Origin of the sequence: Aquabacterium sp., assembly GCF_030652515.1 — a bacterium.
Taxonomy (GTDB): Bacteria; Pseudomonadota; Gammaproteobacteria; order Burkholderiales; family Burkholderiaceae_C; genus Aquabacterium.
In genome coordinates, this window is sequence record NZ_JAUSAR010000060.1 from 1 (window position 1) to 55,711 (window position 55,711).

Here is a 55,711-nt window from a genome sequence, read left to right on the forward strand (position 1 = left end):
ACCACGCCTTTCTACCCGCGCAGCCCCTACGCGGTGGCCAAGCTGTACGCTTACTGGATCACGGTGAACTACCGCGAGGCCTATGGCATGTACGCCTGCAATGGCGTGCTGTTCAACCACGAAAGCCCGGTGCGCGGCGAGACCTTCGTGACGCGCAAGATCACGCGGGCCATCAGCCGCATCGCGCTGGGCCTGCAAGAGTGTCTGTTCCTGGGCAACATGAGCGCCCTGCGCGACTGGGGCCATGCCCGCGACTACGTCGAGATGCAGTGGCTGATGCTGCAGCAGGACGTGGCCGAAGACTTCGTCATCGCCACCGGTGTGCAGTACAGCGTGCGCCAGTTCGTGGAGTTCTCAGCCAAGGAGCTGGGCATCACGCTGGCTTTCGAAGGCGATGCTGAACAGGAGGTGGGCAAAGTGGTGGCCGTGGAGCCCGTCAATGGGCAACTGCTGGCCCAGTGCAAGGTGGGCGATGTGGTGGTGCGGGTTGATCCGCGCTATTACCGCCCCACCGAAGTCGAAACCTTGTTGGGTGATCCGACCAAGGCCAAGACCAAACTGGGATGGACGCCGGTCATCACCTTGCAGCAGCTGGTGGCCGAAATGGTCCTGAGCGACTACACCGCCGCCAAGCGCGACAGTTTGGTCAAGCAGGCTGGCTACCAAGCCTATGACTATCACGAATGATCGGCAGTCCGAAGCATTCGGATGTCGGGGATCTCATGTCTGAAGGGGCTGATGAGCGCAAGTCACCATTTCATGGCGTGTCGTATTCGTTGATTGACCAAGGCTTGCTCAGCATCAGCAATTTTCTGATCGGCCTGGCATTCATCAAATTTGCGACCAAGCATGACTATTACGCTTATAGCCAACTGATTGGCTATGTGGCTTTGACCTTGGCCATTCAAGCCGCACTGGTCACCACGACGTCCCTGACACTGCTGCCTCAAAAGCGAGGGCTTGAGCGCTTGAGAGCCACCAACGTTTTTTTTGGCTTGCAGCTCTCTTCGAGTGTGGTGTTGGCGATCTTTGGCGGATTTTTTCTGTGGACGCTGCCTGCATCGATCTCCATGGATGAGATAGGGTGGCCCATGGTTTTGGCCATGGCGCTGATGGTGCTGTCGAGCTGGTTGAGGGAGTTTTTGCGCAACGTGCAGTTCATCAATGGGCGGGCGGATCTTTGCCTGCAGCAGGACATGGCGTATGTGCTGACGGTGGCGCTTGGCGTGGTCTGGCTGGTCTATGCCAATCGCGTTCGGGCCGATGAGGTGCTGCTGGTGATTGGCGCCGCTGGCGTGATCAGTGCCATTCCCTGGTTGCGGAAGGCATCGACGGTACCCGTGTTTTCTGTAGGGCCTTGGTCTGAGCTTTGGCGCGAGATCTGGCCTTTAGCGCGCTGGTCCTTGCCTGCAGGTCTGGTGGCTTGGGCTTCAGGGAATGGCTATCTCTTGATTGGTGCCCATTTCCTTGGGCCTGAATCCACGGCGGAAATCGTGGCCGCCAAGCTGTTCACTGCACCCTTGGGCATGGTATTTTTATCATGGAGTAATGTATTTCGACCGAAAGTCAGCCATTGGATATCGATGAGCGCGATTCGTGAAGTGGCGAGATTGACTCGATTCTCCATGATGGGTGTGGCGGCGGTGGTCGGAGTTTATTTGCTCGCCTTGGTGGTGGCTTATCCAGTATTGGAATCTGGTATTTTGGGTGAGAAATACCTTGGTTTGCATTTTGACATTGCCTGGTGGGGTTTGTTTTTCATGGCCAGTGGATTTTCATCAATCTGTAATGGTGTGTTGTTGGCAGGTGGCCATTTCAGGAGATCATTTTATGCTGCATTGATCAGCGCTCTTTTCAGCATTCCTGTGATGTGCCTCACCAGTCTGATATTGGGTAAAAACGGCTTGATGCTGGGGGTTGTATTGGGCGAAGCAACTTATGCAGCAGTGCTGTATGTGGGCATGCGGCGAATGTTGCGCGGGGTGGTTCATCCCAATCAATCGGGGGTGGTGGCATGAATGGTATTTCGCCAAAAATGGTATTTCCAAAGTTTTACGCCGTCCCGATCTTCCTGGCCATTTGCTTGAAATCAGGTGCAGACGCCTTTTTTGAGGTGAATTCTGTCAAGTATCTGTATTTCTTTTTGCTGCTTTTCGGCGTTTTCTTCATGAGAACTGGGCGAGGGTTCAGCGGCGAAAAATCAAAAGTTTCGAGCGACCTTCAGTCGATGCTGTGGGTTTTTGTGATCGTCTATTTTTCTTTTCTCACGCTGTTGATGATTTTTCAGAACGGCTCTCCGCAGCTGATTTTTAAAATCGTGAGCCCGTTCATATTTTTTGGCTTGCTCGTTGCCGCTGCCGATGAGAGTTTGCCTTTGGCCATCGCCATTGGCGCCGCCTTGAACATTGTCGCGAATGCCGCGCTCATGCCGTTTGACTACGGCTGGGTTTATTGGGGGTCGGTGCACACCTTCAAGGGGTTTTACATGTTCAAGACTGATTTGTCATTCAGTCTGTCCACCTCACTATTGGTGTTTGCAGCCTGGAACCGGTACAAATTGAACCCGATCTACATCGTTTTGACGTTGTTGGTGGTGGTTCAGGTGGTCTTGGCGAACTCGCGGCTGAACTATCTGACATTGGCCATTGTGCTGGTGTTCGTGGCCTTGAAGAATGGCGCCAAGCCCAGCACCCTTCTGATGTACGGCGGGTTCATGGCGATATTGGGTGGGCTGGCTTTTTTCCTCTACGACAGCAGCCGAATCCTTACTTTTGATACCAGCAACATGGGTTCGTTCTCGCAAGGGCGAGATCGTGTGATCGGCCTGTTGCTCAAGTATGGTCTGGCAAATTACGGGCCCGGCGAGTTGCTGTTTGGTCGTGGTTTGTATGCGGACATATTGATATTCATGGAGAATATCAGCGATGGGACGCCGCATGGTGCGCACAACGAATACCTGTACCTGCTGATCACGCAGGGTCTGACCGGGACGGCGTTGAACATCATCGGGTGGGTGCTGGTCTACAGAATCTCACGTTCGGCAGGGCCAAGGCAATGGGCATCTGGTCTGACCTTCACAGCCTTTTTGCTTTATTTGACTCAAGGTTTGACCGCGACCGTCTCGCCCTACGCGCTTAAAACCTGGCCAATTGCGACCATTTTGTTGTTGATATTTGCTTCTCAAGATACCAAGGGTGAGGTCGCCTCGGGGAAAAGCCGAAAAAATGGCTTCAATGGCGCGCCGGTGAACTAGCATGGGGATGAAGAAAATACGATGTGTCGTTGTGACCAATGTGCCTGCGCCCTACAGAGTGCCGGTGTGGGATCACTTGGCGGATTTCAGTGAAATTGAATTGCATGTGATTTATTGCGCTCCGGCGTACATTGACCCAACCCAGGATGGTCATTCCCAAAAATATGGGGTGCATTTTCTGACGGGCAAGTACACGAGCTACGAAGCCAGATTCATGCACATGGATTTTTCAGTGGTCAAGCTGTTGTCCCAACTGAAACCCGATGTGGTCGTGACCACAGGCTTCATCCCGACCTATTTGTATGCTTTCGCGTGGGCCATTTTGCGGGGCGTTCCGCATGTGGCGATGACAGATGGCACGGCTGAGTCTGAGCGAGGCCTGACATTTGTTCACCGCTTGGTCAGAAAAATGGTGTTCTCGCTGAGCAAGTCATTCGTGGGGGCCTGCTGGGGATCTCGAGATCTTTTTCTTGCGTACGGTGTGCCTCGAGACAAGATCCACTTGTCTCCCTTGTGCGATGACAATGCCTTGTTTGGCAGTGGTGTGGCCGCCAATCGCTACGATTTCATATTTTGCGGCCAGTTCGTGGATCGAAAGAATCCATTGTTTGCCATCCGGGTGGCGGACGGTGTGGCGAAGCGCCTGGGTCGAACCGTTTCAATTCGCTTCCTGGGCAAGGGCCCCATGGAGGAGGAGATTCGCCAGGAAGCTTTGCTGACGCAGGGCAGGGTGGACCTGTCGTTCGCAGGTTATCTGTTGCAAAAGGACATGCCCGCAGAATATGCCGCATCCCGTGTATTCCTGTTCCCGACCCGGCTGGATTGCTGGGGTGTGGTGATCAATGAAGCTTGCGCCGCTGGCGTTCCCTGCGTGGTCTCACCGCATACCGGGGTGGCCAACGAGCTGGTGGTCGATGGTGAAAATGGGCATGTCTGTGCGTTTGACATCGGGCTTTGGGTGGACCGATGCACCCAGCTTTTGACCGACGATGAGTTGTGGCAGCGGTTTTCAGCCTCGGCCAAGGAGAAGGTCAAGGCCTACACCTTCGAGGTGGCCGCCAGGGGGGTCATGGACGCGGCTGTTCAGGCCACGTCAACACGCCTTGAACTGGGCGCGGGCCAGGTGTGATGTCTTTTGCCAAGTCATGTCATGGCTGGTTCTGGGGGCTGATGTTTTGGGGCCTGAGTGCCTCGGCCGCCACTGAGCCAAATCTGCTGCGTGATGGCGGATTTGAGGGCCCTGCCGTGGCGGCCGCCGCTTGTCCGGGGGTGAGGGGGCAATTGACGGGAGGGTGGTCGGACAACTCGTGCTGGAATCCGTCCTCCAAGGTCAGCTACGAACTGGATGAGCAGCAGGCCAAGGGCGGGCGCAGCCTCAAGGTGGCGCTGTCCCAGGGGCTTTTTCAACTGACGCAGCCGGTCAGCTTGCAGGCAGATTGGCGCTATGAACTGGGTGTATGGCTGCGCTCCGAGACGCCGATGATGGTCAAGCTGGCCTTGCGCAAAAGCGACCCACCTTACCTGGAATATGGCGCTCGGTATTGGCGGACCACGCCGCAATGGACCTTCCTGTCGGTGTCGGCTTTTTCGCATGGGCTCAGTGAAGTCGAGGCGCGTCAGGCCCTTTTCATGCTGTCCAGCGCCACACCCGGCACTGTTTGGCTCGACAGTGCTTCTCTGGCAGGTGGGCGCAGTGCGTTGGTCTTGCCTGCTGCCGCGGTGCCAGCGCAGTACTTTGGCGCGCATGCCATGCACCGCCACAATTCGAAAGCGGCCTTGGAGGATGGGCGGGTGGGCTCCCTGCGCATTTGGGACAGCGAGCGTTCGCAATGGCGCAGCATCCAGGCAAGCAGGCCCAAAGGTGGCAAACGCAAATACGACTGGGATGTGCTGGACGAACGGGTGGAGGTTGTCCAGAAACACCATGCCGACATGCTGATGGTGCTGGGTGGCTACGCGCCATCATGGGCGAGCATGGACGAAAGTGACCCCGACGATCGGGTTCGCAGTGAGCTGGACTGCCACCGGTGCGATGAAACCCCCAAACGTAGCAGTGATTGGAAAAACTGGGTGAACGATCTCGTGTCGCGCTACAAGGGGAGCCCCATCAAGCATTGGGAGATCTGGAACGAGCCCTATTTCAGTCCGAAGGATGAATGGTGCCCAGATCCACAGGCCTGTCAGTCAGCCATGGCCTCCATGTACCGAGGCACGCCCGAGCAATTGCTGGCGCTGCAAAATGACGCTGCCGCCATCGTCAAGCGCATTGATCCTGCCATGCAGATCGTGTCGGCAGGTGTCAGTCTTTATCACCGCGATTACCTGGACTACTTCCTTCAGATTGGGGGGGGCAAGACGGCCGATGTCATTGGCTATCACTTGTACGTCGATGGCCCCCCCGAGTTGCTGATGTCTCACATCTTGGCGATTCGAGGTTTGATGCGTGACCATGACGTGAGTGACAAGCCGTTGTGGAATACAGAAGGTGGTGTCTACCAATTGAGCACGGAGCAGGATCCCGCCTGGCGTGATGCCAAAGCCACGGGGCAGGAGTTGCCCCGCGTCAATGAACTTGGGCCCGCCTATTTGGCGCGCAGCCTGGTGGTAGGGTGGGCATCTGGGCTGGGGCGCTGGTACCACTATTCGTGGGATGGGAGCCATGGTTGGCCCAGTTCCACATCGGTGATCGCGCGGGGGACCAACCTCGTGATTGACGTGACCGATGCTGGCGTGGCGTACAAACAGGTGGTGACCTGGATGTCTGGCAAACGCATGTTGGCATTGGAGTCAGGGCAAAACGGTGGCTTGTGGCAAGCCACTTTGCAAGATGCCTCAGGCAAACTGTCGCACGTGGTCTGGCACCCGGGACGCACCATGTCCAACCCTTGGCCCGTCAAGAAACGTGCAGAGTGGCGCAGCCTGTGCGATCTGGCGGGCAAATGCCGCAGCCTGGCGGCCGACGCCACGGTCTCGGTTGATTTCAGGCCCGTGTACCTTGCGCCTTGAGCGCAAGGGGTGCGGGCCCATCAACTGGTCCGTTCAATACTCGTTGACGATGGCGCCAACGATCTTGGCCGAACTCATCTTGACGGTGCGGACCAATTCCTGAAGTGCGGGAACACGGCTTTGGTTTTGGCGCGCCACCACGAGGGCCGCGCCACACTTGGCGGCGATCACCGGGCCATCGGTGCCCAGGCTCATGGCCGGGGTGTCCACGATGATGCGGTCAAATTTGGTCTTGAGCTCGCGCAACAGCAGGCCCAGGGCGGGGCGCTCCAGCAGCTCCAGCGGGTTGGGCGGCGTGGGGCCCACAGGCAGCACAAACAGGTTGGGCAGCTCTTTGACCGACTGGATGACCTTGGAGGCCGCGCGGCCCGACAGGATGGAAGACAGGCCCCCACTGCGGCTGGGCAGGTTGAACAACTCGTGGATGCGCGGATTGCGCATGTCTGCGTCGATCAGCAGTGTGCGGCCTGGCAACTGAGAGAAAGCGACCGCCAGGTTGGCGGCGAAATAAGTTTTGCCGTCACCACTGTCCGGGCTGAGGATGGCCAGCGCGGGGCGAGGGCCTTCGTCGCTGTAGATCTTCATGATCAGGTGGCTGCGGATGGTGCGGAAGGCCTCGGCCTGAACGGTGAAGGGGCTGGCACCCACGACCAGTTCCGGGTTCAGGCTGTTTTTGCCTTCTGAAGCGTAAGGGTAGTGGAACTGTTGCGCCAGTGCCCACAGCACATCGTCGGCATTGGCCAGGCCCAGGGCCACCGCAGCCTCCCCGAAGCGGACACCATTGTCTTTTTGATAGACCAGGATCTGTTCGATCTGTTCGGTGGACAGCTTGTTGGCTTCGCTGATGATCTCGCCAATGGAGCGTTCACTGGAGAGTTGCTGCGTTTCCTGGAAGTCAGACGAAGCGTTGTCCTGCACGGAGCTGAAGCGTGATGCGTGGAAATTCGTGTTCATGGTCGTTCAGCCTTGAGCAGGTTCAATGTTGCTGGTGCTCAACGAGGGCGGTTGGGCTGCTCCTGGCGGTTTGCGGTTGAAGCCGAGGGCCATCTTGTTCTTGGCTTGCGAAGACGGTGATGGCAGCACGCCGACCACGGTCAACTCCAGGGCCTGGGCGATGTCGAGGGCGCCGCGCACACGGCGGTCGAACAACTCCACCGTCATGGCGGTCATCAAGGCCAGCAAAGTGCCAAGCACGATGGCGACCAAGACGTTCAGCAAAATCCGGGGCGAGGTGGCCGAGGTGGGTTCGGTGGCGGTGCTGAGCAGGTAGATGCCCGATTGGCTGGCACTGCTTTCCAGGCTGGTCTGGCTCAGGCGGGCCTGGATGGAGTCGTAGATGCGTTGCGCGCTCTCGACTTCACGTTCCAGCACCTGGAGTTCGTAGCGGGCATCCTTGAGCTTGAGCACGCGTTGGCGTTGATCTTCAAAAGCGGTGACTGCCTGGGCTTCACGCGCGGTGGCAATGGTGCTGTTGATGCGGGTGCTGCCCGTCACGCGTTCGGTTTCGGCGCGCAGGCGGTTGCGCAAGGTGCCGATGTTGGCGCGCACTTCCTGGACGCCAGGGTGGGCATCACCATACCGTTCCAGCAACTCCTGCAGGCGGCCTTCCAGGCGCACCAAGTCTGATTTCATGGTTGAAATCACGGTGTTGTTGAGCACGTCCTGCATCTGATCAGGGTTGCTGTTGGCTTGGGCGCTGCGGTTGCCGGTTTCGGCCTTCAAAGCGCGCAGGCCGGTGACTTGGGCGGCCAGGTCGGTCAGGCGAGCGGTTTCAACGTCCAGGCGCTCTTCGGTGGCCACAATGCCTTTTTCTCGTTGGGCTGTGGCCAATCGGGATTGGGCCTTTTCCAGCTTTTCGCGCGCCAGTCGGGCGCGTTCTTCGAAGAAGTCGGCATATTGGCGGGCGGGATCCACGCGGATCTGCACGGTGGAATCGATGTAAGCCTTGGCGAAGGAGTTGGCCAGCGCGGCGGAGAAACCCGGCTCGGCACCTTCGTAGATGATTTCGATGACGTTGGATTCGCGCGAGGGCTTGACTTCCAGGCCGCGAGCAATGACGGTGGCCAGCCAAGCGGTGTAATCACCCTTGCTGTCGGTCTCGTCTTCCCAACGCTTGCGCATCACGGGGTTGTCGGTGAGCTTGAGGGTGCGCACGACACGTTGCGAGACGCTGGGGCTCTTGATGATGTCAACCTGGGTGGCCAGGTAACTGTTGGCCATCATCATGGTGCCGCCAGCGGCGAGCGCCGAGACGGGATCGGGCCGGACATCGGCCATCACGGTGGCGCTGGCGGTGTAGGTTTTGGGTAAAACCAGGCTGATGACCAGGGTTGCGATGACTGAAAACGCTAAAACCGCCAATGCCAAAATCCAGCGGGCTCGGATAATTCTTAAAAACTGATTGAACGTCATGCAGCGTACTCCTGGGCCATCACCGGATTGTATTGAGTGATGGCTGCGCCCTGCTGTCAAAAAAGACGGGGAAAACCATTTGGCTTTCCCCGTAGCTTGCAGCCAGATGCAAATTCCTTGGCTTTTTCGGCGAGAAAAATTATTTCAGACCGGAAAGCCCCTTGTTGAGCGCTGCGGCGTCCATGCCTCCGGCCGATGAGGCCGTGCTGGCGGCGGCCGTGGGAGCCGGTGCCGATGCGGCGGCTGCACCAGAAGCGGCGCCAGCAGGTTTCTCAGCGAATTTGCCCAGATATTCAATCTTGGCGGTGGCGCGCAGGTTTTTGGTCTCTTTTTGAATGAATTCCTGCTTGCGCTGTTCGGTCAGGAAACGTTCGATCATGGGTTTGGCCTGGTCCAGACTGATGGGCTGGGGTTTGCTGGCCGCGACGAGCACGACTTTCAGCCCGCCATTCATGCCCTGGTACATGCCTTTGCCATCCACCAATTTGGCGAATGAATCCACCAGGTTCAGCGGCAGGGCTTCGGCTGGCTGGGTGACCTGGTTCACGGCAAACTTCAAACCGCTGTTCTTGAGGACTTCGACAAAGGCTTGTGAGCTGTCGGTGACTTGCAGTTTGGGCGTGATGTCCTTGATTTGCTCGGTATCGCCCTGGATGGTGAAGTCTTGCAGCATGTAGATGCGGCGTTGCGCGAACAGGGCAGGGTGCTCGTCAAAGTACTTCTTGACGTCTTCGGCCGAAGGGGTGCCCACGGTGGCTGCGGCCGTTTTTTCAAGGTAGGCGCGTGCCAGCAGGTTGCGGCGGGTGGCGTCCAGCATCTGGATGATCTGGGGGTCGCGGTCCATCTTCAGCTCGGTGGCCTTTTGCAGGGCCAGTTCCTGGTCGATCAGGCTTTCCAGGATCTGGCGGCTGGCGGGCTCGGCTTGCTCGGGCTTGAGGCCCTGCTGTCGCTCCAGCACCATGTTGATCTGGTGAACGGTGACTTCTTCGCCATTGATGCGGGCGGCGCTTTGTGTGGCCTTGGCACCTTCTTTGCCGTCTTTGCCGCAACCAGCGACCAGGAGGGCAGTTGCCACCACGATGGGGACCAGGGCTGCACGTTGCAGGGCGCGATGACGAGCGAAGGTAGGCTGGTTGGTGTGCATAAGAGGCTGAAACGAAAAGTTAATTAATGATTGGTGTGGAGACTCGATCGTGCAGAGAGACCCGCCTTGGCGGCGGTAAGTTCCCTGGGGACTTCCCTGAAGTCAAAAATCCAGCCAATGAGTGTACGGTCCCCCAACCCTGTCTCATGGGCGGGATTTCGAGCAGCGGTGACCTCGCGGTAACGCCAGTGTCAAGGTGATACCGATGCCGACCAGGGTGCCCGCCCAATGCGACATCGGGGCCGCGTTCATGTCCAGGCCGGGGCGGGGCAGCAGGGCTTGCCAGTCGGGGTTCTCCAGCCAGCATTTGGCCAGCATGCCCAGGAGCAGGGCCCAACCGTAGAGGGCGGTCCACTTGGCCGCCCGATCAGGGTTGGCTTGGGTGATGAGGCTGGTGGCGATGATGCTCAGCCCGGCGTGCAGGACACCGGACAGGCCGTAGTAGGTGTCCAGCCGAGGGTCGAGCAGCAGAGCCAGGTGCGTGATGGGCCAGGCCAGCAGCCAGGCCAGGGCGGCACGGGGGGGCAGCTTGAGGATCCAGCCCAGGCTGAGGATCAGGGCCAGGCCGCCCAGATTGGCCACCAGGTGGCGGGTGTTGGCATGCAGCCAGGCGCAGGTCCAGAAGTTCAGGGGGCTTTGTGGCAGGCCAGCGCTGGGGTGCAGTGCCCAGGCCTCAGGGGGCCAGTGCCCGGGCAGCAGGCCCAGCAGGGCGGGCAGGCCCAGCGCCAAGGCGACGCCGGTCCAGGCCAGAGGCCCGAGCGGGCGGGGGGTCACGTGGCGGTGGGGGTGCTGGGGCCGAGGAAGACGGCGTCCCAAAGGCGCAGGACCGCGTCACGGTGCGGCTCAATCGCGTCTTTGGCCTCGCCGGCCAGTTGCAGTGCGGACTCGTCCAGGCGGGCCCGGTGCTGGACGCGGCGCAGCTCGCGGTAGGCCTGGCCCGCTTCGCGGCCAATGCCTGTGGCCAGCAGGCCGACCTCTTCCGCCCGCAGCAGCAGGGCGATGTTGCCGACGTTGTCCTGCAGGCCGGGGTGGGCGTGGCTGTGGGCCAGCACGAGGTATTGCACGGCGAATTCAACATCGATCATGCCGCCGGCGCTGTGTTTGACGTCGAACTTGTCGGGTGGGCAGGTGTGGGCGGCGCGCAGGCGTTCGCGCATGGCCAGCACCTCGTCGCTGAGGGCCTGGGTATCGCGCACGGTGGACAGGATGGCGCGGCGGGTGGTTTCAAAACGGGCGGCCAGGGCCGGGTCGCCCGCGCACCAGCGTGCGCGGCTGAGGGCCTGGTGTTCCCAGGTCCAGGCGGTGTTGCTGCCGCGCTGGCGCTGGTAGTCGTCAAAGGAGTGGAAGGAGGTGACCAGCAGGCCAGCGTTGCCGTTGGGGCGCAGCGCGGTGTCGATATCGAACAGCTCGCCAGCCGAGGTGCGCAGGGTCAGCCAGTTGATGACCTTGCGGGCGAAGACCAGGTAGGCGTCGATGGGGTCGGGCGCGTCGGGGCCGGCGTCCGGTGCGGGGCGGTCCTGGGTGTCGTCGAACAGGAAGACGACGTCCAGGTCGCTGCCGTAGCCCAGCTCTTTGCCGCCCAGCTTGCCGTAGGCGATGACGGCGAAGTGCGGTTCGCGGCCGACGGCGTAGCGGGCTTGTTTGGGTGGGCGTTGTTGCAGGTGGCCCCAGGCCCATTTCAGGGTGATGTCGAGCGTGGCATCGGCCAGGGCGGAGAGGTCGTCGGCGACTTGCTCGACCGTCAACAGCTTTTCGACATCGCGCACCAGAGTGCGGAAGATTTCGGCGTGGTGGGCGCGGCGCAGGGTATCGAGCAATGATTCTTCGTCGGCCTGCCCGGCGCGCTCCCAGCCGCGGTGGCGGTCTTGCAGGTCTTGCTGGTAGGCGACGGGGTCGAAGCGGCCTTCCATCAGGCGCGGGTCGGCGAGTTCGTCGATCACGCCCGGGTGGAGCATGAGGTAGCGCATGGACCATTTGGCCAGGCCCAGCAGGCGCAGCAGGCGCTTGAGCACTTCGGGGCGTTCGGCCAGCAGGGAGAGGTAGCTGTCGCGGCGCAGCAGGGGGTTCAGCCAGTCGATGAAGCGCAGCACGGCGTCTTGGCCGAGGCAGTCTTGCGGGGTGACTTCGGAGCAGTCTTCGCTGGTGTAGGCCAGCAGGGTGGCGCGGCCAATGAGCTTGGCCAGCCTGAGCTTGGCGGTGTCGCTGAGCAGGTTGACGCGTGGCTGCGCGGCGAAGGTGCGCACGTGCGAGGCGATGGGCTCGGGCAGTTTGGCGATGAACTCTTCGCTGTCGACCGGCAGGGGCGGGCCGCCGCAGGATCGGCAGCCGCCGGGTTTGCTGCTGGGCGCGTTGCCTTCGTGCAGCAAGGCGTCGAACTCGGTGGCGACCAGTTCCCGCACGTTGCACAGGATGTCGAGCAACTGGCAGGTGCCGCTGTTGCAGTCGGGCTTGTCTTCGCTGGGTTTGCCCAGGCCCAGGCTGGCGGCAATCCAGGCCAGATCGGCATCGTCGGTGGGCAGCAGGTGGGTTTGCTGGTCGTCCAGGTACTGGATGCGGTGCTCGACCTGGCGCAGGAAGGTGTAGGCCTGTGCGAGCTTGTCGGCAGTGGTATCGGAGATCAGGCCGCGTGCTGCCAGGCGCTTGAGGGCCTTGAGCGTGGAGCGGGTGCGGATCTCGGGGAACTGGCCGCCGCGCACCACTTGCAGCAGTTGCACGGTGAATTCGATTTCGCGGATGCCGCCGCGAGAGAGCTTGACGTCGTTGGCGCGCTCGGGGCGGCCGGCGGCACGGCGGTTGGCCTCGTCGCGGATCTTGCGGTGCAACTGGCGCAGGCCTTCGAAGATGCCGTAATCAAGATAACGGCGGAAGACGAAGGGGATCACCACGTCGCGCAGGGCCAGTGCACGGGCGTGGCGGCTGCCTTTGGGCATGGCGGCGCGCGGCGCGACGATGCGGCTTTTGAGCCAGGCAAAGCGCTCCCATTCGCGGCCTTGCACCAGGAAATACTCTTCCAGCATGGCCAGGCTGACCACGGGTGGCCCGGAGTTGCCATTGGGGCGCAGGGCCAGGTCAACGCGGAAGACGAAACCGTCTTCGGTGGTGTCTCCGATGAGGCTGAACAGCCGCTTGGCCACGTTCGAGAAATACTCGTGGGCGCTGATCTGGCCTTTGATGCCACCATGGCCATCGTCGATGCCGGTGGTGTGTCCATCGTCTTCGTAGACGTAGACCAGGTCGATGTCGGAGGACACATTCAACTCGCGCCCGCCCAGCTTGCCCATGCCGATGACCCACAGGTCGATGCGCTGGCCTTGCTCGTTCAGGGGGGCGCCATGGACGGCGTCGAATTCTTCCTGGGCGCAAATCAGGGCGCGCTCCAGGGTGACTTGCGCCAACTCGGTCATGGCGGTGGTCACGTCGGCCAGTTCACACGATTGCTCGACGTCGATGCAGGCCAGGCGTTCCAGCACCAACTGGCGGGCCACGCGCAAGGCGGAGGGCAGGGCTCGCCCTTCGGCCAACAGGTGGTCGATCAGGACGGCGATGGTGTCTTCGGTGGGGGTGCCTGGCGCTTGCTGGGCAAACATGTCGCGCTCCGGGGTGTACCGGCGACGGATGCGCTGCACGAACCGCGCGTGGTCCGCTTTGGCCCGGGAAGGGGCCGGGTTGTGGGGGTTAAAGAATGTGAAGCCCATGAGCCTAGGTGAGGGTCTGTGCTAGGGTGGTCGATTGTCGGGCCCCGCAACTGATTCCGGGATGGTAGGGCAGTTGCGTTTCACAAAATGGCGAATTTGGCCCGCTTGGACGACAGTTTTGTTTCATGCCCACGATTTCTTCTGATTCTTCTGGCCATCCCGAGGTGAGCAAGGCGCGCTCGCTGCTCCGGGCGGGGCGATGGTGCTTGCTGACGCTGGCGGTGCTGCTGTTCATGGCCGCGGTTGCCTGGTGGGCTTTGTTGTTCCAAATTCTGCCCCGAATCGATTCGTGGCGTGAGGCCTTGGCCCAACAAGCCACAAAGGCACTGGGGGTGCCGGTGCGTGTGGGCGCTTTGTCGGGCCGGGCCGAGGGCTGGTCGCCCGTGCTGTCATTGAAAGAAGTGGCGCTGCTGGACGAGCGCGGCAGCGTGGCCCTGCGCCTGCCCGAGGTGACCGCGCGGATTTCGCCCAGTAGCCTGTGGCCCACGGCTTTGTGGCGCCAGGAGGTCCGGCTGGACAGGTTGGTGCTGGTGCGCCCGGAGTTGCAGGTGCGCCGGGATCTGGCCGGTGACCTGCACGTGGCGGGCTTGAAGCTGGCATCCAACGCCACGCCCACCGGCAACGGGCAGGTGCTGGACTGGGTGTTGTCCCAGCGCTTGATCCGCATCGAGCAGGGCGCTGTGCGCTGGACCGATGAGTTGCGCCAGGCGCCCACCTTGGTGCTGCAGAAGGTGGACCTGGACCTGAGCAGCCACCCCGGCTTGGGCACGCAGGTGCACCACCTGTCCTTGTTGGCCACGCCCTTGCCGGAGTTTGGCCAGCGCTTCGAGGTCAAGGCCCGGATGACGCAGCCTTTGTGGACCTTGTCCGCCCAGGAGGCCGCTTCGTCCAAGGCGGTGGAATTGCCCTGGTGGCGGCGTTGGCTGGGCGATGCGCCCAAGACCACCGACCTGAGCAGTTGGTCGGGTAAATTGTCGGTGAACCTGCCGCACGCGGATGTGCAGTCCTTGCGCAAGCACGTGGACCTGCCGGTTGATGTGGAGGGCGGGCGTGGCCGCATGGCGGCGGAGCTGGTCCTCAAACAAGGGCGGCCCACCAGCCTGGCGCTGGACCTGAATGTGCAGGATGTGAGCATCCGCCTTGAAAAAGGTTTGCAGCCCTTGGCATTTCGGGGCCTGAGTGGGCGCATCACGGCCCGCAATGAGCGCACCGAATCCCATGTGGCGCTGGAGAAGCTGGCCTTCACCACCACCGAAGGGCTGGTGTGGCCGGCCAGCTCGGCCCAACTGGCATGGCGCCACGCGCCTTTGCAAGGGCAGATCAACGCCGAAGTCTGGCGCCAGACCGTGGGCGGCCAGGTGGATGCCGACCGGCTTGACCTGGGCGTGCTGGCCCGCCTGGCCGATCGTTTGCCGATCTCGACCGCCATGCGGCGCACCTTGGCGGACCTGGCCCCCGAGGGTGTGGGCCGGGAGTTGACCTGGCGCTGGGAAGGCCCGGCCGATGACCCGCGCGAGTACAGCGCGCGCGCTCAGATCAAGGGCTTTGGGTGGGCGGCCTCGGCCCAGCAGGGGCGGCCCGGCTTGGCCGAGGCCGATATTGACCTGAAGGCCGACGAGCATGGCGGCCAGGCCGCCGTGGCCATCCAGAAGGGTTGGGTCGAACTGCCAGGTGCTTTTGACGAGCCCCGCATCCCTTTGAACGCCATGGCGGCCCGCGTGAACTGGCGCATCAAGCCCGCTGACCAACCGGCCTTGCCGCCGCAGTTGCAGGTGGAGGTCAAGAAAGCCACATTCGCCAACGACGACGCCGAAGGTGAGTTGCAAGCCACCTGGCGGACGGGGCCTGGCACCGGCGCTGGAGTGGCGGCCCGCTTTCCGGGCCACCTGGACCTGGAGGGCAAACTGGCCTGGGGGCAGGCCAACCGGGTCTGGCGCTACCTGCCTTCGGTCATCCCTTTCCATGCTCGCGACTACGTGCGCATGGCCGTGCGCGAGGGGCGTGGCGAGAAGGTCACCTTCGAGGTCAAAGGCGACTTGGCTGGTTTTCCTTTCAAGGATGACCAGGGCGGGCGCTTCCGCGTGCATGTGCCCGCCAAGAACGTGACGCTGGACTACGTGCCCGCGGCCATGCTGGAGGCCGGTGGCGTGCCCACCCAGACCCGCTGGCCTGCGTTCACCGGGCTGGATGGCGATCTGATTTTCGAGGGCCTGCGTTTGCGCATCCAAGGCGCCAAGGCGCAATTGGGTGGCTTGGGCACGGGCAGTTTCCTGCTGCGCGATGTGGAGGGGCGGATCGAGAACCTGGAGTCTGACGATCCGCACCTGGAGATTCGTGGCCAGGGGCAAGGCCCCCTGAACGACCTGTTGCGCTACATGGCTGTGTCCCCGGTGGGGGTGTGGACGGGCAACCTCTTGCACCAAGCCGAGGGCACTGGCACCGGTAGTTTGCAACTGGCCTTGGACATCCCGCTGAACCACACGGCCAACACCGGCTTGCGTGGCCGCGTCAGCCTGGCCGAGAAGGACCAGGCCGCTTTGCGTCTGCACCCCGGCGTCCCCCTGTTGCGGAAGGTGAGGGGGCAGGTTGATTTCACCCAGAAGACCTTGAAGGTGTCGGCCCTGGCCAATGTGTGGGGGCAGGACGTGACCGTGGACGGCCAGCAGGACGCCACAGGCGCCCCCAAGTTCGTGGCCCAGGGCCTGATCACGGCCGAAGGGTTGCGCACCGCCAGCGAATGGCCTGCGCTGGCCCAACTGGCGCAGCGCATGACCGGGCAGACGGCGGTGACCGTCACCGTGGCCTTGCCCAAGGTCTCCGCTGAGCACCAGGCCGCCACGGCGGCCCAGCCCGAACTTCAGGTGGTGTCCACTTTGCAAGGCCTGGCGGTGGACCTGCCCGCCCCTTTGAACAAACGCGCCGAGAGCATCTGGCCCTTGACGATGATCCACCGAAGCGATGACCCGCAGGGCCTCACCGATGCTTTGCTGGTGGAGTTGGGTGCCGCCCAGTCGGCCAATGCTGCTGGCGCGCCCTGGCTGCGGGCCGACTTCCGCCGTGACGTGAGGGGCGACCACGCCAAGGTCACCCGTGGGGCTTTGAGCCTGGTGCAATCCACAGCAGGTGGCGGTGCCATCGCCGTGCCTACCTTGCCGCCCAAAGGTGTGGTCGCCCAGGTCACCGTGCCCACGCTGGACCTGGACGCCTGGCAGGGCCTGGCCCGCGTGGTGCGTTCACCTTCCAGTGACAGCATGGGGCCAGGTGAGGACTACCTGCCTGATACTTTGAGCTTGCGCACCGGCGTGCTGAACTACCAGCAGCGCAATCTGCGCAATGTGAACGTGACCTTGGCCCACCCCAACCCGGGCGTGTGGCGCGCGCAGATCGAGTCCGACCAACTGGCCGGCCAGATCGAGATGCGGCCCGAAACCTCGCCCCTGGCCAGTGGCCCGGCTGGCAGCCGCATTGTGGCGCGCCTGTCGCGCCTGTCGGTGCCAGCTGCCGAGGCCGAAGCCTTCGAGGACCAGGCGGCGCTGCAGTTGCTGACCCCTGAGACGGCGGATGTGCCGGCGCTGGACATCGTCATCGATGAGCTGGATTGGCGCGGCCTGCCATTGGGCAAGATGGAGGTGGAGGCCATCAACCGCCTGGTGCCCGTGGCGGGCGGGGGATGGCAGCCCGAATGGCGCTTGAACAAGCTGCGCATGACCAACCCCGAAGCCCAGCTCAATGCCAGCGGCAACTGGATGGCGGTGGGCCTGGGGCCTGGCGCCAGCAGCGCCAAGCCCAAGCACAAAGCGGCCTTCAACTTCACGCTGGAGCTCAACAACAGCGGCGCTTTGCTGGGCCGACTGGGATTGCCGCAAACCTTGAAAGGCGGCAAGGGGCAGCTCACTGGCCAGATTGCCTGGATGGGCTCGCCGCTGGAGCCCAACCCCGCGACCATGACGGGCGAGTTGTCCGTGGACATCAAGGAAGGGCAGTTCCTCAAGGTCGATCCTGGCATGGCCAAGTTGCTGGGCGTGCTCAGCCTGCAATCACTGCCCAGGCGCCTGGTGCTGGACTTCCGCGATGTCTTCCAGCAAGGCTTTGCCTTTGATGCCATTGATGGCGACGTGTCCATCAAGCAAGGGGTGGCCGACACCCGCAACCTGCGCATGCGTGGTGTGCAGGCCGTGGTGATGATGGAGGGCCAGGCCGACCTGGCGCGCGAAACCCAGAACCTACACGTGTTCGTGGTGCCCGAGGTGAATGCGGGCACGGCTTCATTGGCTTACGCGGTCATCAATCCCGCGGTGGGTTTGGGCACGTTCATCGCCCAGGTGTTGTTGCGCAAGCAGGTGGCCGAGGCCAGCACCCGGCAGTTCCGCGTCACCGGCTCCTGGGCTGATCCTCAGGTCGAGCGCGTGCAGCGATCACTGCTGGCGCCCGTGCCTGCGGCCTCTCAATCAGTCAGCCCACCGGCCGGGCTCACAGGGACGAAAAAACCTTCTTGAGCAAGGCGCTGCCCGTGCCCACGGGGTCTTGGCGGATGCGGCGCTCTTCTTCGCCGATCACAAAGTACAAGCCGTCCAGCGCCTTGGTGGTGACGTGCTGCTGCACGGTGGCCGCCTGGTTGCCTTTGATCAGCCCCATGCTGCTGGCCTTGCCGGCCAGTTCGTTGTAGCGCTGCGCCAGTGACAGTTTCTCAACCGCCTTGTTGACCAGGGGCGTGAACTGAACCCCCAATGGCGCGCGGGTTTTGGCGGCGAAAAAATCCGTCACCGCATGGTCGCCCCCCGTCAGAATCTGGCGGGCATCTTGCACCGACATGCCCTTGATGGCGTTGCGCAGCAGGGGCAGCGCCAGGCTCACCGCGTTCTCGGCCGCGTGGTTCATGGCGTTGACCAGATCATCCAGCTGGCGGCCGCGGCCCACCGCGCGCAGCAAGGGTGCGGCTTTTTCCAGCACCTCGGGCAAAGGGATGCGGATCTTGTCATTGCCCATGAAGCCATTGACCTGGCCCAATTGCTTGACCGCGATGTCGGCGCCGCGTTCCAGCGCCGCGCGCACGGCGCCAGTGGCATCCGCCTGGCTGAAAGCCGCCGCCTGTGCGCTGGACGAAGCCAGCAGGGATAATGCGGTGCTACCAGCCAAGGCCTGGCAAGCAGACGACAATATGATTCGACGACGGTTCATTAAGTGATCCACTGATACAGCTCCACTGACCAACGGCCATGAATTTCAACAGACGACATCTTGCCTTGATCGCCCTGGCCGTGCCAATGTTTCTGTCCGGATGTTTTTGGGACACCCAGGCTTCCCTGCCTGATTTGCCCTACACCCGGATCGATGGCAGCCAGCACCGCACCTCTGATTTGAAGGGCCAGGTCACCCTGATCAACTTCTGGGCCACCAGTTGCACCACCTGCGTCAAAGAGATGCCCCAACTGATCGCCACCCAGCACAAGTTCAAGGCGCAAGGCCTGCAAACCTTGGCCGTGGCCATGCAGTACGACCCGCCTGCCTACGTCATGCAGTTCGCGCAAAGTCGGCAGTTGCCATTCCAGGTGGTGATGGACCACACGGGCGACCTGGCCAAGGCCTTTGGCCCGGTGCAGTTGACACCGACCACCTTCGTGGTCAACAAGAAGGGCGAGATCGTCAAGCGTTACATTGGCGAGCCTGATTTTGATGCCCTGCACACGCTGCTGGGCCAACTGCTGGCCGAGCCCGCCTGATACCCCGCACACATCACATGATGCGCGTGAGTTCGTAGACCAGGGCCGATGGCAGCGACGTGGCCACGGCCGCGTGCCCCACGCGCGCCATGCCGGTCGGGCTGATGCTGGAGATCTCGAAGGTGTGGCCTTCGCTCAGCAGCTCGATGAACACGAACTCGGGCACTTCCTGGCGGATGCTGCCCACCATCTGCATGAACCTCGGCGTCTTCAGGCTGGACTCGAACACGATGCCGTGAGGCAGTCCCGCGTCGCAGAACTCGACCGCATCGCTCACCGAGTTCACGAAGTCGACCACCAGCCCCATGGATTTCATGGACTCGCGCACCAGCCCGCGCACATCGCGGCGCGCCGCCACCACCAGCACGTGGCAACCGGCCAGAGGCTTGGAGTTGATCGAATCGGCAAAGCCGGCATCTTGTGCATCGGCGTTGGGGCCCACCGCCAGGGCGGTGACCGTGCGCGGAAACTCCAGCGTCAAGCGGGCTTGCGAGTCTTCGATGTGGCGTTGCGGCACCAGGCCCAGCGTGCGGGCCGTTTGCTCCAACAGGTGCCAGCTCATGCTGTCCAGGGCGGGGTTGTGAGGCACATCCTTGTTCTGGGGCAGGTCGGGTGATCGGTGCTGGAACTGGCACACCAGCGACGCGTTGTCCGACCAGGGGCCCATGTCGATGCGGACATCAACCAGGCCCTGCGCGCAACTCAGCCACCACTCGACCAGCGCGTTCAGCAGACCATGCAGCATGGACGCGTCCACCTGCACCTCCACCTCGTGCAGCGATTGAACGATGTGGATGCCGCGTGCCTGCAACTCGCGTGCGCGGTGGGCCAGCACGCTTTGCACGGTGTTGGTCAGGTGGATGCGCTCGTGCGATTGGCGCACCCGGCCTGAGGCGAGCCGCGAGATCTGCTGGCACCAGATGCCGGCCTGGCGGGCCCGGTCGACTTCTTCCAGCAGGGTGCGCAGACCAGCGCGGTCGATGCGGCCGGTGGTGGTCAGGGTGGCGACGCGCTCCAGCGCTGCGGTGAGGGGTTCGGCCAACTCGCGGCCAGCCTGGGCCAGCAATTCCTGCCAGCGTGCCAGTTCTCGCTCATCCGGGCTGAGACGCGTTTCATCGGGGTGGGCGCCTGGTTGGGAAACCGCCAACTTGGCCGAGGAGTGGAGGGGCGAGTTCATGGCGCATCTCGGTTTGTTCAGTGTCAGTTTCTGTCGGTCAATCGGGCCTGTCCATCCCACGCTTGGGTGAAATTGGGCGCTTTGTCCATAATTGGCGCCATGAAACAAAGTTGGTGGGCCAAGGGCGCCTGGACGCTGTCGATCGTGGGGTGCTGTCTGGCCTTGGTGGGGTGCAGCCCGGCCTTGGATTGGCGCACCGTGCGGCCTGAGCACGCGCCGGCTTTGCAGGCGGTGTTTCCCTGCAAGCCAAAGCAGGTCGACCGTTCATTGACCTTGCCCGCCTTGCCTGGGCCGCCCGTGACCATGCACCTCGTGTCGTGCAAAGTGGGCGAGTCCATCTGGGCGCTCAGCTACTTTGATGCGAAAGACATCACCCGGGTGCCGCTGGCCCTGGCGGCGGACAGCCGCGCACTGCGCGACAACCTGGAAGCCGTCAGCCGCCTGGGGCCTTCACCTGCCGTGGCCACGGTGTCGGCGGTGGATTTGGGGCCGGCGCAAGTCATCGGCATGACGCCCAACACCTTGTCGCGGCATTGGCGTTTGGTGGGGCGTCGGCCTGTCGGCAACGGTGAAAGCACGCCGGTGGAAGTTCATGCGTGGCATTTTTCCCACGGTTTGATGGTTTACCAGGCCAGCCTGTGGCGCCCCGTGCCGCCTGCAAATGCCAAGGAATCCACCGACGCGGTAGAGACATTCATTCAGGGCTTCAAATTTTCGGATTGAGCAGCCCATAATCGTTGATATGCCCGGCTTGTTCCTCATCGCGCACGCCCCCCTGGCTTCTGCCCTGAAGCTGGCGGCGCAGCATTGTTTCCCAGACGCCGCGCAGGCCATGCAGATCCTGGATGTGCCCGCCAACCTGCCGCCTGACGAAATCGAAGCGCAGTGCAGGATCATTCTGGAGATGCTGCAAAAAGCCGACCCTCGGGGCGAAGCCTTGATCCTGGCTGATGTGTTCGGTGCCACGCCGTGCAACATCGTGCAGCGCCTGTCCGATGGGGTGCGCGTCAAGGTCATCACCGGCGTGAACGTGCCCATGCTCTGGCGCGCCCTCAATTATTCCAATGAATCCCTGGACACCCTGATCACCCGCGCGGTGGCTGGCGGCACCCAGGGCGTCATGCAAATCGCGACCAACCGGCCCCAAAACCAGGCCAGCCAACCCATCAATGATCAAGACCACCGTCAACATCAGCAATAAGCTGGGACTTCACGCGCGCGCCTCGGCCAAGTTCACCAAGCTGGCCAGCAGTTTTCCGTGCGATGTGTTCATGAGCCGCAATGACCGGCGTGTGAACGCCAAAAGCATCATGGGCGTGATGATGCTGGCCGCTGGCCTGGGTTCGGCGGTGGAGCTTGAGTGCGATGGTGCCCGCGAAGAAGACGCCATGAAGGCGCTGGTGGCGCTGATCAACGACAAGTTCGGCGAAGGCGAATAAACCCCCTCTTCAGGGTCGATCCCCATTGGATGGGGCGATCTGGCGTGCAAAACCAACGCACTCCGGGCGTTCCATGTCGCGCCATTGCGACAACTTGCGCACACATTTGGGGTCAAGCAAGGCACAGTTAGGCCGATATGGCACTGATACGTTTTGCAACGTGCATTTTTCTAACAAACCCCGTTGAACGAATTCAACTCATTAGGAGCTGTCCGCATGAACACTTTTCGCCGTGATCCATCGTCGGCCTGCGCGCTGACCCTCAAGACCGTGGCCCTGGCAGCGGCCCTCAGCGCGTCTTCAGTGGCCCTGGCGGCCGAGAACGGCAACCAGCGGTATTCACCCGGCGTGGGCGGCAGCGACATGACCTCGCCTTTGGTGCCCGGCTGGTATGGCCAGGTGGCGATGGTGGCGTACCACGCCAACAAGATCAAAGGCAATGATGGCAAGCAGTTGCAGCAGTCTGGGAACATTTCTCAGACTCAATTGGCAGCTTCGGCATTGAGTGCTGTGGCACCAGCATTTCCGAACGGCATCAACTACAGCGGTTCCAAGGTCGGCATCAAAGCAGACACCTATGCATTGCTCCCTCGAATCACATATTTGAGCAGCACTCAGTGGCTTGGCGGGAATGTTGGCTTCACAGCCATGCTGCCGCTGGTGCGCCGCAAGATTGAGTTGACGGGGGAAACTGCCACGATTAATCCGACGGCGGTTGCCACCATCTCTGCGTTGACTTCAATCCCGCAAGCCAATGTGGCCGCAGGACTGTCTGCCAACGTGCAAGCCGGCATCGCTGCAAAAAGCAGCGCAGCCTACGGCATCGGTGACCTCGAAGTCTCGCCCATCTGGCACATGGAGATCGGTGATCACCAGCATGTGACCATTGCCCCCACGGTGGTGCTGCCCACGGGCGATTACGACGCCACCAAGCGTTCCAATTCGGGCTTCGGCAACTTCTTCACTTTCCGCCCCTCGGTGCAATACGCCTTCGTGGGCGATGGCTGGGACGTGGGCGGGCGTCTGGTGCTGTCCTTCAACACGCGCAACAAAGACAACGGTTACCGTTCGGGCAATGTCCTGAACATCGACTACCAGGCCATGAAGTTCGTGACCGAGGACATCCGCGTGGGCCTGCAAGGCTATGTGGTTGAACAATTCACCAAAGACTCGCAGGATCTGACGGGTTTTTCATTGAGCCAGCAAGCCACCCTGGCCACCTCGTCTGACCTGAGCACCGGCAACGAGATGCGCGTCTATGCCGCTGGCCCCGCCGTGGCATGGTTGGCCAATGGTGGCGAGTTCATGCTCGAAGGCAAATTCTTGAAGGAATTTGGTGCGAAAAATCGCACTGAAGGCCAAGCCTTCTGGTTGACCCTGTCCAAGCCGCTGTAACCTCATCAAGGCTTGATTCATGGAGTTCCCCTGGTCTGTGGCCAGGGGTGCCCGCCTCGCGGGTAAGTTATTGCCGTGCCGTAGGAGTGGTCACATCATGCAAGATGACCGTATCGCTTTGCCCCCGTTTGAAAACCACCGGCGCCAGTTGATGGCCAGTGCGATGGCGGCTGCGCTCGTGCCGTGGGCCAAACCGGCTCAGGCGGCCACCGTCGAGCTGGAGGGGGTGCAACTGGAAGACACCATCACTGCTTACGGGCAAAAGCTGGTGCTCAATGGTGCGGCGGTTCGCAAGCGAGGCTACTTCAAGGCGGACGTCACGGCGCTGTACCTGCCTGAAAAGCGCACCACGCCTGATGCGATCTTCAAGCTCAATGGCATTCGCCGCATCCAACTCAACATCTTGCGCGAGTTCACCTCGTCCACCATTTCGCGCATCTTCATCGCCGACTTCAAGCAGAACTCCACCGATGCGGAGTTCAAGCAGTTGATCAACGAGATCAGCCAGGTGGGCGCGGCCTACAGCGCGGTCAAGCGGGTGAGCAAGGGCGATGTGGTCAACCTGGACTGGTTGCCGGGCAAAGGCTGGATGTGTTCCATCAATGGCAAGCAGTTGGTGATTGATCCCGGTGTCACGGGCGGTACCAGCAACCATGCCATCAACAATGAGCTGGCCTACCAGATCTACATGCGCATGTACATCGGCCCTGCCGCGCCTGAAGAGTTGCGCAATGGCCTGTTGGGTTTGACCCGCTTGCCCAGGGCTGTTGGTGGCAGCAAGGACAAAGACGGCGACGACTGAGGGCCCTCACCTCAGTCGCGAGGGTAGTGAGATGCCAGGGCGGGGGGCATGGGTGAGTCCATCAAGTCGGCCATCAAGCGCAGGGCGTTGGCGGTGTCGTTGGACATCAAGCCACCGGGGCTGTGGTTCAAGGCTTCTTCAACCCAGGCCCGCAGCAACACGGGCTTGATCATCCACGACAACTCCTGAACGCCTGCCAGGGCGTGCATCAGGGCGTCGGCATCGGGGATCTTCCCATCCGGTTTCAGGTCTTGCAGGCGGGTGCAGCGTGCGATGACGCGCGCGTACCAGGCTCGGCTGGTGGCGGCCAGCAAGCCCTGCACTTCAGCCTCGGGCACAAAGCGGGCGAGATAGGCTGACAGCGCGATCACGTGGGTGAGTTCATCGTCCTGCAGATCGGCCAGCTCGCGGCCCTGCCCGGTGACCGGGCGCATGAAGGGCCGACTGTTCTTCTTGTCGCTCATCTGATGGCGCAAAGTCAGCCACCACAGGCGATCGCGAGGGCTGACGCGGCCATCGGCTTTCAAGAGATCTCGGGCGGCTTCGACCAGGGCGCGGCGGTCGCTCAAAGCGTCGTTGGCAATGCTTTTGCACAGGCGCTCGAATTCCGGGACCAGGCGTTCGGGGCGAAGGCCTTGCACATCGTCCAGGATCTGTTGTGCGTGGGTGAGCCCTTCGGCCAGTTTCAGCCACAGCTTGTGCTCATGGCGGTTGCCGGCTGACATCATCAGCGCCAGCACGGCCATGCGCTTTTCGCGCGGGCCTGCCAGGCGGCGCAGGCGGCCCAAGGCATCGGTGTCGTCGCGTGGGGTCGGTTTGCCGGTCGTTGGGACGGCCACTTCGGCGGGTGAGGCTGCCGCCATCATGACGCCTGGGGCCATGGGCGGTGGGCGGCGAGGCTCGGCTTTCTCCAGCCTGAGCAGGGGGGCCGGCATGGGGGCCAGCACGGCGCCGCAGATGCGGCGGATTCGTTCGGGCAAACGCGGGTGCGTGGCCATGCACCTCGACAGTTTGGACTGGTGCAGCAGCAAGGAGGCCACCATGTCAGCCTGGGGATGGCGCATCTGGCCGGCCATCATCTGCTGGTCGAACCAGATCTTGCGCAGCACATTGCCCAGGCCATCGCGCGTGCGGGTGAACTGGATGGCGTTGGCATCGGCCAGGAACTCGCGCTGGCGAGCCACGGCCGCCTGCAGCAGGCGCCCGGCGCCCCAGCCAAGCCAGCCCACCGCGGTGAACACCAGCCCGACCACCCAGCGCACCGGGTTGACGTGGCCATGGTCGTCCCGGCTCATCAGGGTCTGGCCATAGCCATGCACCAGCGACAGGCCCCACACCAGGGCCAGCAGGCGCATGGCCATGGGCAGGTCTTCTTCCTTCAGGTGGCCGAACTCGTGCGCGACCAGGCCTTGCAACTCGGCCCGGGTGAGGCGGTCGAGCGCGCCGCGGGTCACGCACAGGGTGTAGTCCTCGGGGGACCAGCCGGCCACGAAGGCGTTGATGGCGTCTTCGCGCGTGAGCACGTAGACGTGGGGCACGGCTTGGCCGGAGGCCAGGGCCATCTCATCGACCACGTTGAGCAGGCGCCGCTCCAGCGCGTCGTCGGGGTCTTTGACAAGACGGCCGTGCATCCAGTGGGCGACGCGCTGGCCGCCGCCTTCGCGCAGGCGCTGGGTTTCGATCAGGCAACCACCCAACACGAACAGCAGGATGACGCCGGAGTTGGTTTCGAAGAACAAGGCGGGGTAGCCCTGGCTGAAAGGCACCAGCAGCTTGTAGACCAGCGCCAGCAGCACGTTGACGGCCACGACCAGCCCGGCCAACAGCACGGCGAACCAGGCGAACAATTTGAAGGTCTGCGCTTGGGCCTGTTCCTGATGCTGTCGAAATTTCATGGTTAACGGCGAGACTGCCCGTTCACGTTGTTCAGAAAGCCACTTTCACGGCAGCGCGTTCCGCATCGTTGGCTGTTGACTGCAGCATGGCGGCCTCTTTGAAGCCGAAGACGCCAGCCACCAGGTTGGCGGGGAATTGCTGGGCCGCGTTGTTGTAGTCCAGCGTGGCATCGTTGAACAACTGGCGCGAGAAGGCCACTTTATTCTCGGTGTGTGTCAGCTCTTCGCTGAGGTCGCGCAGGGATTCGTCGGCCTTGAGTTCCGGGTAGGCCTCGACGATGGCCTGGAAGCGCCCCATGGCGCTGCTGAGCACACCTTCGGCCAGGTTCAGGCTTTTGATGGGGCCGGCCTGGTTGGGTTGGCTGCGGACCAGGTCGGTGGCCGCCACCACTTGCGCACGGGCGGCGGTCACCCGTTCAAGGGTTTCGCGTTCGTGTTCCAGGTACTTGCGGGCCACCTCGACCAGGTTGGGGATGAGGTCGTGGCGGCGTTTGAGCTGCACGTCGATCTGCGCAAACGCGTTGGTGATCTCGTTGCGCAGTTTGATCAGGCGGTTGTAGGCGCCCACGCCCCAGAAGACGATCAAGGCGACCACCGCGAGGGTGATGATTTGTGTGGTGTTCATTCAATCCATCCTAGCAGTCGTCCACTGCTCGAAGCCGTCGCGGCGCAACTGGCAGGCGGGGCATTGGCCGCAGCCGTATCCCCAGGCGTGGCGGTGGGTGCGGTCGCCCAGGTAGCAGGTGTGGGTGTGCTCCACGATGATGTCGTTCAGCGCGGGGCCGCCCAACTGGTCGGTGAGGGCCCAGGTTTGCGCCTTGGTCAGCCACATCAGCGGCGTTTCCACCGTCATGGGCGCGGCCAGGCCCAGGCTGAGCGCCACCTGCAAGGCTTTGAGGGTGTTGTCGCGGCAATCGGGGTAGCCGGAGTAGTCGGTCTCGCACATGCCGCCCACCAGCACGTTCAGGCCGCGTCGGTAGGCCACCGAGGCGGCGAAGGTCAGGAACAACAGGTTGCGGCCGGGCACGAAGGTGTTGGGCAGGCCGTTGGACTGCATCTCGATGGCGCGGTCTTCGGTCAGGGCGGTGTCGGATATTTGCCCGAGCAGGGCCAGGTCCAGCACATGGTCTTCGCCCAGGCGGCTGGCCCAATCGGGAAAGGCCTGAGACAGGGCCTGGCGAACCGGTTCGCGGCAATCCATCTCGACGCGGTGGCGCTGGCCGTAGTCAAAGCCGATGGTCTCGACCCGGCTGAAGCGGCTCAGGGCCCAGGCCAGGCAGGCGGTGGAATCCTGTCCGCCAGAGAACACGACCAGGGCGGCGCGTGGGTCGGCGGGGGGTGGGTGCGTGTCAGGGGCGGCGGGCATGGCGAACAACGTCGGTGTCGTAACAGGTCAGCATAGCGGATCAAATCCCCGGACTTCAGGGGTGGGTGTGAGAAGCGGTTGGCAGGGCTGCAAAAGCTGGGCGACAATAGAGGGTTTTCGAGAGTCCGGTCTGCAAGTTGCAGGCCTTGCAGGAACCTGGTCATGGCCGCTTTCAATACAGAAACTGTTACCCACGTCAACCACTGGAACGACACGCTGTTCACCTTCAGAACCACGCGTGATCCGGCCCTGCGCTTTGCCAGCGGCCATTTTGTGATGATCGGCCTGGAAGTCAACGGCAAGCCCTTGATGCGTGCCTACAGCGTGGCCAGCGCCAACTACGAAGAGCACCTCGAGTTCCTGAGCATCAAGGTGCAAGACGGCCCCTTGACCTCGCGCCTGCAGCACCTCAAGGTGGGCGACAAGCTGCTGGTCAGCCGCAAGGCCGTGGGCACCCTGGTGGTGGATGACCTCAAGCCCGCGATGAACCTGTACTTGTTCGGCACTGGCACCGGCCTGGCACCCTTCATGAGCATCATCCAGGATCCTTACACCTACGAAAAGTTTGACAAGGTGGTGCTGGTTCATGGCGTGCGCTACAAGAGCGAGCTGGCCTATCACGACTACATCACCGAAGAGCTGCCCGACCACGAGCTGCTGGGTGATTTGATCCGCGACAAGCTGATCTATTACCCCCTGGTGACGCGCGAGGAGTTCCGCAACCAGGGCCGCCTGACCGACCTGATCGAGAACGGCAAGATGGCCGCCGACATCGGCCTGCCCCCTTTGAACCCGGCCACCGACCGCGCCATGATGTGCGGCAGCCCCTCCATGCTGACCGACCTGTGCAAGATCCTGGATGCGCGCGGCTTCCACATCTCGCCTTCGCAAGGCGAGCCGGGCGATTACGTGATCGAGCGCGCTTTCGTCGAAAAGTGAGCCCAGGCTGGGACCCGGTCCCAGTATTTGTCGAAAAAGTAGTGCATCACCGTGTTGACCAACGGTTCGACAAAGGTCACGATCCCCGCCACGCTGACGCTGCCCGTGATTGCATAGGTCACGGTGAACGAGGTGCCAATGTGCATCACTCCGAATGTGGCGGTTTTGGCCATGATCGCGCTCCGTTGAGAATTGTTCTCATCATCGCGGCAGCGGGTTGTTTTGTAAATTCAATCGATTTAATAAAACCAATAGCCTCTGTTGATGGGGCGGCTGGAGTTCGCAAGTGCGTGTGATCCCATCAAATCCTGCGGCCCAACGTGGCCGTCTGCGCTGGCTGGCCTCGTGGGCAACACCCGTGGCCGCTTTGGTGGCCTACCTGGCGTTCTGGCCCGTTCCGGCAGATCCTGTGGTCTGGTCGGCCCCCAAAGACTTGGGTTACGTGGGCGCCCATGCCGTCAATCAGAAACTGGCGGGCTTGCAGCAGATCACCCTGGGCGCTGGCCAGATCGGCCCCGAACACATCACCGCCCACCAGGGTTGGTTGTACACCGGCCTGGCCAACGGCGATGTGTTGAAGTTCAGCCCGGACGGCCAAGCGCGCGAGGTGATTGCCAACACCGGCGGGCGCCCCTTGGGCACCGACGTGGACGCCCAGGGCCGCGTGCTGGTGGCCGATGGCGTGAAAGGCCTGCTGCGCATTGAAGGCAGCGGCGCCAGCGCCAAGGTCGAGACCTTGCTCACCACGATTGACGACCCGGTGGCGGGCGACCCGATCCGCTATGCCGATGCCATCAAGGTGGGGGCCGATGGCACGCTTTGGCTGACCGATGCCAGCCGCCGCTTTGGCGTGGTCGAGTGGAAAAGCACCCTGGAAGCCAGCGTGCTGGACATCCTGGAGCACAGTTGCACGGGTCGGCTCATCGCGGCAGACCCGGTGTCCTTGAAATCTCGTGTGGCCTTGTCGGGCCTGTGCTTTCCCAATGGCGTGGCGTTCTCCAAAGATGGCAAGACGATGTTCTTGTCGGAGACCGGCACCTACCGCATCATCAAGATCGACCTGGCCAAGCTGTCCTTGACCCGCGCCACCCAAGGGATGATGAACACGCCGACGCTGGCCAATGCCCTCAGCCAGGGCGCGGCCACCGTGCTGGTGGACAACCTGCCGGGCTTTCCTGACAACCTGGTGGCGGGTGAGCAAGGCCGCCTGTGGGTGGGGCTGACCAAGCCGCGCAGCCCCATCATCGATTTCGCCGCCGAGCACCCTGCCATCCGCACCGTGACCCTGCGCCTGCCCCGTTTCCTGTGGCCCGTGCCCAAGGCCTATGGCCACATTGTGGCCCTGGATGAAACCGGCAAAGTGGTGGACGACCTGCAGGACCCCAGCGGCACCTATCCCGAAACCACGGCCGCGACCGAGTTGGGTGGCAAGCTCTTCGTCCAGAGCCTGAACGCCAGCGTCATCGGTTGGATGAGCTACAGCGGACCGGCTTCAAAGTAAGCCGCCCCAGGCGTCCCAGGCCGTCTTGAGGATCAGGGCGCCGACCACCACCAGGAACACCCCTCGCACGAAGCCCGTGCCGTGGCGCAGCGCCAGGCGCGTGCCTACGCTGCTGCCCGCCACATTGGCCACCGCCATGGGCAAAGCCAAGGCCCAGTCCACGTGCCCGTGCGGGATGAACCAGGCGAGGGCCGCTACATTGGTGGCGAAGTTCAGGCGCTTGGCGCCCGCGCTGGCGTGCAGAAAATCCCAACCCAGGCCACGCACCAGCGCGAAGACGAAGAAGCTGCCCGTGCCGGGGCCAAACAGGCCGTCGTAAAAGCCCACCGTGGCGCCCAGCAAGGTGGCGAGCAGGTTCTCGGTTTTGGGCGACCAGTGCGGCGTGTGGTGGCGGCCCAGGTCTTTGCGCCACAGCGTGTAGACCCACACCAGCGACAGCACCACGGGCAGTGCAATCCGGAATTGCGAGGCGGGTACCCGGGTGGCCAGCCAGGCCCCGGTGATCGCGCCGATCAGGGCCGCCACGATGGCGCCCATCAGCCGCGACGAGGGCAGCCGAACTTGCTTGGAAAACTGCCAGGCCGCCCAGCCCGTGCCCCAGACCGATGCGGCTTTGTTGGTGCCCAGCAAGGTGGCTGGCAAGGCTTGCGGAAACAGGCCAAACAGCGAAGGCACCATGATCAGGCCGCCGCCACCCACGATGGCATCGACCAGGCCGGCGCCCGTGGACGCCAGCAGCATCAGGCCGACATTGGCCGGCGTCAGGTCAAGCATTCAAATCCGCACTTGACTCAAGTTCGGATTTCGCCCTGGCCCAGCACCACGTATTTCAGCGAGGTCAACCCTTCCAGCCCGACCGGGCCACGTGCGTGGAACTTGTCGGTGCTGATGCCGATCTCGGCGCCCAGGCCGTACTCGAAGCCATCGGCGAAACGCGTGGACGCGTTGATCATCACGCTGGCCGAATCCACCTCGCGGATGAAGCGCATGCTGTTGGGCTGGTTGGTGGTCAGGATCGAATCGGTGTGGTGCGAGCCGTAGTGGTTGATGTGGGCGATGGCCTCGTCCAGCGAATCAACCACCTTCACGGCGATGACCGGGGCCAAATACTCTTCAAACCAGTCCTGCTCGGTGGCCTCGACCACCTTGGCCCCAGGCACATCGGCCAGGATGGCCTTGGCGCGCGGGTCGGCGCGCATTTCAACGCCCTTGGCGGCGAACACCGCGCCGATGCGTGGCAAGAAGGCCGCCGCCTGCTTCGCGTGCACCAGCAGCGATTCGGTGGCATTGCAGGGGCTGTACTTCTGCGTCTTGGCGTTGTCGGTCACCTTCACGGCCAGGTCCAGGTCCACCTCGCAATCGACGTAGGTGTGGCAGTTGCCATCCAGGTGCTTGATGACGGGCACCTTGGCCTCGGCGCTGATGCGCTCGATCAGGCCCTTGCCGCCGCGCGGGATGATCACGTCCACGTACTGGGGCATGGTGATCATCTGGCCCACGGCGGCGCGGTCGGTGGTCTGCACCAGTTGCACGCCGGTGGCGGGCAAGCCCACCTCGGTCAACGCAGCCTGCACCAGCTTCCACAGCGCCACGTTGGAGTGGATGGCCTCGGAGCCGCCGCGCAGCACGCAGGCGTTGCCACTCTTGATGGCCAACGAGGATGCCTCGATCGTCACATTGGGGCGGCTCTCGAAAATCATGCCGAACACGCCGATGGGCACGCGCATCTGGCCCACGGTGATGCCGGTGGGGCGGCGGCGCAGGTTGGTCATCTCGCCCACCGGGTCGGGCAGGGCGGCGACCTGCTCGCAGCTTTGGGCCATGGTCTCGATGACCTTGTCGGTCAGGCGCAGGCGGTCGACCATGGGCTCACTCAGGCCGTTGGATTGGGCTTTGCTCACGTCCTGCACGTTGTCGGCCTTGAGGGCGGCGGCTTGCTCGCGGATCAGGCGGCCCAGGGCCAGCAGGGCGTTGTTGCGCGCGGCGGTGGAGGCTGCGGCCATCAAGGTGGCCGCGGCTCTGGCGGCCTGGCCCACGGCGGTCATGTACTGGTCGACAGGCTGGTCGGCGGCGGGGGAGATGGTCTGCACGGTGTTCATAAGGCAAGATTGTCGCAAACCCCGGCCATTCATGCACCACCAAGTCATCCATATTCACGCAGAGGCACCGCTCAAACCCGCTTTGGGCGCGCCTTGCAATGGCTGCGGCGTGTGTTGCCTGGTCGAACCCTGTCCGGTGGGCATGCTGATCAGCCGACGCCGCAAAGGGGCTTGCGACGTGTTGGTGTGGTCGGATGACGCCTCGGCTTACCGCTGCGGTTTGCTGGTGGACCCCGACCGCTTCACCGCTGGGCGCTGGATGAGTTGGGGCCCTTTGCGGCGCCTTTGGCTGCGCTGGGCGCGCCGGGTGATCGCCGCTGGCCGGGGCTGCGATGCCGACTTTGCTCAGGATGAACCCTGAACTACCCCCTTAAGGGGGTTTTGTTACGCATTTGTAAGGAGAATGATCCTTCATAAGATGAGGTCGTCCCGCTGCACGAGGGCGGCCCGCTCAATCAGAGGAGATCTCCATGCGCAAAAAGTTGCTGCAAAACACGCTGTTTGCCGCCATGGCCGCGTGGGCCATGTATGGATTGCACGCGAGCGCCGAGACTTCCCTGGTCGATGCCCAATGGGCGTCCACCATCGTGGCCTTGCAACGCTGAGTTGTTTCAGCGCAGGCCGAACATCATCGTTCTGGCCAGCCGGTGCTTCAGCGGGCCCAGTGCCTGCATGGCGCCCAGCCCCAGGCCGCGCGCCGTGGCCAAGATGGGTGCGGGCCAGGTGAAACTGCGGGCTAAAAAATCCGTGCCCGCGATCAAGGCCCAGCGATCGGGCTGACGGCGGCGCTGGAAATGCCGCAAGGCGGCCGCCACATCCACCCGCCCCGCCACGCTCGCCCCTTTGATGGCCGACAGCAGTTCATGCACATCGCGCAGCCCCAGGTTCAGGCCTTGGCCCGCCACCGGGTGCAAGGTTTGCGCCGCGTTGCCAATGCGCACCACCGCGCCATCGTTCACCAGGCTGCGGTGGGCATTGAGCCCCAGCGGAAAGGCCTTCAGGCTTGAGACCTGGTGGATCTTGCCCACCCGCTCATGGAAGATGGTGTTCAGCACCACCAGACGCTGGGCGTCGGTCAGGTCGCGCACCGGGTCGTCGTCGCGCTGCACACACCACACCAGGGCGGCGCGGCGGCCACTGGGCCCGCCGGGCACCACGGTGCCATCGGTCAAAGGCAGCAGGGCGGCCGGGCCGGACGGGGTGAAACGCTCGTAGGCCACCCCGGCTTCACTGTCCTCGCTCAATAAAACCTGGCCGACCCAGGCGGTTTGGGCATAGTCATGGCTGACGCCCTGCGGCCATTGCAAAGTGGGCTGGTCGGCGAACACGCCGCCTTCGGCCACCACGGCCAGGTCAAAGGCTTCCGCGATCTCGGCATCAACCTCGACGCCACCGGGCACGGGCTTGAGGCCCTTCACCGGGGTGCCAAACCGCATCAGCAGGCGATCGGGCTCATGGGCGATGGCCTGGGCCCAGGCAGCCTGCATGGGCGCCACCAGGGTGCCGTAGCTGACCACGGCGCCCAACTGGGCCACGCCTTGCTCGGCCGCGCTGATGGCCACAAAGGGCTGATCGCGGCCTGGCCACAGCACGGTCGGTTGCTGTTGAGACACGTGCACGGCGCGGATGGGCGCCACCTGCTGGCGGGCCAGGATGGCGGGCCACACGCCCATGCGCTCCAGCTCTTGCACGCTGCCCAGCGACAAGGCCAAGGTGCGCGGGTCGCCAGACACGTCCTTGTCGGCCGGGCGGGCGTCGAACACGGTGATGCGGGCCTGGGGCAGGGCCTGGGCGGCTTGCAGGGCCAGTGCGAGCCCGGCTGGGCCAGCGCCGATGATGGCCATCGACAGGCCGGCTTGGGCCAAGGGCGGGGGTGTCACAGCGGTGTCTTCAACGGTGTTCATCGTGGGGCTCCTGAATGGGCATTGTCGCGCTGTTACCGCCCTGGCGAAGGGGGTTCCTATAATCACCGCTTACCGCACTCCAACCTTGTCCAGCGTGTCAGCCACCTCCACTCCCACCGTGAACTACCGCAGCCTCATGGCCCCTGACATGGCCGAGGTGGATCAGGTCATCCACCACCGGTTGTCGTCCAAGGTAACGCTGGTCAACCAGATCTCCAACTACATCGTGAACGCGGGCGGCAAACGCATCCGCCCGATGCTGTTGCTGCTGATCGCGCGGGCGCTGGGCAACAACACCTCGCAGCGCCATGAACTGGCGGCGGTGGTGGAGTTCATCCACACGGCCACGCTGTTGCATGACGACGTGGTGGATGAGTCGAACCTGCGGCGCGGCCGCCAGACGGCCAACGCCATGTTCGGCAACGCGGCCAGTGTGCTGGTGGGCGACTTTTTATACTCGCGCGCTTTCCAGATGATGGTCACGACCAACCGTCTGCGCGTGATGGACGTGCTGGCCGAGGCCACCAATGTGATCGCCGAGGGCGAGGTGTTGCAGTTGATGAACATGCACGACCCCGACATCTCGGTGGACGATTACCTGAAAGTGATCGAGTACAAAACGGCCAAGCTGTTCGAGGCCAGTGCCCGCCTGGGCGCGGTGATCGTGGATGCCACGCCTGAAGTCGAAGAGGCTTGCGCATCCTACGGGCGCACCTTGGGCACGGCGTTTCAGCTGATTGATGACTTGCTGGACTATGAAGGCAGCACGGCCGAGCTGGGCAAGAACATTGGCGATGACCTGCGCGAAGGCAAGCCGACCTTGCCGCTGCTGGTGGCCATGCAGCGTGGCACGCCCGAGCAGCGCGAGATGATCCGCAACGCCATCATCCACGGCGAAGTGGAGCGCATGGCGCAGATCGTGGACATCGTCAAAACGACGGGCGCGCTGCAGGCCACGCGCGAGGCGGCCGAGGAGCAGGCACGGTTGGCCGAGGGTTGTTTGGTGGCTTTGCCTGCATCGGTTTACAGGGATGCGTTGCTACAATTGTCGGCTGATTCGGTGCACCGATCGTCTTGATCGGTTTCGCATTGGAGTCACACCGCGGGGTGTAGCTTAGTCAGGTAAAGCGCTACGTTCGGGACGTAGAGACCGGAGGTTCGAATCCTCTCACCCCGACCAGATCCCACCGTACGGCTCAATGCCTTAGCGTGGGGCAGACTGGCCATGGGGCAGACACGCCTTGATTTCGAAGCCCAACCTGGTCAGCATGGGGCCGGTGTGGAATAAATAAGGCCCTACCCGCACCTTGCGTCAAAGATTCTGACGGGTTGGCCAGTCTCGGTGCAAGCCGACCGGTCCAGTGAATACTATTGAAGGGAGAATCATGAAAAATGAATTATCAATCACCTGCGTCAGTTGGATTGATCAAACACCGCTGCCCAAAGTTGGATTCTGGATGCTGGCCGGCGCCTCCGTCAATTGGGCCAAACGGGTGATCATGGGTTTGGTGGGGACCTCCAATCCCGCGCCCGGGTCGGAAATGAAAGACGTGCGGGCATTTGCGCTGAAAAAACAATACCGCGCGCTCATGTCCTGTGTCGTTCAGATATTGCCAGAGGTCAAGGTCAAGGATGTCATCCTTGATCCTGGTTATACCCCGCCCTTTGATAAAACAAAAATCGACACCGCATTCAGCATGGTGGCGCCCATTCCTGACGATCCGGACTTCCATGCGGGCGAGAAAAGCCCGGTGTCTAACATCTACGTCGGTCGCCTGCATCCTTCTTCAACCCTGAGCCTGAAACGTGAATACAAAGTGCTGGTCAGTGGCCTGATCAAATTCAGGGCAGGTGGGCATACCGACAGAATTGGCATAGAAAAAGCAAACTCGCCGGTGCATGTGCCATGGGTCTGGTCTGAATTCACGCTGGTATCGGTAGGCGGCAAGTATCGCCTGCTGGTCAGCGGGTCGGTGTTTCCCTCTCATGCCTGGTATGTCAATGGCAAAAAGATTTCGACCGCGATGCAGGCCACGGTGACTGTGTCCGAGCACGATCCAATCCTCAACACGGGGCAGCCGGCCAACAAGGTTCAGACCAGCGCGAATACCGACAAGGATTCCGGTGCCGTCAGCAAGCAAGCCAACAGCATTGGGGGCGGAAAGCAGTTTGACATCGAGATCGTGCCAGCGAGTCATTGAACCGATGGCACCCGGTGTTTCAAGAACGAGACCAGGCCAGATGCGACGCTGACGAGACCGCGTGACCGCGGTCATCGCGCAAGAGGTTCTGCGCATGCAATGACCATACAATAACACTCACTATTAAATCAGGGTGCTTGTATGCGTCATCGTGCCGAAATCGACGGCTTGCGGGCGATTTCCGTGTTGCCGGTCATTTTCTTTCATGCGGGTTTCAGCGCTTTCCATGGTGGTTTCATCGGCGTGGACGTGTTCTTCGTCATCAGCGGCTTCCTGATCACCAGCCTGATCCAGGAGGATCGGCAGCTCGGGCGCTTCAGCATCGCTGACTTCTATGAACGCCGGGCGCGCCGCATCCTGCCAGCGCTGTGCTTTGTGCTGCTGTGCAGCTTGGGCGCGGCCTGGTGGCTGATGAACTCCAGCGATTTCATCAAGTTTGGCCAAAGCCTCGCGGCCGTGGCGGTGTTCTCGTCGGGCTTGCTGTACGTCTTCACGGCGGGCTACTTTGACACCACCTCCGAGCTCAACCCCCTGTTGCACACCTGGAGCCTGGGGGTCGAAGAGCAGTTCTACCTGTTCTTCCCGCTCATCCTCATCCTGCTGTCCAAACTGGGCGGCTGGGCCTTGCGCATCGGCCTGCTCGCCTTGGCCATCGGCAGCCTCTGGCTGGCCCAATGGGGCACCACCCACTTCCCCACCTCGACCTTCTACGCCATGCCCACCCGCGCCTGGGAGATGCTGATCGGCGCGCTGCTGGCCTTGAACCAGGCCCGCCTGAGCCAACTGCCGCAAGCCGTTTGCCAGGCACTGTCGCTGCTGGGCATGGGCCTGATGCTGGCGGCGGCCATCCTGTACGACAAGGCCACGCCATTCCCCAGCGTTTACGCCCTGGTCCCCACGCTGGGCGCGGCCCTGGTCATTGGGTTTGGCAACGCCACCACCTGGGTGGGCAGGTTGCTGTCAACCCGCGTGCTGGTGGGCGTGGGCCTGATCAGCTACAGCGCCTACCTGTGGCACCAGCCTTTGTTCGCCTTCACCCGGCTGACCCAGGGTGGCGAGCCCAGCCCGGTGGTCATGTTCAGCCTGTCGGTGCTGGCCCTGGTGCTGGCCTATGCCACCTGGCGTTGGGTTGAAACGCCCATGCGTTCGCGCCAGTTGATGAACCGGGGGCAGGTCTTTGCCCTGAGTGGCGCCGTCACGGCAGGCTTCATCGCCATTGGCATGGCCAGCCACTTCCACGTGCTGCCCACTCGCTGGGAGGTGCAAAACCCGCAACTGGTCAACTACTCACCCGTCACAGATCCCCAACCTCGCAGCAGTTGCCGGCACCTGCTGGGCGACCTGGGTCTGGGCGATTGCCTGCAGATGGGCCACGGCCGCCGCACCATGGTGGTCTGGGGTGACTCGCACGCCAAGGCTTTGCAAGCGGGCACGCCCAACATGCCCGACACCCGCATTTTGGTGATCACCCACTCTGGCTGTCCACCGCTGCCCGGCCTGCGCCGCATCGACAAGACCGATGGCGCCCATGTGTGCGACAAGTTCGGTGTGCTGGATCGGTTTGAACGTTTGATCGAATCCGTGAAGCCGGACACCGTGGTGCTGGCCAGCCGTTGGACCCTGTACCTGCGTGGTTGGGTGTACGAGGGGCGCACCATGCCTGAGCACTTCATGCTCAGCGATGGGCAAGACGACAAGGTGTTGGCCTCCTTGTCTTATCGAGAAGAGATCTACCGACAGCGTCTGCAGGGCCTCGTTGACCGATTGGCAGCGCGTACCCAGGTGCGGATCTTGACCCAGCCGATGGACCTGGCCCAGCGCGATTTCCGGGCCGTGGAGTCGGGCAACTTGCAATTCACCCGCGCCGAGGTGGACGCCTGGCACGCGCCCGAGCGAGCCCTGCTGGGCCAACTCAAGTTGCCTCCGAATGCGCATGTTCTTGACTTGAAGAGGCTGTTTTGCAACGACCAGGCCTGTGCCACCCGCCTGGGAGGCACGTTGTTGTACCGGGATGACAACCACTTGTCAGCGCTGGGGGCCAGCCAGGTGTGGAAGGCTTTGCGTGAGCAAGAGACTCAGTTGGCGGGCTTGATGAAGGCGGAATTGCCCATCAGTAGACGGTGAGGCACCACGCCGCTCACGACATGATGACCTGCAGGCTCCGCTCATAAAGCGCCGTCAGGCCTTCAAACACTTCCAGCAGCACTTCGCTGGCCCGGCTGATGGCCAGGCGGCTTTCCGACTTGTCCAGGAAGCGCAGGCCTGAGAGCAGCCGGGTCCACTCTTCGCGCGCGGCCTTGAGGGCATCGCGGATCTCAGGGCTGGACAGCGGGGCCAGCTCCAGCTCCAGCAAGGCGGCTTCGAATTCGGATTTCAGCTGCGCGAAGCCTTCGCGGCGGGCGCTGTCGTCCAGCATCTCGGCCAGGAGGGCGTCTTTGGCCAGGCGCTGTGCCAGCATGCGTTGGCGACCGCACAGGTTGACCACGTTCAAGGCGCGCCGGCCCGAGGCGGTTTCCAGTTCGCTGACCAGGGCTTCGGCCTGCATCAACAGGGCGTTGGCCTTGTCGTCGGCCTGCTTCAGCACGGCGGCCGATTTGCGTTGTGCCAGGGTGTTTTGCAGGATCGACCAGGCGGCTTGCGTTCGGGCCACGGCTTCGGGCAAGGCCTCGCCCTGGGCGCCCAGTTGCGGCAGGGCCGACAGGAAGTCCAGGTTGGCCTGGGCGCGTTGTTCGGAGTCTTCCTGCAGTTTGCGGGCGCGGTGCGCGTCCACACCCGCCAGGCGCTGGGCCGCCAGTTTGACCAGGCGCTGCGACAGCATGCGCAACTGGCCCGCGCGGTTCAGGGCCTCGGCCCAGGCGGCCGCTTCAATCACCGAGCGGGACACGTCGCCAATCTTCAACTTGGTGTGCATGGCGGCGCCACGCAGCAGCTTGAAGGCTTCGTCTTCGTCCAGCCCACGGGCCTGCGCCAGCACGCCTTTGGCCCGGTCCACATACTTGCGGTCACTCAACTGGCCCTGCACCTGGCCCAAGGCCTGGGCCAGCGCGGCATGGCGTTGCCAGCGCAGGCCATCCAGGGCCAGCCCGGTGGCCAAGGTTGCCGCCGACAGGCCGGTGTCGGGCCACCAGCCGCTCAGGCCCAGGTCCAGCAATTGGGTCAGCTCCTCGTGGGTGGGCTGGGTGCCCACCCAACTGACGGCGCAAGGGGGCATGCCGTTCCAGGCACCGAGGGTATTGGTCACCACCGAAACCGGCCCCAGCAGCACGACCTGATTCGGTGCGTGTGCATTGAATTGGTGCATCAAATGGATGCAGTCGCCGCCGTTCAGGACTGTCCAGGCGGGGCCCAGTGAACCTTCTTGAAGCAGGCCCTGCGTCGGTGTCGGGTTGTCGCCGGGTGATGACATCACCAGCAGAGTGATGCTCATGGGCGGCGCTTTCGCATTGAAAACCACATGGTGGGGGTTCCGTGAATGAGCTGAAAGGTCTTACTTGCCAAGGTGTCATCGCACCTTGGCGCGCATATTGCATGGATCTGGTTGTGGTGCAACGAAGCACCACGCCTAAGCTTGAAACCTGCCCTTGTGGCAGCGCACCTCAAGCACCATCGCCCGGGCCAAATCTGGTCAGCGGGCTTTTCCTATTTTCCATGCCTTTTCAGGCGCGCCTCAACGCGTCTGGCGAGGTTTTGTTCGCATTCTTTTCACCGCACCATTGCCATGTCCAGTTTCAGAACATTCTTAAGAAGCGGCCACAGCCCGACCTTGTTCGCGGCCTTCCTGTACTTCTCGTTCTCGTGTTGCATCTGGGTGCTCAATGGCGCCATGGCGCCCTTCATCAGCGAAACCTTCAACCTGACGCCTTCCGAGAAGGGCTTGATGTTGTCGATCCCCATCATCGCGGGCGCGGTCATGCGTTTTCCGCTGGGCCTGCTGTCGCAGTACATCGGGCGCAAGAACGCCACGTTGGTCGAGATGGGCATGATCGCCCTGGCCATGCTGTATGGCGTGTTCATGGTGCACGAGTTCTCTGACCTGCTGAAGATGGGGGTGCTGCTGGGCATTGCGGGCGCAAGCTTTGGTGTGGCCTTGTCGCTGGGTTCGGGCTGGTTCCCTCCGCAGCACAAGGGCCTGGCCATGGGCCTGGTGGGCGCGGGCAATGTGGGCACGGCGGTGTCGGTGCTGGTGGCGCCACCCCTGGCGCAATGGCTGGGCTGGCAGGCGGTGTATGGCGTGGCTGCGGCCGCCATCATGGTGCCCATGGTCGTGATGGTGTTGTTCGCCAAAGAGCCACCCGATGTGGACAAGCACGCCAGCTTCCGCGAGCACATTGCTTGCCTGTTTGAAAAAGATGGCTGGGTTTTCAGCCTGATCTACGGCGTGACCTTCGGTGGCTTCATCGGCCTGATCACCTTCCTGCCCACTTACTACTACGACCAGTTCGGCGTCAGCAAAGTGCAGGCGGGTCAATTGACGATGCTGGCGGCTTTCATGGGCGCCTTCGTTCGCGTCCTGGGTGGCTGGATCTCGGACCACTGGGGTGGCTTGAACACCTTGACCATCGTGCTGGCCGTTGTGGCGATCACCTTGACCTTGGTGGGCCTGTCCTCATCGTCCCTGATCATGACAACACTGCTGCTCATCACCTGCTTCGCGGCCTTGGGCGCTGGCAATGGCGCCTTGTTCCAACTGGTGCCATTGCGCTGGCCTTTGAGCACGGCCGTGGCCGGTTCGATGATTGGAGAGATCGGCGCCCTGGGCGGCGGCCTGGTGCCCAACGCGATGGGCCTGTCCAAGCAGTACCTGGGCACCTACCTGTGGGGCTTCGTGCTGTTCGCGGTGCTGGCCCTGATCATGCTGGTGGTGATGCGCATCATGCAGGTTCGCTGGACGCGCACCTGGGCCGAAAAAGGCGGGCGCGCCCGTGTTCATGCCCACCCGGCGACGACTTCGGCGCCACAAGCGCCCGCCGGTGCCGCGCGGCGCTGACTGACCCCGGCACAAGAAGGACCACGGCCATGAAGAAGATGAAGCTGGTGATGGTAGGCAACGGCATGGCCGGTGTCCGCACGCTGGAAGAGCTGTTGAAGATCGCCCCTGATCTGTACGAGATCACGGTGTTCGGCGCCGAGCCCCATCCCAACTACAACCGCATCATGCTGTCGCCCGTGCTGGCGGGTGAGCAGACGGTGGACGAGATCATCCTCAACTCATTGGCCTGGTATGCGGGGCATGGCATCACGCTGCACCTGAACAAGAAGGTGGTCAGCATTGACCGCAAGAAACGCCTGGTGACGGCCGAAGATGGCACGCAGGCCGAGTACGACCGCTTGCTGATCGCCACGGGCTCCAACCCCTTCATCCTGCCGGTGCCCGGCAAGGACTTGCAAGGCGTGATCGCCTACCGCGACATCGCCGACACGAACACGATGATCGAGACGGCCACCACGCACCAACACGCGGTGGTGATTGGCGGTGGCCTGCTGGGCCTGGAAGCGGCCAACGGCCTGATGCTGCGTGGCATGAGCGTGACCGTGGTGCACATCGCACCCTGGCTGATGGAGCGCCAGCTGGACGACGTGGCCGCCAAGCTGTTGCAAAAGTCGCTGGAAGACCGCGGCTTGAAATTCATGATCGGCGCGCAGACGCAAGAGCTGGTGGGCAACGCCGAGGGCCGCGTGCAATCGGTCAAGTTCAAGGATGGCACCGAAGTGCTGGCCGACCTGGTGGTGATGGCGGCTGGCGTGCGGCCCAACACCGGCCTGGCTGAGAAGATCGGCCTGCATTGCAACCGCGGCATCGTCGTCACCGACACCATGCAGACGGTGACCGATCCGCGCGTGTACTCGGTGGGCGAATGCGCGGCGCACCGGGGCATCGCCTACGGCCTGGTGGCGCCCTTGTTCGACCAGGGCAAGGTGTGCGCCAACCACCTGGCCATGCATGGCATCGGGCGCTACCTGGGTTCGCAGGTGTCCACCAAGCTCAAGGTCACCGGCATTGATTTGTTTTCGGCGGGCGATTTCATGGGCGGCGAGGGCACGGAAGAGATCCTGCTGTCCGACCCGTTCGGCGGTGTCTATAAGAAATTGGTGCTCAGGGACAACAAACTCATCGGCGCCTGCCTGTATGGCGACACGGTGGACGGCAGCTACTACTTCAAGCTGATCCGCGAAGGGCAATGCGTGGCCGGCGTGCGCGATTGGTTGATGTTTGGCGAGGCCAGCGTTGGCCTCCATGAAAGCCGCCAGGCCACCGCCATGGCGGCGTGATGCCGCTCAAGTTCACCGCCTGACGTCCGATGACCCTGGTGCAACCATTTGTTGCGCAGGGGGATGATGACCATGTGGACGCCATTGCGAGGCTTGTGGGGTGGAGGCTCGCGCTCAGCGAAATCTGCGCCGCCCATGGCGGTCGTGGCCCCGGTGTCATCGCCTGCAGCCGTGCCCACGCCTGCACCCGACATCGGCTTGCCGGACGTGGACCCTGCGCTGGATGGCCGTTTCAGTGCCTTGCTGCTGTCTTTGGGGAAACTGCGCCTGGGCGATGCCGATGCGACCGAGCAAATGGTGCTCTTGCGCCTGGAGGAGTTGGTGCATGCCCGTGGACAACGCGACTTGCTGCCCCGCTTGCCCGCCGTCTTGCCCAAGTTGATGAGCCTGGTGCGCCGCGATGATGTGCCGCCCCGTGAGCTGGCCGACCACCTGGCCAAGGATCCGGCGCTGGTGAGCGAGGTGATCCGCATCGCCAACTCACCACGTTACCGCGCCAGCCGGGCCATGGGCAGCTTGCAGGATGCCGTCATGGTGCTGGGGCAGCAAGGCATGCACCAGTTGGTGACCAATGTGGCCATGCGCCCGGTGTTCAATGTGCAGGCCGGGCGTTTCAGCCAGGCGGCTCGAAGCCATTTGTGGGCGCAGGCGGCGCGTTGCGCCCACGCCTGCGCCTATCTGCAAGGGCCTCGGGCCGATCAGTTCGAAGCGTATCTGGCGGGCATGGTCGTCAACGCGGGGTTGATCCCGGCCTTGCGGGTGCTGGACCAAAGCTACTCAGGGCCCAGTGCGCCGGACACGGTGGTGTTCCACGAAGGCTTCCTGAAGCTGAGTTTGAAGATCTCGGCCAACATTGCCAAGGAGTGGAATTTCCCCGAGGGCGTGACGCAGGCCGTGGAGGCCTTGGGCACCTTGCCGCCGCCTCAGCCGCCGGTTCAATTGGCGGTGTTGCTGCGCTCGGCCGACCAGGTCAGCAAGCGCCACCTGTTGATGTCGGCGCAGCGCCATCCAATCAACGAGGAAGGCGAGGTGGACCCTTGCTTTGCCGAGTTGGAGCGGGTGTTTGGTGTCGCCCATGCGCACGCGCATTGAGCATTCACGCGGCGCGTGAGGCCCCGCCTGATGATTGGTTGAACTGGGTGTGGGTGGCCTTGACGAAGGCGTTCTTGCCGCTCTTGAAACGCTTCACGCAGTTGGGGTTCTGCACGGTTTCCAGGAAGGCCGCGGAGAGATGGTATTCCTTCGTGTCCAGGCCTTGTTCGGCGACCGCGTTCCGGAAGCCCGCCGAGCTGCCCATGGCGGTGAAGAAGACCTCGTCGATGTAGGTGGTGGGCCAGGTACTGAGCGGCTCGTTCAAGGACTTCTCGCAGTTGTCTTTGTCGGTCGCGTGGTAGTTGCGGCACACGGACGGACGCACTGCATAGATCGAGCAGCTGTTGTCGACCAGGAAAGGGCAGGCGTCTCGCAGCGTCAAACGCGTTTCCTCGCTCACGCCTTTGCGCTTGGCCACGTAGCTGGTCACCCTTTGGATTGTGTTGCGCAACTGGTCCGGCTTGAAATGCCGGAACACGTGGGCGTGGATCTCGAACACCTCGACCGGCAGGGCCACGACATCAAATTGGCGACAGCAATGGCTGCAGCCATTCTCGCAGGCCAAGCTTTGAGGGGCGGCCTGGATGGCGGTGTTCAGCCGGGCGTCATGCCGGGTGTAGAACCTGACCACGGCTTCGCGCACGGTGTGCGTCTGGAGGTCTTGCCAAGCCTGCGCGAACTCGGGTCGTGCATGTTCCAGCATCCGTTCCTCAGACATCGCCAACCCCCTCGCCCATTGATTTGAATGGGTGAGATTTTTACCGCTGTTTTTCGGAAATGCGCGCCGCCAAGGTGTTCTGAAAAGGTGAAAAAAGGATTGCAAATGTTAATGCGCCTGAGGCCTTGCGCGCCACCAATCCAGCACGCCCTGGCCGGCCGCTTTGCCGGTGGCCATGGTGGCTGTGAGCAGGTAGCCGCCGGTGGGCGCTTCCCAATCGAGCATCTCGCCTGCGCAGAACACGCCGGGGATGGTGGGCAGCATTTGCTGGGCCGTCAGCGATTCAAAGCGCACACCGCCGGCCGTGCTGATGGCTTCGTCAATGGGGCGGGCCGCTGCCAGGGTCACAGGCAGGGCTTTGAGCAGTTGGGCCAGTTGCACCGGGTCGGCCAGTTGCGCTGGGGTCAGCACTTCGTGCAGCCACGCCATCTTCACGCCCTGGATGCCCAGGCAGCTTTTCAGGTGCGTGGACAGGCTGCGCGTGCCACGTGGGCGCTTGGTCTCGGTCAGCACTTGCTCGGGCGTGTGCGAGGGCAGCAGGTCCAGGTGGATGGTGGCCGAGCCTTGGGCTTCGATGGCCTCGCGGATGCGGGCCGAGAAGGTGTAGACCAGGCTGCCTTCAATGCCGGTGAAGGTGAGCACGAACTCGCCTTGCTGGCGATGCGTTTGGCCTTGGGCATTGGTGAAGCTCATGGCCACGGGCTTGATGGGATGGCCAGCGAAGCGGTCGCGCAGGTGCTCGCTCCAGCCGGTGCGGCCGGTGCGGCCGGGGGCGGTGGGGGCCACGTCGAAGCCGCAGTTGGAGGGCTTGAGCGGGGCGATGTCGGCACCGCGCGCTTGCAGCCAGGGCACCCAGGCGCCATCGGAGCCCAGGCGGGCCCAACTGGCGCCGCCCAGGGCCAGCACGGTGGCGTCGGCTTGGGCGGTGATGTCGCCTTGGGGAGACGTGAATGTCAGGGCGCCATCAGAGGCCCAGCCCTGCCAACGGTGGCGCATGTGGAAGCGCACGCCTGCTTCGCGCAAGCGGTGCAGCCAGGCACGCAGCAGGGGCGCGGCCTTCAGGTCTTTGGGGAAGACGCGGTTGGAGGTGCCCACGAAGGTCTCGATGCCCAGGGCCTGGGCCCAGTCGCGCAGGGCTTGCGGGTTGAAAGCGCTGATCAGCGGAGTGAGGGCTTCGCGGCGATCGGCGTAGCGGCCCAGGAAGTTTTCAAGGGGCTCGGCATGGGTGAGGTTGAGGCCACCTTTGCCGGCCAGCAGGAACTTGCGGCCCACCGAAGGCATGGCGTCATACACGTCAACCTGCGCGCCCCCTGCCGCCAGGGTTTCAGCGGCCATCAGGCCAGCCGGGCCGCCCCCGATGACGATGACATGCGGGGTTTGGGCGGGTGAGGGCGTGGGGGTGGACATGGCGAGCAGGCGCGGGGCGGGTGCCCCTGGGATCAGAAAACAACCGCAGAGTGTCGCACGGGCACCGCTTTCAGGCCATCACGATGACATCTTGCCCGGCCGTGGCGCCACGGCCGTGACGCCACTGCCCTCCTTGCAGCGCACCTGCAGCACGGTGCCGTCGGATGGCGCCAGCACGGGAAACTCCATCTTCATGGACTCGACCACGGCCAGGGTCTGGCCTTCGGTCACCGCATTGCTTCAGACCTTCAACCTGACGTCGGCCGAGAAGGGCCTGCGCGACAGGCTGATGTTTGGCCAGGCCGTGGTCGAGTCCGGGGTTTTATCGAACCGTGGTTTGGCTTGAACATTTTGATACCAAAGGTTCTCCCTTGGAGATAACCCTGAGCGCCGTTCAGCGGTTACGATCTGATCAAAGTGTCCCGTTTACCGTGCTGTAGCTGATCGCAGTGCGGTGAACGCGGTTGATGCATAAAAATGCAGTCGCAAAAGGCTGCAAAAAAATCAGGGAAGAACCATGAGTTCGCAAATCAGTGCCGTGCAGGCTTGCACGGCTGCTTTTGCCGTGCTTTTTTGGAATGCGGGCAGGGGGCGTGCATGAGGTGCGCGGTCATCTCAGGCACGGGGATCTATTGCCCGCCGCATTCAATCAGCAATGGCGAGCTGGTCGAATCCTTCAACCAGTATGTTGATGCGCAGAATGCGCTGCACGCGGTCGACATTGCTGCTGGAAACCGGCAGCCCTTGGCCCGCTCCAGTGTGGAGTTCATCGAGAAAAACTCGGGGATCCGGCAGCGCTACGTGCTGGACAAGGAGGGCGTGCTTGACCCTGCCAGGATGTATCCCCGCTTTGAAGAGCGGCCGGCAGACCAGCTGTCCTTGATGGCTGAAATAGCCGTGCACGCCGCGCGCCAAGCCATGGCTCAGGCGGGCAAGTCTGCCGACGACATCGATGCTGTGTTGTGCTGCGCGGCCAACATGCAGCGTGCCTATCCAGCCATGGCCATCGAGATTCAGAAGGCGCTGGGCGTGCGGGGCTATGCCTACGACATGAACGTCGCTTGTTCATCGGCCACTTTCGGCATTGAGCAGGCGAGCAACGCCATTCTCGCGGGGCGTGCGAAATGCGTCCTGATGGTGAACCCCGAAATCACCTCGGCCCACCTGGAGTGGAGGGAGCGTGATTGCCACTTCATCTTTGGCGACATCTGCACCGCCGTCATCATCGAAAGCTTGGAAACCGCGACCTCCCCCGACCAATGGGAAATCCTGGGAACGCGCCTGGCCACGGAGTTCTCCAACAACATCCGCAATGATTTCGGTTTCATGAACCGGTGCGAGGATACCGATCCCGAGGCCAGGAACAAGACTTTCCGCCAGGAAGGGCGCAAGGTGTTCACGGAAGTCGTTCCGATCGCCGTGGCCCACATCGAGAGCCAGCTGTCCGAGTTGGGTTTGAAGCCCGGACAGCTACAGCGCTATTGGCTTCACCAGGCCAACGAAGGCATGAACCAGCAGGTCATCAAGAAGATGGTGGGCGGCCAGGCGGGCGATGCCCTGGCCCCTCTCATCCTGGGCGACTATGCCAACACGGCATCTGCGGGTTCCATCATTGCTTTCCATCATCACCGCGCGGACTTGCAGGCGGGAGACCTGGGCGTGGTCTGTTCGTTTGGGGCTGGGTACTCGGTGGGGAGCATTGTCGTCCGCAAACGGGCCGCGAGCTTGCGCGCTTCTGGCGAGGATTTCTTGCACCCATTGGTGCAAGTAGATGCGTCGGATTCCGAAGGATTTGCCTTCACCGCCCGTTTGTCTGGCCAGGAGTTTTTCCTGGCCGACCATGTGGTCAAGGGGCAGCGCGTGCTGCCTGCCGCAGCGCATCTCGAGATGGCGCACGCTGGAGTGCAAAGGATCCTGGGGCCGATCATTCCGCAGGGCGTCCAGGCAGGGGTCACCCTGACCTGCGTGGTGTTCGCCAGCGCTGCCGTGGCGGACGGCACCTTGAACTTGAAGATGACCTTGGCGCCTGACCATCGAGCAGGCATTGGCTTTGAGATTCATGGCCACTCGAAGACCGGACCTGCGATGCTGCTCAGCCAGGGGCGTGCCACGGTGGCGTCCCAGCGCCCCCCGCCCAGATGCGATGTGAACGCCATCCGCCTGGGGGCAACGTTGCGAACCTTGCGTGTTGAGCAGTGCTACCAAGCTTTCTCGGCCATGGGGCTGGACTATGGCCGGGGGCACCGGACCATCGATCACATTGAGGCCGGGACGGATGCGCAGGGGCGGCCCATCGCCATGGCGCAGTTGGTGTTGCCGCACTCGTTGAAAGCTGGGCATGGGGCGTTCGTGCTTCATCCAGGGCTGCTCGATGGGGCCTTGCAGGCAGGCCTGAGTCTGGTCTTCGAGGCCAAAGGGGCTGATGCCTACGGCGGAGGCCTTTGTTTGCCTTACGCCATTGACCAGGTCGAAATCTTCGGGCCGCTGCCCGAACGAGCCCAGGCTATCGCACGCATCGACCACGACGAAGGGCACGCGACGTCTTGCCGTTTGAGCATTGAGGTCGTCACCACGGAAGGGGATGTGCGGGTCAGGGTCCAGGGCTTGTCTGTCCGCTTGCTGAACATCGGTGCCGAGGCGACCGATGCCAGTCGGGCCGAGGCGTTGACCCTCGTGCCCTGCTGGCGTCCATTCACGCCGGACATGAGGCCGCAGCCATCGGGTCTGGATGTTCGTCGGGTGATTGTGCATGCCCAGGACGATGAGGCGTCATGCGCCAACCTCCGCCACCACCATCCTGGTGCGACTCTGGTGGGCGTGTCTTGTGCCGATGAGACGCCACACCTGACGCAGGCCCTGGACCGTTGCGGTGACATCGCTGAGCTGGTGTGGATCCCGGGTGTGGCCGGAGCGGCTTCCGCGACCTTGGGTTTCCGCCTGATCAAGGCATTGCTCGCGTTGGGGTATGAGGCTCGGCCATTGAGCTTGACCGTGGTCACGACCCAGGGACAGGCCATCGGAGCCGATGAGGCCATCCGTCCTGACCATGCGGCCCTTCACGGTTTGGTGGGGTCCCTGGCCAAAGAGTTTGTCCAATGGCGAATCAGGCTGGTGGATGTGGCCGAGGGCGACGTCCCCCCCTGGTCGTGCATCGCATCGTTACCGCCTGATGAATCCGGCCATCCTATGCTGTACCGTTTTGGCCAATGGTATGAATCGCGCACGACAAGGGTGAAGCTGCCGGACTTGGTGAAACCATCGGGCTTTCGCCGCGGAGGCGTCTATGTGCTGCTGGGCGGCGCCGGTGGATTGGGCGAAGTTCTGACCAAGCATCTGGTGCAGCACCACGCCGCACAGGTTGTGTGGGTGGGGCGTCGCCCCGAGGATGAGGGCATTGCCACCCGATGTGATCGGATCGCTGTCCACGGGCCCCGGCCTCATTACGTCTGCGCCGATGCCACCGATCTGCCGGCGTTGCAGGCCGCCTATCGGAGCATCCGAACCAGGTTCGGGGCCATCCATGGGGTGGTCCACGCCACGATCCAGTTGCAGGACAACAGCCTGGCGCGCATGGATGAAGCTTCCTTTGGATCGGTCTTGTCGGCGAAGGCGCAAGTCTGCCTTAACGCCGCCGAGGTCTTCGCGGCCGAGACCCTCGATTTCGTCCTGTTCTTCTCGTCCGTCCAAAGCCTGGCGAAATTGCCGGGACAGGCCAACTATGCCGCTGGATGCACTTTCGCAGATGCCCACGCGCACGCTTTGGCGCAAGCCCGCCCTGATTGGCGCGTCAAGGTGGTGAACTGGGGATACTGGGGCGATGTGGGCATCGTCGCATCGCCGGTTTACCGGCAACGCATGGCGCAGGCTGGTATCGAATCCATTGCGGCTGACGAAGGCCTGGCGCTGATTGAGCAACTGCTGTCATCGCCCTTGCGGCAAGTGGTGTACCTCAAGGCGAGCAAGGCGGTGGTGGCCGAGCAACTGGGGGTCTTGCCCGAGGTGGGTATCCGCGCGTGCGAGCTGGAGGTGGCCGCCCAACCGGTCAGTCCAGGCCCCAGTACTTTGCCGATTCCCGTCGACCCCACCGAGGCGCTGGCGCAATCACGGGAGTTTGACCGTGTGCTGTGTGGTGTGCTGAGGGCCCAACTCCTGGCATCGGGCTTGTTTGAAGGTGGGCGGATCGAGGCCGATGCATGGCGCAAGAAGCCTAGATCGCCCGCCTTGTGCGACCGATGGATGGCACAAAGCCTGCGCATCCTGCAGGGTCAGGGCGCGCATGTGTCCGATGCATGGCAGGCCTGGGAAAGCGGCCTGCCCCGTTGGCGCGCTGATCCACACCGCCGTGCCCAAGTCTTGCTGGCCGACGCCTGCCTGCGGGCGTTGCCCGCCATCCTGCGTGGTGACGTCCGCTCCACCGACGTTATTTTCCCGGACTCGTCAATGTCGCTGGTCGAGGGCATCTACAAGCACAACCCTGTGGCTGACTACTTCAATGCCGTCCTGGGTGAGTCCCTCCTGTCTCACATGACCGCATGCCTGGAAGCCGATCCATCGGCAACGTTCAGGATTGCCGAGATCGGCGCAGGCACTGGCGGAACCAGTGCGCTGATGTTCGATCTGCTCAAACCCTTTGCCCACGTCGTCCAGGAATACCGTTACACGGACATCTCGAAAGCGTTCCTGCTCCATGCGCATCAGCATTACGCGCAGAAGGCGCCTTACCTGGCGACCAGTCTGTTCAATGTGGCATTGCCATTGGACGGCCAGGACCTGGCTGCCGGCGTGTATGACGTGGTGATCGCCACCAATGTGCTTCACGCCACGCAGGACATTCGACGGACATTGCGGCATGCCAAAGCACTGCTGAAGAAAGGCGGGTGCCTGCTGCTCAACGAGATCGTGGGTGGCAGTGTGTTCACTCATCTCACGTTCGGCTTGATGGATGGATGGTGGGCTTACCAGGACGAGGCCTTGCGCTGCCTGGGGGCCCCTGCCCTGTCGCCACAGGGATGGTTCAGAGCCTTGCAAGACGAGGGATTTGAGCGCATCAGTCATCCCGCCAGCCTGGCGCATGGCCTGGGCCAGCAGGTGGTGGTGGCTTTCAGCGATGGCCTGGTCCAGACCAGTTGGTCGAGCGCCAGTTCCACGCCAAGTCCCTCCTCGCCACTTTCCAAGGCGGTTGTTGCCCCTTCATTGATTTCCGATTGATCCATCATGACCACTGCATTTCAAATCAGGCAGGGCGTGCGCTCTTGCGTGGCCGAGCTCTTGAAAATGAACCCGGCGGACATCAAGGACGATGCGGCCTTCTCCGACCACGGTGTTGATTCGATCGTGGCTGTCGGCCTGATCAAGAAGATCAACTCAGCGTTGGGTTTGACGCTGCACACCACGGTCCTGTTCGACCATGGCACGGTGAATCAACTGGCTTCGCACATCATGGTCGAGCACCCAGAGTTGATCGCATCGTTGGCGGGTCAACCGGATGAGGCATTGGCGGCAGTGGCCGAGTCGCCGCGAGAGATGGGCAAGTCAGGGGATGTACTCCACCGGCCGGTGGGGCCTGCAACGGTCCCTCCGTTTGAGATTGATTGGGCGGCATTGGTCGCCGGGCTCAAGCCCGGCCAGCCTCCAATTGCCGGGGGCAGCCCTTTGAAGGCGTCGGTCGAGCCGATCGCCGTGGTCGGCCACAGTGGCCGCTACGGCCGGGCGAACACGGTTGAGGAACTGTGGGACCACGTGGCCCGTGGAGAGCATTTGATCGAACCGGTCTCCCGTTGGGACCTGGCCGCTCATTTCTCGTCGGAAGTTCCCTACTGCCGCGAAGGAAGCTTCCTCAAGGACATCGATGCCTTCGACGCACGGTTTTTCAACATTTCCGGCCTGGAGGCATCCGTCATGGATCCCTTGCAGCGCCTGTTCCTGGAGGAGTCCTGGCGGGCACTGGAAGATGCGGGCTATGCAGGCGTGGGCCCCGGGGGGATGAATTGCGGGGTTTACGCTGGTGTTTGCAAGGGTGACTACCTCAACCTCATCAAGGACGGTCCGGCGCAGACCGTTTGGGGCAATGCGGGTGCGGTCGTGCCGGCGCGCATCGCTTACCTCCTGGATCTGCAAGGTCCCGCGATCGCGGTCGACACGGCGTGTTCCAGCTCCTTGGTGGCCATTCACCTGGCGTGCCAGGCCCTGCGCACTGGCGAGATCGACATGGCCCTGGCGGGTGGTGTTTTTCTGCAAAGCACGGCTGAATTTTTCTTGCTGTCCTTGCGGGCCGACATGCTCTCGCCGGATGGGCGCTGCCATGCATTTGATGACCGCGCCAATGGCTTCGTGCCCGGCGAGGGTGTGGGCGCCGTGGTGCTCAAGCGCTTGTCCGACGCCCTGGCCGACGGGGACCACATCCATGGCGTCATCGTGGGGACGGGCATCAACCAGGACGGAGCGACGAATGGTTTGACGGCCCCCAGCGCGCGTTCTCAGGAACGGCTAGAGCGCGAGGTGTATGACAGGTTCGGGGTGCACGCCGACGACATTCAGTTGGTCGAGGCTCACGGAACCGGAACCCGACTGGGCGACCCCATCGAATACCAGGCCTTGACGCGCGCATTCCGCAAAGACACGCAGCGACAAGGCTATTGCGCCATCGGCTCGGTGAAGACAAACATCGGACACACCGTCGCAGCCGCCGGCGTGGCGGGGTTGAGCAAGCTGCTCATGGCCTTGAAGCATCGAAAGTTGCCTCCCAGCCTGAATTTCGAAAAGGGCAATGCGCACATTGATTTTGAGGCGAGCCCCTTTTTCGTCAACACCCGATTGCGGGATTGGGTTGTGCCGCCAGGCGGTGTTCGCCGCGCAGTCCTGAGTTCATTCGGCATCAGTGGAACCAATGCGCATTTGGTGTTGGCTGAAGCCACCCATGCGGTGCCCGCGTCCCCTGCACGTGTCGGCTACCTGATCGCCTTGTCTGCGCAATCGGACGAGCAATTGCGGACGCAAGTTCAGCAGTTCATGCTGCATTGCCAGCGCGAGCAGAAGGTGGACCTGGGCCACGTGAGCTTCACCCTGTTGACAGCCCGCAGGCACTTCGCCCGCCGTTTTGCCTGTGTTGTGGGCCACCCCGATGAGCTGCGTGATTGCCTGAGCGCATGGCTGGAAGGCAAAGCCCACGAGCGGGTTCTTGTTGGCAGCAGCAGGCGGCTGGCACAGCAGGACCTGGTCGAGCTTGATTCGCAGGCTGCCGAGAGGCTTGCCGCGTGCAAGGCGGCCACGAGCGATGCGCATCTTTTGAGCGCTTTGCTGAGCTTGGCGGCATGCCATGTTGGTGGCGCGACCATTGACTTCAACCCCCTGTTTTCAGGTGCGCGACATGTCCGTGTCAGTTTGCCAACCTATCCATTTTCCAAAGACCGTTATTGGGTCGCGGCTGACGAAGAGCGTCATGACCATGGTGGCTCCTCGGCGCACCTGCACCCGCTGGTTCAGCGCAATACCTCGAATTGGCGTGGACCCAGGTACAGCTCCACGCTGACAAGAAGCGACTTCTTCCTGAGCGACCACCGCGTTAGCCAGCACCCGGTCTTGCCGGGTGCTGCCTACCTGGAGATGGCCCGGACGGCCGTGGTCCAGGCGCTCGAAGGCGGGCTTGATGGGAAGCTTTTGTGTTTGAAGGAAATCGTGTTCCTGGCACCGCTGGTAGTGGATGAGCTGGCCGTTGAGGTCCACGTCGTGCTGGACGTGCGTGATGGCGGCATGGTGCGTTTTCAAGTCCAAAGCGGGGCACTCGGGGAGAGGCTTCACTGCGAGGGGATGGTCGTGGGGATGGAGGCTGGTGAGCAGCCCTCGATCAAGCTTGACACCTTGCGGGGACACCCAGTCTCTTCAACCATGGACCGCGCCGAGTGCTATGCCGCATTCGCGAAGATGGGCCTGGACTATGGCGCCGCGCATCAGGGGGTGAAGACCATTTCCCTGTTGGGTGATGCCCAAAATGGACTGATTGCTCTCGGAGAGATCGAATTGCCCGAGGTGGTTCGTAACACCCGGCACAAGTTTGGCTTGCATCCGAGTCTGGTCGATTCGGCCCTGCAATGCTGCATTGCCCTCATGCCGGCGTTCGGTGAAGGCACGAAGCCGTTGTTGCCGTTTGCCCTTGAGTCGGTCGAGGTGCACGCCGACGTTCCCGCGCAAGCGTGGGTCAAGGCGGTGTTCCATGGCTCGGCGGCTTTGATGGCCTCCGAGCAGACTTTCAATGTCGACATCGCCGATGAGTCGGGTCGGGTGTGCTTGAGCTTGCGCGGTTTGCGCTGCCGCATGGTGGGCGGCCTGGTGGGCGATGCCACGGTGGCTCCGACTGTGCTTATGCGGCAGCTTCAATGGCAGCCGCAGGCCTTGCTCCCGACCGAGGGGGCGACCGGTGGACTCCCGTCCGATCACCGGGTCTGGCTCATCGGTGGCTTGGCGGCGGAGGGCTTGTCAGACGCGGCTTGGGTCCGAGCCCTGGGCGACGAACTGCCTGGCGCACGCATTGAGGTGTTCCACGATCATTTCTCCGATGGCCTGTCCGCCGCGCTGGCCTATGGCGCTCATGCGCGCGACATGCTGCGCGCCTTGCAAGGCACCCTGCGAGACGGCCATGATGGCCCCGCTTTGATTCAACTGCTGGTGCCGGCTGGCGCCGCGCAGGCTTTGCAGCAAGGCCTGGGTGCGATGCTCAAGAGTGCCTGGCACGAACGTCCTCAACAGGAAGTTCAGATGATCACGCTGGAGCGTGGTTTGCCTCCCGAGGACCTGGCCCGTTGTGTTCTCGACAATGCGCGATCCCGGAGTATGGACATCCGCTACATCGATGGTCAGCGGCAGGTGCTTGAGCTGCTTGAGTTGCCTGCCCCCAGGCCCGGTGACTGGGCGTGGCGAGCGGATGGGGTTTACCTCATCACAGGGGGTTTGGGCGGCCTGGGGCGTCTGGTGGCGCAAGACCTGGCGTCCCGGGTGCCGGGCGTTCGGCTGATCCTGACGGGCAAAAACTCCACAGGCGCTCGGCATGACGCGATCCTGCGTGCGCTGCATGGGGCTGGTGCCTTTGCCGAACAGGTCCGGTTCGATGCTGGCGAACCCGAAGGCGCCAGAAAACTGGTGAGTGGCGTGCTGGCCCGGCATGGTCGCCTGGATGGCGTCATCCATTGTGCGGGTGTGCTTCGCGACAGCTTTGTTCTCAAGAAGACCGAACAGGAACTCTCGGAGGTGTTCAGCCCCAAGGTGGATGCCGCTGTGGCACTGGATGAGGCCACCGCTGACCTGCCGCTCCAGTGCTTTGTGCTCTTCTCGTCGATGGCGGGTCTGGTTGGCAATGTCGGGCAAGCCGACTATGCCGCGGCCAACGCCTTCCTGGACGCTTTTGCGCTTGAGCGCGCCAACCAGGTCAGGCAAGGAGTCCGCAGCGGTCGGACCCTGGCCATTTCCTGGCCCCTGTGGCAAGAAGGCGGGATGCAGGTCGATGGCGAAACCCGTGAACGCCTGTGGCGCACGCTCGGCTTGTCGCCTTTGAGCGCCCAGTCGGGCCTGGCAGCTTTGCAAGGGGCCATGGCTGGGCAGGCCGCGCAGGTGGTGGTGCTGGCTGGAAACGAAGGGCAGATCCTCCAGCGTCTGCCGAACGTTTGGCTTCGTGCCGAAGCCATGCCAGCACAGCAGGCGTCTGCCCGTGAGGGGGGCGGGCCTGGGGCGTCCGCCATCGCCGTGTCCATGGGCGATCTCAAGGACCGCATGGTTCGCCATCTGAAGGGCGTGTTCTCGTCCACCCTCAAGGTTCCGGTGGGGCGCATTGATGCCCATGATGCGATGGCGCAGTTCGGCATCGACTCCCTGATGGCGATGGAATTGACCAGGAAGTTGGAGCAGAGTTTCGGTGCCCTGCCGAAGACCCTGTTCTTCGAATACCAGAGCATGGATGGCCTGGCGGACTATTTCGTCCGGTCGCATGCCGGAAAACTCACCGCGCTGCTGGGAGGAGACCGTGGTGCCTTGCAGCCGGTGTCCTCGACTTCGCCGATGGCGGATGTTCGGCGGATCGCGCCCCCGTCGGCTCGGCCTTTCGGCGGGTTCCTGCCCTCGAACGGGGCTTCCAAGGATGACCATGGCCCGCTGGACGTGGCGATCATTGGTGTGAGCGGGAGGTACCCGAACGCGAGGACGTTGAAGGAGTACTGGGAGAACCTGAAGGGGGGTGTGGATTGCATCAGCGAGATACCCAAGAGCAGGTGGGACCATGACAAGTATTTCG

42 protein-coding genes, 1 tRNA gene and 2 pseudogenes are annotated in these 55,711 nt (G+C 62.8%); 27 read left to right on the forward strand and 18 right to left on the reverse strand.

All coding sequences use genetic code 11. From position 1 onward, the window contains the following. The 5 genes from Q7V20_RS07135 to Q7V20_RS07155 form a co-directional block, all read left to right on the forward strand. Positions 1 to 687 (forward strand): GDP-mannose 4,6-dehydratase (locus tag Q7V20_RS07135; RefSeq protein ID WP_304788628.1); only part of this gene is annotated, 687 nt, incomplete at its 5' end. Beyond that, positions 684 to 2,018 (forward strand): lipopolysaccharide biosynthesis protein, encoded by a 1,335-nt coding sequence (locus Q7V20_RS07140; protein WP_304788630.1) that lies wholly within the window; start codon positions 684 to 686, stop codon positions 2,016 to 2,018. The genes Q7V20_RS07135 and Q7V20_RS07140, both read left to right, overlap by 4 nt. After that, positions 2,015 to 3,253 (forward strand): hypothetical protein, encoded by a 1,239-nt coding sequence (locus Q7V20_RS07145; protein WP_304788632.1) that lies wholly within the window; start codon positions 2,015 to 2,017, stop codon positions 3,251 to 3,253. Before Q7V20_RS07140 ends, Q7V20_RS07145 begins: the two co-directional genes overlap by 4 nt. A gap of 1 nt (position 3,254) precedes the next feature. Continuing rightward, complete coding sequence (locus Q7V20_RS07150; RefSeq protein WP_304788634.1) at positions 3,255 to 4,382, forward strand: glycosyltransferase family 4 protein; 1,128 nt, start codon at positions 3,255 to 3,257, stop codon at positions 4,380 to 4,382. Between the two features lie 41 nt (positions 4,383 to 4,423). Then, positions 4,424 to 6,259 (forward strand): hypothetical protein, encoded by a 1,836-nt coding sequence (locus Q7V20_RS07155; protein WP_304788636.1) that lies wholly within the window; start codon positions 4,424 to 4,426, stop codon positions 6,257 to 6,259. A gap of 33 nt (positions 6,260 to 6,292) precedes the next feature. Here Q7V20_RS07155 and Q7V20_RS07160 read toward each other — a convergent pair whose 3' ends face one another. The 5 genes from Q7V20_RS07160 to glnE form a co-directional block, all read right to left on the reverse strand. Then, on the reverse strand, positions 6,293 to 7,213 hold the full coding sequence (locus Q7V20_RS07160) for a polysaccharide biosynthesis tyrosine autokinase (RefSeq protein ID WP_304788638.1): 921 nt from the start codon (positions 7,211 to 7,213) through the stop codon (positions 6,293 to 6,295). A 6-nt stretch (positions 7,214 to 7,219) separates the two neighbouring features. Further along, positions 7,220 to 8,671, reverse strand: a complete 1,452-nt coding sequence (gene epsF, locus Q7V20_RS07165; RefSeq protein ID WP_304788640.1) for a chain length determinant protein EpsF — start codon at positions 8,669 to 8,671, stop codon at positions 7,220 to 7,222. A gap of 139 nt (positions 8,672 to 8,810) precedes the next feature. Next, entirely contained in the window at positions 8,811 to 9,815 is a 1,005-nt protein-coding gene (locus Q7V20_RS07170; protein ID WP_304788642.1) for an EpsD family peptidyl-prolyl cis-trans isomerase, read from the reverse strand. Positions 9,816 to 9,959: 144 nt separating this feature from the next. Continuing rightward, on the reverse strand, positions 9,960 to 10,589 hold the full coding sequence (locus Q7V20_RS07175; protein ID WP_304788644.1) for a hypothetical protein: 630 nt from the start codon (positions 10,587 to 10,589) through the stop codon (positions 9,960 to 9,962). Then, a complete protein-coding gene (gene glnE / locus Q7V20_RS07180; RefSeq protein WP_304788646.1) occupies positions 10,586 to 13,510 on the reverse strand; it encodes a bifunctional [glutamate--ammonia ligase]-adenylyl-L-tyrosine phosphorylase/[glutamate--ammonia-ligase] adenylyltransferase in 2,925 nt (974 codons plus the stop codon). Before glnE ends, Q7V20_RS07175 begins: the two co-directional genes overlap by 4 nt. A 125-nt stretch (positions 13,511 to 13,635) precedes the next feature. Here glnE and Q7V20_RS07185 point away from each other — a divergent pair, with 125 nt between their 5' ends. Beyond that, positions 13,636 to 18,006 carry a YhdP family protein gene (locus Q7V20_RS07185; protein ID WP_304788648.1) on the forward strand — a complete coding sequence of 1,457 codons (4,371 nt, stop codon included), beginning with the start codon at positions 13,636 to 13,638 and terminating at the stop codon, positions 18,004 to 18,006. Here the strand turns inward: Q7V20_RS07185 and Q7V20_RS07190 are convergent. Further along, the gene (locus Q7V20_RS07190) at positions 17,981 to 18,688 is read right to left on the reverse strand and encodes a DUF4197 domain-containing protein (protein ID WP_304788650.1); all 708 of its coding nucleotides are present in this window, start codon (positions 18,686 to 18,688) and stop codon (positions 17,981 to 17,983) included. The genes Q7V20_RS07185 and Q7V20_RS07190 overlap by 26 nt on opposite strands. Positions 18,689 to 18,726: 38 nt before the next feature. Between Q7V20_RS07190 and Q7V20_RS07195 the strand changes: the two genes are divergently transcribed. Then, positions 18,727 to 19,230 carry a TlpA disulfide reductase family protein gene (locus tag Q7V20_RS07195; protein WP_304788652.1) on the forward strand — a complete coding sequence of 168 codons (504 nt, stop codon included), beginning with the start codon at positions 18,727 to 18,729 and terminating at the stop codon, positions 19,228 to 19,230. A gap of 13 nt (positions 19,231 to 19,243) precedes the next feature. Here the strand turns inward: Q7V20_RS07195 and Q7V20_RS07200 are convergent, their stop codons facing one another. Continuing rightward, positions 19,244 to 20,407, reverse strand: coding sequence for a hypothetical protein (locus tag Q7V20_RS07200; protein ID WP_304788654.1), 1,164 nt, complete (start codon positions 20,405 to 20,407; stop codon positions 19,244 to 19,246). A 99-nt stretch (positions 20,408 to 20,506) separates the two neighbouring features. Here Q7V20_RS07200 and Q7V20_RS07205 point away from each other — a divergent pair, with 99 nt between their 5' ends. From Q7V20_RS07205 to Q7V20_RS07225, 5 genes are all read left to right on the forward strand, one after another. Beyond that, complete coding sequence (locus Q7V20_RS07205) at positions 20,507 to 21,130, forward strand: hypothetical protein (protein ID WP_304788656.1); 624 nt, start codon at positions 20,507 to 20,509, stop codon at positions 21,128 to 21,130. Positions 21,131 to 21,149: 19 nt separating this feature from the next. Then, a complete protein-coding gene (locus Q7V20_RS07210; RefSeq protein WP_304788658.1) occupies positions 21,150 to 21,608 on the forward strand; it encodes a PTS sugar transporter subunit IIA in 459 nt (152 codons plus the stop codon). Further along, entirely contained in the window at positions 21,577 to 21,846 is a 270-nt protein-coding gene (locus Q7V20_RS07215; RefSeq protein ID WP_304788661.1) for an HPr family phosphocarrier protein, read from the forward strand. The genes Q7V20_RS07210 and Q7V20_RS07215 overlap by 32 nt, the downstream gene beginning before the upstream one ends. 216 nt (positions 21,847 to 22,062) lie before the next feature. Next, positions 22,063 to 23,241 carry a transporter gene (locus tag Q7V20_RS07220; protein ID WP_304788663.1) on the forward strand — a complete coding sequence of 393 codons (1,179 nt, stop codon included), beginning with the start codon at positions 22,063 to 22,065 and terminating at the stop codon, positions 23,239 to 23,241. Positions 23,242 to 23,338: 97 nt separating this feature from the next. Continuing rightward, positions 23,339 to 24,043 (forward strand): chalcone isomerase family protein, encoded by a 705-nt coding sequence (locus Q7V20_RS07225; protein ID WP_304788665.1) that lies wholly within the window; start codon positions 23,339 to 23,341, stop codon positions 24,041 to 24,043. A gap of 11 nt (positions 24,044 to 24,054) precedes the next feature. On the opposite strand, the gene Q7V20_RS07230 is transcribed toward Q7V20_RS07225, so the two are convergent. The 3 genes from Q7V20_RS07230 to queC are packed head-to-tail and all read right to left on the reverse strand — an operon-like array spanning position 24,055 to position 27,304. Then, positions 24,055 to 25,938: a M48 family metalloprotease gene (locus Q7V20_RS07230; protein WP_304788667.1), complete on the reverse strand. Its 1,884-nt coding sequence runs from the start codon at positions 25,936 to 25,938 to the stop codon at positions 24,055 to 24,057. Positions 25,939 to 25,969: 31 nt separating this feature from the next. Next, the gene (locus Q7V20_RS07235) at positions 25,970 to 26,563 is read right to left on the reverse strand and encodes a LemA family protein (protein WP_304788669.1); all 594 of its coding nucleotides are present in this window, start codon (positions 26,561 to 26,563) and stop codon (positions 25,970 to 25,972) included. Beyond that, positions 26,564 to 27,304, reverse strand: a complete 741-nt coding sequence (gene queC, locus Q7V20_RS07240; protein ID WP_304788671.1) for a 7-cyano-7-deazaguanine synthase QueC — start codon at positions 27,302 to 27,304, stop codon at positions 26,564 to 26,566. Positions 27,305 to 27,466: 162 nt separating this feature from the next. Between queC and Q7V20_RS07245 the strand changes: the two genes are divergently transcribed. Next, positions 27,467 to 28,243 (forward strand): ferredoxin--NADP reductase, encoded by a 777-nt coding sequence (locus Q7V20_RS07245; RefSeq protein ID WP_304788673.1) that lies wholly within the window; start codon positions 27,467 to 27,469, stop codon positions 28,241 to 28,243. On the opposite strand, the gene Q7V20_RS07250 is transcribed toward Q7V20_RS07245, so the two are convergent. Beyond that, positions 28,210 to 28,416 (reverse strand): DUF2061 domain-containing protein, encoded by a 207-nt coding sequence (locus Q7V20_RS07250; RefSeq protein ID WP_304788675.1) that lies wholly within the window; start codon positions 28,414 to 28,416, stop codon positions 28,210 to 28,212. The two genes, Q7V20_RS07245 and Q7V20_RS07250, sit on opposite strands and share 34 nt — an antisense overlap. 113 nt (positions 28,417 to 28,529) lie before the next feature. On the opposite strand from Q7V20_RS07250, the gene Q7V20_RS07255 reads away from it, so the two are divergent. Beyond that, on the forward strand, positions 28,530 to 29,744 hold the full coding sequence (locus Q7V20_RS07255) for an SMP-30/gluconolactonase/LRE family protein (protein WP_304788677.1): 1,215 nt from the start codon (positions 28,530 to 28,532) through the stop codon (positions 29,742 to 29,744). Here Q7V20_RS07255 and Q7V20_RS07260 read toward each other — a convergent pair. Both Q7V20_RS07260 and Q7V20_RS07265 read right to left on the reverse strand, forming a co-directional pair. Continuing rightward, the gene (locus Q7V20_RS07260) at positions 29,736 to 30,518 is read right to left on the reverse strand and encodes a TSUP family transporter (protein WP_304788679.1); all 783 of its coding nucleotides are present in this window, start codon (positions 30,516 to 30,518) and stop codon (positions 29,736 to 29,738) included. The two genes, Q7V20_RS07255 and Q7V20_RS07260, sit on opposite strands and share 9 nt — an antisense overlap. 17 nt (positions 30,519 to 30,535) lie before the next feature. Next, positions 30,536 to 31,825 carry a glutamate-5-semialdehyde dehydrogenase gene (locus tag Q7V20_RS07265; RefSeq protein ID WP_370652423.1) on the reverse strand — a complete coding sequence of 430 codons (1,290 nt, stop codon included), beginning with the start codon at positions 31,823 to 31,825 and terminating at the stop codon, positions 30,536 to 30,538. Between the two features lie 49 nt (positions 31,826 to 31,874). Here Q7V20_RS07265 and Q7V20_RS07270 point away from each other — a divergent pair, with 49 nt between their 5' ends. Together Q7V20_RS07270 and Q7V20_RS07275 are read left to right on the forward strand one after the other, a co-directional pair. Continuing rightward, positions 31,875 to 32,204 carry a hypothetical protein gene (locus Q7V20_RS07270; RefSeq protein ID WP_304788683.1) on the forward strand — a complete coding sequence of 110 codons (330 nt, stop codon included), beginning with the start codon at positions 31,875 to 31,877 and terminating at the stop codon, positions 32,202 to 32,204. A 109-nt stretch (positions 32,205 to 32,313) separates the two neighbouring features. Continuing rightward, entirely contained in the window at positions 32,314 to 32,448 is a 135-nt protein-coding gene (locus Q7V20_RS07275) for a hypothetical protein (protein ID WP_304788685.1), read from the forward strand. 6 nt (positions 32,449 to 32,454) lie between these two features. On the opposite strand, the gene Q7V20_RS07280 is transcribed toward Q7V20_RS07275, so the two are convergent. Next, positions 32,455 to 33,747 carry an FAD-dependent monooxygenase gene (locus Q7V20_RS07280; protein ID WP_304788687.1) on the reverse strand — a complete coding sequence of 431 codons (1,293 nt, stop codon included), beginning with the start codon at positions 33,745 to 33,747 and terminating at the stop codon, positions 32,455 to 32,457. 94 nt (positions 33,748 to 33,841) lie between these two features. Between Q7V20_RS07280 and ispB the strand changes: the two genes are divergently transcribed. The 4 genes from ispB to Q7V20_RS07300 all read left to right on the forward strand — a co-directional run bounded on the left by ispB (position 33,842) and on the right by Q7V20_RS07300 (position 38,072). Further along, positions 33,842 to 34,825, forward strand: a complete 984-nt coding sequence (gene ispB, locus Q7V20_RS07285; RefSeq protein ID WP_304788705.1) for an octaprenyl diphosphate synthase — start codon at positions 33,842 to 33,844, stop codon at positions 34,823 to 34,825. Positions 34,826 to 34,850: 25 nt separating this feature from the next. Further along, a tRNA-Pro gene (locus Q7V20_RS07290) sits at positions 34,851 to 34,927 on the forward strand. A gap of 205 nt (positions 34,928 to 35,132) precedes the next feature. After that, complete coding sequence (locus tag Q7V20_RS07295) at positions 35,133 to 35,948, forward strand: hypothetical protein (protein ID WP_304788688.1); 816 nt, start codon at positions 35,133 to 35,135, stop codon at positions 35,946 to 35,948. A gap of 141 nt (positions 35,949 to 36,089) precedes the next feature. Beyond that, positions 36,090 to 38,072, forward strand: a complete 1,983-nt coding sequence (locus Q7V20_RS07300; protein WP_304788690.1) for an acyltransferase family protein — start codon at positions 36,090 to 36,092, stop codon at positions 38,070 to 38,072. A gap of 13 nt (positions 38,073 to 38,085) precedes the next feature. On the opposite strand, the gene Q7V20_RS07305 is transcribed toward Q7V20_RS07300, so the two are convergent. After that, on the reverse strand, positions 38,086 to 39,375 hold the full coding sequence (locus Q7V20_RS07305; RefSeq protein ID WP_304788692.1) for an ANTAR domain-containing protein: 1,290 nt from the start codon (positions 39,373 to 39,375) through the stop codon (positions 38,086 to 38,088). 291 nt (positions 39,376 to 39,666) lie between these two features. Between Q7V20_RS07305 and Q7V20_RS07310 the strand changes: the two genes are divergently transcribed. From Q7V20_RS07310 to Q7V20_RS07320, 3 genes and pseudogenes are all read left to right on the forward strand, one after another. Beyond that, the gene (locus Q7V20_RS07310) at positions 39,667 to 40,935 is read left to right on the forward strand and encodes a nitrate/nitrite transporter (protein ID WP_304788694.1); all 1,269 of its coding nucleotides are present in this window, start codon (positions 39,667 to 39,669) and stop codon (positions 40,933 to 40,935) included. Between the two features lie 29 nt (positions 40,936 to 40,964). Beyond that, positions 40,965 to 42,179: pseudogene (locus Q7V20_RS07315) on the forward strand (NAD(P)/FAD-dependent oxidoreductase); the annotation flags it as partial. 111 nt (positions 42,180 to 42,290) lie between these two features. Next, on the forward strand, positions 42,291 to 43,310 hold the full coding sequence (locus Q7V20_RS07320) for an HDOD domain-containing protein (protein ID WP_304788696.1): 1,020 nt from the start codon (positions 42,291 to 42,293) through the stop codon (positions 43,308 to 43,310). A 4-nt stretch (positions 43,311 to 43,314) separates the two neighbouring features. Here the strand turns inward: Q7V20_RS07320 and Q7V20_RS07325 are convergent, their stop codons facing one another. The 3 genes from Q7V20_RS07325 to Q7V20_RS24335 form a co-directional block, all read right to left on the reverse strand. Next, on the reverse strand, positions 43,315 to 44,013 hold the full coding sequence (locus Q7V20_RS07325) for a YkgJ family cysteine cluster protein (RefSeq protein ID WP_304788698.1): 699 nt from the start codon (positions 44,011 to 44,013) through the stop codon (positions 43,315 to 43,317). A gap of 123 nt (positions 44,014 to 44,136) precedes the next feature. Next, complete coding sequence (locus Q7V20_RS07330; protein ID WP_304788700.1) at positions 44,137 to 45,435, reverse strand: TIGR03862 family flavoprotein; 1,299 nt, start codon at positions 45,433 to 45,435, stop codon at positions 44,137 to 44,139. A 78-nt stretch (positions 45,436 to 45,513) separates the two neighbouring features. Continuing rightward, the gene (locus tag Q7V20_RS24335; RefSeq protein WP_370652421.1) at positions 45,514 to 45,630 is read right to left on the reverse strand and encodes a biotin/lipoyl-containing protein; all 117 of its coding nucleotides are present in this window, start codon (positions 45,628 to 45,630) and stop codon (positions 45,514 to 45,516) included. Between Q7V20_RS24335 and Q7V20_RS24340 the strand changes: the two genes are divergently transcribed. From Q7V20_RS24340 to Q7V20_RS07350, 4 genes and pseudogenes are all read left to right on the forward strand, one after another. Beyond that, complete coding sequence (locus Q7V20_RS24340; protein ID WP_370652422.1) at positions 45,629 to 45,781, forward strand: hypothetical protein; 153 nt, start codon at positions 45,629 to 45,631, stop codon at positions 45,779 to 45,781. The genes Q7V20_RS24335 and Q7V20_RS24340 overlap by 2 nt on opposite strands. 251 nt (positions 45,782 to 46,032) lie before the next feature. Then, a pseudogene (locus tag Q7V20_RS07340) lies at positions 46,033 to 47,151 on the forward strand (beta-ketoacyl-ACP synthase III); the annotation flags it as partial. Between the two features lie 45 nt (positions 47,152 to 47,196). Then, entirely contained in the window at positions 47,197 to 50,643 is a 3,447-nt protein-coding gene (locus Q7V20_RS07345) for an SDR family NAD(P)-dependent oxidoreductase (RefSeq protein WP_304788707.1), read from the forward strand. A 6-nt stretch (positions 50,644 to 50,649) separates the two neighbouring features. Then, positions 50,650 to 55,711: SDR family NAD(P)-dependent oxidoreductase (locus Q7V20_RS07350; RefSeq protein ID WP_304788703.1), on the forward strand; the 5,062-nt coding region annotated here is incomplete at its 3' end.

Bases quoted from the DNA above. Each gene is read 5' to 3' on its own strand.
- Q7V20_RS24335 (WP_370652421.1), bottom strand. From the start codon at position 45,630: ATGAAGATGGAGTTTCCCGTGCTGGCGCCATCCGACGGCACCGTGCTG.
- Q7V20_RS07190 (WP_304788650.1), bottom strand. From the start codon at position 18,688: ATGAACCGTCGTCGAATCATATTGTCGTCTGCTTGCCAGGCCTTGGCT.
- Q7V20_RS07170 (WP_304788642.1), bottom strand. From the start codon at position 9,815: ATGCACACCAACCAGCCTACCTTCGCTCGTCATCGCGCCCTGCAACGT.
- glnE (WP_304788646.1), bottom strand. From the start codon at position 13,510: ATGGGCTTCACATTCTTTAACCCCCACAACCCGGCCCCTTCCCGGGCC.
- Q7V20_RS07270 (WP_304788683.1), top strand. From the start codon at position 31,875: ATGCACCACCAAGTCATCCATATTCACGCAGAGGCACCGCTCAAACCC.
- queC (WP_304788671.1), bottom strand. From the start codon at position 27,304: ATGCCCGCCGCCCCTGACACGCACCCACCCCCCGCCGACCCACGCGCC.
- Q7V20_RS07225 (WP_304788665.1), top strand. From the start codon at position 23,339: ATGCAAGATGACCGTATCGCTTTGCCCCCGTTTGAAAACCACCGGCGC.
- Q7V20_RS07220 (WP_304788663.1), top strand. From the start codon at position 22,063: ATGAACACTTTTCGCCGTGATCCATCGTCGGCCTGCGCGCTGACCCTC.
- Q7V20_RS07310 (WP_304788694.1), top strand. From the start codon at position 39,667: ATGTCCAGTTTCAGAACATTCTTAAGAAGCGGCCACAGCCCGACCTTG.
- Q7V20_RS07230 (WP_304788667.1), bottom strand. From the start codon at position 25,938: ATGAAATTTCGACAGCATCAGGAACAGGCCCAAGCGCAGACCTTCAAA.
- Q7V20_RS07215 (WP_304788661.1), top strand. From the start codon at position 21,577: ATGATCAAGACCACCGTCAACATCAGCAATAAGCTGGGACTTCACGCG.
- Q7V20_RS07145 (WP_304788632.1), top strand. From the start codon at position 2,015: ATGAATGGTATTTCGCCAAAAATGGTATTTCCAAAGTTTTACGCCGTC.
- Q7V20_RS07210 (WP_304788658.1), top strand. From the start codon at position 21,150: ATGCCCGGCTTGTTCCTCATCGCGCACGCCCCCCTGGCTTCTGCCCTG.
- Q7V20_RS07275 (WP_304788685.1), top strand. From the start codon at position 32,314: ATGCGCAAAAAGTTGCTGCAAAACACGCTGTTTGCCGCCATGGCCGCG.
- Q7V20_RS07305 (WP_304788692.1), bottom strand. From the start codon at position 39,375: ATGAGCATCACTCTGCTGGTGATGTCATCACCCGGCGACAACCCGACA.
- epsF (WP_304788640.1), bottom strand. From the start codon at position 8,671: ATGACGTTCAATCAGTTTTTAAGAATTATCCGAGCCCGCTGGATTTTG.
- Q7V20_RS07155 (WP_304788636.1), top strand. From the start codon at position 4,424: ATGTTTTGGGGCCTGAGTGCCTCGGCCGCCACTGAGCCAAATCTGCTG.
- Q7V20_RS07325 (WP_304788698.1), bottom strand. From the start codon at position 44,013: ATGCTGGAACATGCACGACCCGAGTTCGCGCAGGCTTGGCAAGACCTC.
- Q7V20_RS07200 (WP_304788654.1), bottom strand. From the start codon at position 20,407: ATGAACTCGCCCCTCCACTCCTCGGCCAAGTTGGCGGTTTCCCAACCA.
- Q7V20_RS07300 (WP_304788690.1), top strand. From the start codon at position 36,090: ATGCGTCATCGTGCCGAAATCGACGGCTTGCGGGCGATTTCCGTGTTG.
- Q7V20_RS24340 (WP_370652422.1), top strand. From the start codon at position 45,629: ATGGACTCGACCACGGCCAGGGTCTGGCCTTCGGTCACCGCATTGCTT.
- Q7V20_RS07260 (WP_304788679.1), bottom strand. From the start codon at position 30,518: ATGCTTGACCTGACGCCGGCCAATGTCGGCCTGATGCTGCTGGCGTCC.
- Q7V20_RS07160 (WP_304788638.1), bottom strand. From the start codon at position 7,213: ATGAACACGAATTTCCACGCATCACGCTTCAGCTCCGTGCAGGACAAC.
- Q7V20_RS07245 (WP_304788673.1), top strand. From the start codon at position 27,467: ATGGCCGCTTTCAATACAGAAACTGTTACCCACGTCAACCACTGGAAC.
- Q7V20_RS07185 (WP_304788648.1), top strand. From the start codon at position 13,636: ATGCCCACGATTTCTTCTGATTCTTCTGGCCATCCCGAGGTGAGCAAG.
- Q7V20_RS07320 (WP_304788696.1), top strand. From the start codon at position 42,291: ATGTGGACGCCATTGCGAGGCTTGTGGGGTGGAGGCTCGCGCTCAGCG.
- Q7V20_RS07295 (WP_304788688.1), top strand. From the start codon at position 35,133: ATGAAAAATGAATTATCAATCACCTGCGTCAGTTGGATTGATCAAACA.
- Q7V20_RS07250 (WP_304788675.1), bottom strand. From the start codon at position 28,416: ATGGCCAAAACCGCCACATTCGGAGTGATGCACATTGGCACCTCGTTC.
- Q7V20_RS07235 (WP_304788669.1), bottom strand. From the start codon at position 26,563: ATGAACACCACACAAATCATCACCCTCGCGGTGGTCGCCTTGATCGTC.
- Q7V20_RS07205 (WP_304788656.1), top strand. From the start codon at position 20,507: ATGAAACAAAGTTGGTGGGCCAAGGGCGCCTGGACGCTGTCGATCGTG.
- Q7V20_RS07140 (WP_304788630.1), top strand. From the start codon at position 684: ATGATCGGCAGTCCGAAGCATTCGGATGTCGGGGATCTCATGTCTGAA.
- Q7V20_RS07330 (WP_304788700.1), bottom strand. From the start codon at position 45,435: ATGTCCACCCCCACGCCCTCACCCGCCCAAACCCCGCATGTCATCGTC.
- Q7V20_RS07150 (WP_304788634.1), top strand. From the start codon at position 3,255: ATGGGGATGAAGAAAATACGATGTGTCGTTGTGACCAATGTGCCTGCG.
- Q7V20_RS07280 (WP_304788687.1), bottom strand. From the start codon at position 33,747: ATGAACACCGTTGAAGACACCGCTGTGACACCCCCGCCCTTGGCCCAA.
- Q7V20_RS07195 (WP_304788652.1), top strand. From the start codon at position 18,727: ATGAATTTCAACAGACGACATCTTGCCTTGATCGCCCTGGCCGTGCCA.